The organism is Dulcicalothrix desertica PCC 7102 (assembly GCF_003991905.1).
Classification (GTDB): Bacteria; Cyanobacteriota; Cyanobacteriia; order Cyanobacteriales; family Nostocaceae; genus Dulcicalothrix; species Dulcicalothrix desertica.
In genome coordinates this window covers 1-57,671 of sequence record NZ_RSCL01000009.1, presented here as the reverse complement: position 1 = coordinate 57,671, position 57,671 = coordinate 1, and the positions used below count along the sequence as shown (strand labels likewise).

Sequence of the window (57,671 nt, the reverse complement as noted above, 5' to 3'; positions counted from 1 at the left end):
TTCGCTCACCACTATCAACGCTACTCTCGACAAACTGGTTTACAAACCTATTAAAGATTATAACGGCGCCGTTAATATTAGAGTTACTACTACAGACCGTGGAAATACGGGTGGTTTTGCAAGAAACGATGAAGATACTATTTATTTAAACGTCTTACGTGTGAATGATGCACCTACATTCACAAAAGGTTCTAATGATACGATTGATGAAGACTTGCCTTTACGAGCAATTACTTGGGCTACTAATATATCTAAAGGCGCCAGTAACGAATCGAATCAAACAGTCGCTTTCACCGTCACCATCAGTCCCGAAGATAGCCAACTATTCCAAAGTATACCAACTATCGATGCCAATGGTGTTCTTCGTTATTCACCAAAACCAAATACGTCTGGAACAGCGAATGTCACAGTCTTTCTCACAGATAATGAAAACGCTGAATCAAAACGAGAATCATTTTCTATTACTGTTAACCCTGTCAATGACCCTCCTGTTAATTTAATTCCCTCACAACTTCAAACAGTACTAGAAGATTCTGTACTCACTTTCTCTAATGCCCGTAATAATATCATCAGTATCAGCGATATTGATGCAGGCGCCGGAATTATGCAGGTCAAAGTCGAGGCGCCTAACGGTATACTATCTGTAGCAACGACCACTGACTTAAACGTTCGCAACAATAAAACAGGTTCGGTAACTTTAACTGGTACTCTCGAAAAAATCAATGCTGGGTTAGATGGTTTACAATTTACACCCAATAAAGACTTTAACGGTAGAACCTTAGTTAAGATGACTACGAATGACCAGGGTAATACAGGAATTGGCCCCGCATATACAGTTAGTAATAATATTAATATAGATGTCATCGCTGTTAACGACGCACCTCGCTTCACCAAAGGTGATAATCAAGTCGTTAAAGAAGACACACCATCACAGAGTATACCTTGGGCAACTGCTATTTCTCCTGGCGCCGCAAATGAAACTGGTCAATCTTTAAGATTCAATGTCACGAACGATAATAATTCTCTATTTTCCGTTCAACCTCAAATTTCTGCCAACGGTATTCTTTTCTATACATTGGCAAAAGACCAGAATGGTATAGCGAATGTGAGGGTAGTGTTAGAAGATGGTGGTGATAACAGTGATGGAGGTATAAGTGTATCCAGAGAAGAAACCTTTACCATCACCGTCACTCCAGTAAATGATGGACCCACAAATAGAGTTCCAAATACACAAACACAAACAATTTTAGAAGACTCAGAATTGGTGTTTACCGATGATAAGCTTATTTCCATCAGCGATATTGATGCAGGTAATAACCCAGTACAAGTTAAAGTCATCGCTAATAATGGCATATTGACTTGGAATGATAGTAAAACCCTTACCACTGCACAAGGAAAAGGAACAGGTACTGTCACCCTTACAGGAAAACTCACCGATATTAACGCTGACCTAAATGGTTTGACCTTTAAACCCAGCACTAATTTTATTGGTTTCACAGCTATTCAAGTTATTACCAATGACCAAGGTAGTACAGGTGATGGACGTGCGTGGGAAGTTTCTAGCAATATTGGAGTTGTAGTCAACCCAGTTAATGATGTTCCTAGTTTTACTAAAGGTAGTGATATCCCCGTTAATGAAGATGCTGGTTTACAGCAAATAACTGGTTGGGCAACAAGAGTTAATACTGGTGCTGCGAATGAATCTCAGAGTTTACAATTTAACGTTAGAAACAGCGATAATGCGTTATTTGCAGAACAACCAAGAATTTCTGTAAATGGTTCGTTAGGTACGCTTATTTTTAGAACTGCTCCAAATGCAAACGGAACAGCAAAAGTATTCGTCAGTTTGCGAGATACTGGTGGTACACGAGATAATGGTGTTGATACTTCCGCAGAACAAGAGTTTACCATTAATATCGGCACCGTTAACGATGCTCCAATTAATCGTGTTCCAACTCCTCAAACAATGGATGAAGATGATACAATTGTTTTCTCTGCACTTGGTGGTATTAATAATGCAATTACAGTTAGCGACGTAGATGTAGATGTAGAGGGATTAACATTAGAAACTAAAATATCTACAGAGAATGGAACTCTCAGCGTAACTAACACGAGTGAACTTACCAGTTCTAGTAGTACTCCTGGTAGCATTACTTTGGTTGGAACGGTAAATGCCATTAACAAAGCTTTGGATGGTTTGACTTTTACACCTACAGCCAATTTTAATGGTATAGCCAGAATTCAGGTAGAAACTAACGACCAAGGTAATACAGGAATTGGTGGCGCCCTTACAGATACAGATATAATTACAGTTAACGTCAACCCAATCAATGACGCACCAACCTTTACTAAAGGCGCCGATGTTACTATATCTGAAGACGCAGAGCGGTATAATAAAACTTGGGCTACAGAAATTACCACAGGGCCATTAGACGATAACAGACAAAGATTAACGTTTATCGTCACCAACACTGACAATGCATTATTTAGCGAACAACCAAGGATTTCGAGCGATGGCAAATTAACCTTTAAATCTGCTGTTAATGCAAACGGAGAAGCGACTGTTACAGTTATATTACAAGATAATGGGGGTGTATTGAAGAGTGGTAAAGATACTTCAAACCCAGTTACTTTCAAAATTACAGTTAATGCAGTAAACGATGCTCCTGTCAATAATATTCCTAGTGGAGTGCAAACAATTACCGAAGATGCTTTACCTTTGGCTCTTTTCTCAGTTAATACAGGAAACGCGATAACTATTACAGAAGTAGACAAAGAGCCAAATGCGACGGTTCAAATCAATCTGTCTTCAGAAGATGGTACAATTAAACTGGTGTCGAGTGCTGATTTTTCGAGTAATGTATCTTTAACTGGCGCCTTAAGTGATATTAACCGTGCATTGGATGGTTTAACATTCAAACCAAACCTCAACTTTAACGGTGAAGCCAAAATTAGACTAGCTAGCAGTAAACAGGGAATGGAAGATGTAGACATTATAAAAGTAAACCTCACCCCTGTAAATGATGCACCCACCGTTATACCAGGAGCAAACTTATCAGTATCAGCAGGTGCTTCGTTTAACATTCCAACATGGGCAACATTTTCTCCTGGCCCAGATAATGAGTCTGCACAACAAGCTCTTCAATATACTGTTACAAGTATTAGCGACCCCAGACTATTTTCCACAAGACCATCTATCGATAGACAAGGCAACTTAATTTTCACTACCGCAAGAGGTATTAAAACTCCCACCACAGCAACTATTGGAGTCAGAGTTCGAGATAATGGTGGAACAAACTTGGGTGGAGTAGACACTTCTGTTGAAAAAACCTTTGAGATTACAGTTAACCCAATTCAGGTTAATATAACTGCGGCAACTGAATTTGTCGAAGAAGGAAATAGTGGTACAACTGATTACGACTTTGATGTTCGTTTATCAGGCGCCAGTAACGAAACAGTCACCGTCCAATATTCTACCGTAGATGAGACTGCTACGGGCGCCGATAAAGATTATCAAGCAACTTCACAAACAGTTACCTTTAGACCTGGAGAAACCAGCAAAACAGTAAAAGTAAAAATTAACGGTGATACTAAGTTTGAAACCGACCAAACGTTCCGAGTCAACTTGTCAGAACTTAGAAACGTAGATTCTGGAACAACGACGAGTGCAATCGGTACAATCAAAAACGATGATACCAAACCTGTAATTAGTATTGGTGACGCTTATAGTCGAGAAGGTAAATCAACTTTAGAGATTCCAGTTAGTTTATCAAATGCCAGTGACGAACAAGTAACCGTAGACTACATTGTAACAGATGGTACCGCCACAGCAGCAAGCGGAGACTATACAGCAGGCGCCAGTGTTGCGGTAGTATTTGCATCAGGAGAAATTAGTAAAAGCATCAGTATTCCCGTAAACAATGATGATACATTTGAAACAAACGAAACATTCTTCGTAGAACTAAAAGACCCAACCAACGGTACAATATCAACAACCTCGAATAAAGCGACAGCAAAAATAATCAACGATGATGCCAAAAATACCACCGATTTCAATAATGATGGTTATAGCGATATAGTATTGCGTAACTACCGAACAGGTGAAAACCTAATATGGTTCATGAACAACTTTACAATTGATAAAGGTGTCATCATCGACCGACAGCAGGATAAGAACTGGGTATTAGAAGGAGTTGCGGACTTTACAACCGAAGGAAAACTAGATTTTCTATACCGCAACTATAAAACAGGTGAAAACGAAATATGGATGATGGACGGTACACAACGTCTGCAAGTACTGCCATTGTTAACATTAACAGACACCAACTGGGTAATAAAAGGAGTCCAAGACTTTAACGGCGACCGTAAAACCGATATTATGTGGTATAATGCCAAAACTAGTGAAAGTATGATTTGGCAAATGAACGGGCCAACCATTTCCAGAAGTATATCATTACCAAAAGTCACATCTACATATTTAAATGTAGAACTTGTTGCCGATTTAAGCGGTGATGGTAAAGCTGATATTATATGGCGTAATGAAAGAACAGGCGCCAGTACAGTATGGGTAATGGGTGACACAACCGTACAAAAACAAATTACGTTAGAAGCATCAGCAGATGCTAATATTCATATACAAGGAGCAGCAGACTTTAACGACGACGGTAAACTTGACATCGTAGCAAGTAACTACTTAACAGGTGAAAATACCGTTTGGTACCTCGATAACACTGCGAACGAAATTAAAATAAAAACCAAAGCCATACTACCAACTAATGGCGCCAACATGAGAATAGAGCAAATTACCGACTTCGACAACGACGGTAACTTAGACTTTCTCTATCGTGATTTTAGTACAGGAGAGAATGAAATTTGGCGTATGAAAGGCGCCGAACGCGACCAAATTATCAAATTACCTAAACTTCGTGACAATTTCTGGGAGGTTTCTGTGTAATATTGTTGGCACCTATAAAAGCGCCTGAAAACACAAACTGTAATGCTTTCAGGCGCCTTGGTAAGCTAGTATAATTAGGTTTCTGATTGTTGTTTTTGTAGTTCCTGAACCTGTTCAAGCGTTAAACCAGTAAATTCCATAACAGATTCAACTGAAACTCCCTTGGAAAGCATATTCGCAGCAATTTTTCGGGTCGCTTGTTCACGACCTTGTTCACGACCTTCTTCCAAACCTTCTTCGAGAATTGATTGATAAATGACTGACTCACGCATAATATCTCTCCTTAAAATACGTTGAATAACATCTTCATTCAATGTTAACCCAGCTAAAATGGCTGCTGATGCGGTCACGTTATTTTGTGTCCTACGGTCGGTGATGTTGTCGATTTGGGCTGCTACTGCTTGCAATGTGCTGTCTTTAGTACTAGTATTGCTTAAAACTGCAAATGGAAGCAAGCCTGGAGTACTTATAAATAACTCAGTAGGTTGTTCCTAAAGACGGATGACATTGAAACGGTGGACTGTATTTTCTAGAGTGAATTTGGTCTGCTTAACAAGTTTTAAATCTTTTTTACTGGTTACCTTTTTTAAGTAAATTACTACTTGGTACATAGGTTTGTCTGGGTGAAGACGATACCCACGCAGACGATAATCAGTCACACGAAAGGGTATTTCTTCTTCGGGTAGAGTTTGGAACTCGACATGCAAAATCAATTTATCAGATTGTAGAAGTATTACCGCATCAGGACGGATTGGTTCAACAAAAAATTCTTTTGGCTCCATTTTTGTTAAAGTTATTGGTTTACCTAACAACCAAGTCGCTAAATCATCTGAAAAATTCTCAGCTAGAAATTTGCAAATATTATCGTACATAACGGTGTTTAAGCTATTTATAATCAGAACCATTACAATCCTGATTTAATATTAGATATATCATTATTTTTTATACAAATGTATTACATTTTTTAAACAAGTTTGGGTATAAATTATAACCTTGAATATCAACGCTTCTATCTACGGGCAGAAAAAATATTTTAAAAATATACTTAAAAAGATTTTATTAAATTACGGAATTTTAGCACAAGGTCGTGAAGTTAGTTAATAGAAGCACAGGGTATTAATCGTCTACTTAAATAAAAGTTACGAAATTTATCGAATTGTTTATCTAATTACAAAACTTTATTATAAAGGGCGTGGCGATATGATAGTCAACGACCGTAGGAACTCTGTATCTAAATTAATATTACTGACGCTTATTTCTGTTTTGGCTACATTTAATATAGTACCTCAACAAGCCATATCGGCGCCAACACCAACACCCACACCAACACCAACAGTATCAAAGTCAGAGAAAATAACTCAAAAAATCAACGAGTTAAAGCAGTCACAAGAACGTTGGATAGAAATAAATCTTAAACAACAGAAATTAAATGCTTGGGAAGGAAATAAGGTTATATACCAAGTCACAGTTTCAAGCGGTAAAAAATCTACTCCTACACTTACTGGAGTTTACGCTGTTCAAACTAAACTACGTAAAGCCAGAATGCGCGGTGCCGACTATAATATTCCTGATGTACCTTATACAATGTACTACGACGGCAACTATGCAATTCACGGCGCCTACTGGCATAATAACTTTGGTACACCCGTTAGTCACGGTTGCGTCAACCTACCACCAAAAAAAGCACAACTATTATTCAACTGGGCAAAAGTCGGAACCCCTGTAATCGTTCGCAGAAATTAACGTGAATTTTGTCGCCCATGAGCGACAAAATCATCTAAACTACATCAAGTTGAATTTCATAACCCAATCTTTTAGGCAACGAAATTTTATACACATCACCTTGATTCATTTCTCCTGGTTCCTTCATCTCACTTAATGCTGTAACTACCTCGTCTGAGTTTGCCGTCAGGATAACTACGGGTGTTTCGCAAGCTATGGGGAAATCGTGCCATGTGCCCAAATGTAATAATAATCCGTGTCCTGGTGGAAAACGTAACGCTTTTACTTCATTTAAATTTGGTACATTTTGATTATCATTATCATGATTATGTGGCGCCATTACCATAATAAAAGGTGATTGTCCTAACCCAATAAACATCTGGGTCATATGCATATGACGTTCTAACCAGATAATATTGGGATATCCCGGCATAATTTTAGCGGTTCTAAATGTAGCAGTACCACGATAGCTAAAGTCGATATTTTCACCTTCAAGAACTCTTTCTTGGTAAAAGGGTATGGATAAACCAGGTTTACTCACATCGTCACCAAGTAAATATCCATACGGTTTGATATTTTCTTGAGTCGCATCGATAACGGGAATGGTTAGAGTCTTAGTTTGTGATATTGTCATGATAAATGTTCGTATATTGCCTCACCTGTAGTTATCCAGGTATCTGGCTTGCTTTTAATATATGATAAACACTGTTTTAGGTATTTCATCCGTAATGGTTGACCGACTATGAAGGGATGTAAACCTATTGCCATGATGCGTGGGTTTTTTTCGCCATCAAGCCAAAGTTGGTCAAACTGGTCTTGTATTGCTTGTGCAAATTCGGCGCCCGAAAATCGATTACTAAGGCATAAAGTAATATCATTAGCTTCAATGGTATATGGTATCGCTAACATTCGACCATCTTGAAGTGGGTACCAGTACGGTTGGTCGTCGTTAACCCAGTCAGCAGTATATACTATTCCGGCGCCGTGCAATAATTCAAACGTTGATTCTGTGATGGAAAACCCTGGTGTTAACCATCCTTTGGGTAATTTTCCAGTTGCCTGCTTTAACAAACTTAAGGTTTTCTCAATAGTTTGTGTCTCTGTTTGTTTATCCATACCGCTATGACCTGTGGAATTATTAATACCATGAGCCATGACTTCCCAGCCATATGTATTTATTGCCGTCATAATTTCTGGGTACAGGGTGCAAATTTCACCGTTGACTGCTGCTGTTACTGGTATGGATAATTCAGCGAACAACTCAAACAGGCGCCATATTCCTACTCTATTACCATAATCTCGCCAACCGTAGTTAGCAATTTCTGGTTGACTATTTAAATGTGGCTGAATAGCAGTACCAAGTTTACCAAAAGTAAAATGTTCTACATTCATTACTACCCAAACAGCTACCCGCTCATTATTGGGTAGCTTTAAAAGGGGGCGCCTGTCAAGGGGGTCGTAAGATGGTGGATACATGGCAACGGATGACTCTAGGATGTAACGGATAAATTATATAAATTAATTGATTGTAAACGAAATCTAATTAAAACCATCCGCTACATCCGTTACATCCGTTGCCTAAATTTGATACAATGCGGTTAATGCGATGGCTAATGCGTCTGCGGCATCGTCGGGTTTTGGAATAGTATCCAAATTTAATTCGTTCGCGACAGCTTCTTGAACTTCGTATTTTTCTGCATTTCCATACCCTGTTAAAGCGTGCTTGACTTGTTTTGGTGCAAATTCGACGTATGGTAGTTTATGCTGTGCTAGTACCAGCATAATGACGCCGCGTGCTTGGGCGACTAAGATGGTATTTCCCATTCGATAGAAAAACAATTGTTCTATCGCAACTAAATCTGGTTTAATTTCTTCAATTAGGACATGCAAATCATCAAACAGAGTACACAAGCGCGTTCCCATTTCTGTTCCTGCTTCTGTGCGAATTACGCCAAAGTCAAGCATTTTTACTGATGTATCCTGAACTATATTATTGCTTGCTGTATAAGTAATGGCGCCAAAACCTAAAATGGCAAGACCTGGGTCTAATCCTAAAATGCGCTTTTCCATGTACTTTTATTACGGATACCATAAACAACGTGAGATAGTAATGCTAGCAACTTTAATTACATGTTTTTTAGATAAATAGAATTATAAATGTAATAATCTTGCACTCAGTTTTGAATGCACGTAGTGTACATTTTCTGTTAATCATTATTTTAGATCACCACGTTCTTCATGCTTGTATGTCAATTGGTTTTATAAAACAAGCCCTCAACACTCTGCTTCCTCAGTCAAGGCGCCGTACTTCCTACCGGGTTAACCAGTGGTTCAAGTGGCTATCTCCAGGACTTTCGGTTAAGCGTTGGCTACTCATCAGCATCAGTGGTGTGGTGCTTGGAGTTTTAGGGTTGGCTATTTCGATTCGACTCACACCAATTTTCTGGGCCATCGAACTACTTAGAAATTTCTTAGGAAAAATCACAGATATTGTACCCTACTATATTAGTGGTCCCATTGTTTTATTGCTGGGGCTACTACTACTGCTTTGGGGTCAAACGCGCACTGTTAGCTCTATTACTCAAGTTCTTCGACCTGGCGCCGAAGAGGAACTAGTAGATGTTTTATTAGCGCATCGTCGGTTATATCGCGGTCCAAAAATAGTAGTTATTGGCGGTGGTACGGGACTGTCAACTTTATTAAGTGGTCTTAAAACCTACAGTGCTAATATTACCGCAATTGTGACAGTTGGTGATGATGGTGGCTCGTCTGGTAGACTGCGCGAAGAATTTGGCATGTTACCACCAGGAGATATCCGTAAATGTTTAACCGCGTTAGCAGATGAAGAAAAACTGTTAACAGAATTATTTGAATATCGTTTTAGTAGTGGTGACGGTTTAAGCGGTCATAGTTTTGGTAACTTATTCTTAACCGCTTTAAGTGATATTACAGGAGACTTAGAGCGTGCAGTTGCTGCGAGTTCTAAAGTCTTGGCGATTCGCGGACAAGTATTACCTGCAACGCTCAGTGATATTCGTCTTTGGGCAGAACTATCTGACGGGCGCCGAATTGTCGGAGAATCAAAAATTACCGATGCCAAAGGTACAATTACAGACTTTGGTTGCACACCCATAGACCCAAAAGCTTTACCAGCAGCCATAAAAGCTATCAAAGAAGCCGATTATATAATCATAGGTCCAGGTAGCCTTTACACTAGTGTCATTCCTAATTTACTAGTACCACAAATAGCAGATGCAATTGCAGCAGCAGACGTACCACGTATTTACGTGTGTAACATAATGACACAACCGGGTGAAACTCAAGGTTACTCAGTCTCCGAACATATAAAAGCGATAGACAAAGCATGTGGAAGACCATTATTTAACGCAGTACTCGTCCATCAAAAATCACCATCACCACGAGCATTAGTACGTTACGCTCAAGGAAACTCACACCCCGTTTTCTTAGACCGAGAAGACGTAACCAAACTTGGGCGCCGTATCGTCTTAGCTAATATAATGCACGAAGACGAAAAAGGGTGCGTTCGTCACGACTCGCAAAAACTCGCAAAAGTACTTATCAAATGGTACAGTGGCGCCAAAATTTAGTAGGGTGCGTAACGCCATTACAATTATCAAACAAAACGAATAATCAAAGTAGCGTTACGCACCAAAACAAAGAATAGACTCAAATTAACAATAGAATGACTCTTCCCCTTTCCCATGACAACGTTCACCCTCGACAACGCAGAACACACACACCAAATAGGAGTAAAACTAGGTAGCACCTTACCAGCTTCAACGGTCATCTTACTATTCGGAGACCTAGGAGCAGGTAAAACCACCTTGATAAAAGGAATAGGAGAAGGTTTAGGTATCACAGACCCCATCGTTAGTCCAACCTTTACATTAATCAACGAATATACCGAAGCGCGTATACCACTTTACCATTTAGACCTGTATCGTTTAGAACCAAACGAAGTCACAGCATTAAACTTGGAAACTTACTGGGAAGGAATAGAAGTTACACCAGGAATTGTAGCAATCGAATGGGCAGAAAGAATGCCTTATAAACCAGATAGTTATATAAACATCCACTTAACCCATACCCAACAGGGAACTCGCGAAATTACGATTACCCAAATTAACTGCACCCTGCACCTGAATATTATTTAATTACAGTTTTAATAGAGCACAAACAGTTTTCGTGAGTTACAACAGAAGTAACCTCAACTGTACATAAAAATAATGAGCAAATTAAATTACCCTAACTTTAATCATTATCAGTATAATGACGTAATATTTCCTTACACTTTAAACAAAGGTATTTAAGTTTATGCTCAAAAATATTGTATATTTTATTACCAAAAAACTACCAGAATATATGGGTTTAAAACTCCAGCGAAAGAAAAAATCAGAAGCACAAAAACAAGGTGAAAACTGGATTGAAGATTTTGACGAACGTGAGAGGGATTGTTTGTAGGCGCCTATAATAATTTAATCGGGATATACTAAATATAATTTAGCCCATACCCGTAAGCGGGTTAAAACCCGTAGGCGCGAGTAGCTTAAGTTCATTAAAATGAACTAAATTAATCAGTAATATTAGAAACATGTTTATCAAAAAGCAAGTATTTATACGTAGAAATGCAAGATATCAGTTAAGGTAAACTGCCCACCGTAATATAAGTACATACTTATATAAAGTAACAGCAGGCGCCGTTTGTAATAAAACTTGTTGTAAGACTGTTGACAAAATAGGTATATTCAAAGTTATAAGAGTGTGGGAAATGTGCTAATAAATACAGAGCATGACTAGAACAATAATTCAACAGGTTACAAGCATCAACCAGTTCGTGTTAATGGTTTTCTACACAGGTACGCATTTGTGGCAGTTCCGTGTGATTAGTCCAGAAGGGAGCGTTTACGGAAAACGCAAAGTATATAATTCTGCCCAAGCAGCAGAACATGCTGGACGAAAATGGGTAGAACATTCTTAACTAAACTCTCTAGAAACCCGGTGTCTTGTGTCAATACCTTCGCGGCTATTTCGGAGTCATAACATAGCATCAACGCTTCTAGAATTAAGGCTTTTTCGTATAAGAGTGCAGGAGCGCTATAATTTCCAGGCTAGTTAAAAACTCCTTCCCGTTATTCCACACCGGGTTTTTAGATTCAAAGTCCTGGTATATAAAAACTCTGGGGTCAACGTATAGCAGACAGATTCAATATTTTGTTTGACTGAAAACGTTGACGGCAAAAGTCTTTTTGCCAATCATATTTTTGGCGAAGGTATTGTTAGAAGGGACAAATTTAATTAAAACTCAAGCTTTAGGTGTCGATTTTTACGATGCTACATTGTCTGGAGCATGTATAGAAGCTTGGAATATTGACAGCACAACAAAACTAGAAGGGGTAAACTGCACTCATATATATTTAAAATATGGTGGAAAAGAACGGCGCCCTCATAGTGGAGAGTATGCTCCCAGAGAATTTACCAAGCTGTTTCAAGAAACGCTGGATACTATCGATATCATCTTCAACAATGGTCTTGATTGGAAAGCTTTTATTATTGCATTAGACAAAGTGCAAGTTGAGAATGAAGGAACTCAACTATCTGTTAAAAGTGTTGAACAAAAAGAGGATGGTTTATTTGTCGTGCGAGTCAATGTACCTCCAGATGCAGATAAGGTAAAACTCAATGATGGATTAAAGCGAATACATGACGAAATCAAATCATTCAAGGAACAGCGTAAGGATGAAATCAAAGAATTGAAAGAATCAATGAGCGAAATGTTAGCTTCTCGCCCAAACGAACATATATACGGAGACAAAATTATGGGAGATAAACATATGCATCAAGAAACAAATAAAAACTATAACTTTAATGCTCCATTCACAAACTTTGTTGACAATATAGAAGGAAATCAAAATAACTTTTTTTCACAACAACCGCAAACGTTAGCTGAAGCTGCTCAAGAAATTCAACAATTGCTCAAACAGCTAGAAGTAGTAAATGCTCCTACTACTGTGGAAGAAAAGCAGGCAGTTGTAAATCAAGTAATTGAGAAAATCTACGAGAATCCAACACTAAAGTCAAGAGTTTTTGGCGCCCTCAAGGCAGCAGGAACAGAAGCATTCAAAGAAGCTGTTGACCACCCATTGGTTAATATTTTAGTAGCAACTATTGAAGGTTGGCGCGAATCATAGTGGCGTAATATTGTGAGGTAATATTTCCACCTACTGATAGCTCCAAGCCTTCAGATAGGTGGTATATAAGTAAAAAACGTTGAAAAAAACAAGAAATTAGGGAATAGTCAAGTCAACAAGTATTTGACGATGGTCTAATCCTTTACCGCCATCTGCTCGTGGATGTTTATCATAACCGCCTAATGCTGAACCAAAAGGTAAACTAGCAGTACTGTAAAAGTTACCACAGTCAATGCAAGGAGTACCGAAATTTGAATAAGTATGGTCAAGTTTTCTCTTAATCTTACCGAAGAAATACTTGGCACTATACTCACCAGAGTGTTTTGCAATATTCCAGTGCTGACCTCGTGAATAGTTAACCACAAATGTTTCAGGCTGTTGGAGTTCTTTATCCGAACTTGTGTTCCAATCACCGCCAATTATAACGTGGGAACTATCGGCAAGTGTTGACCAATAACGAGATATTTCCTCAGTTCGGCATTTAGCGTTTAGTGAGTTTGGATGTACAGCAACAGGAGTAATCGTTGTTTGACTATCAAGTAATAATTTAGCGCGGAAACCAGTAAAATCATAATTGCAGTTTGGGTTTTCGTCATCATATTTACGAGCAAGGAGCCTGTAGTAATTACGACCGTAAGCATCGTTACGACCATAGGCAGATTTAGCGCTACTTGGTATGAGAGAAAGGCGCGAAACCTTCCAGGCAATACACTCATGTTCGTGTGAAGCATTTTTAGCATTCCAGGCAGCTGGCGCCCCTGTATTGCGGTCACGGCTCGAAGCGCAAATTCCAGTGTAACCCTTTGGTAAAATAGGCCCATTTGCTGATTTACCAGTAAGTTGCTCGGCTCGGTACACCTCAGATAACATAATTACATCAGGTTTCCAGGTAGCAATATAATTACGTATATTTTGAACATCTTGTTCACGACATAACTTGTATTCCCAGCATCCAAACGTTAAAGAGGCATTGCCGACATTTATCGCTAGATATCGTAACGGTGTTTTCGCTTCAGCCTGAGCAGTAAAAGAAAATAATACTACACTAAATAAAAGAATTGTTTGCGTAATTATTATGGCTATTTTTCGGTACATTTGGGTGTATAAGTAAGAATTTAATGTTATCTACTTAACTCTTGGAGGATTATAATGCCAGATTGGAATGCAATTGAGAAATCATTTTTACGTATCGGGCGCCAACAGCAGTTAGGCGAGCTAGCATCTTCTTTATCCAACATTACTCGCTTGGCGCCAAAACTGGTCAGCTATCACTCTTCAAGAAGGTGAACTATTAAAAGTTGTTGAAACAAGCGCAATCTGGAGTGATAAAGTATTAGATAGCTCCGGTTTGCTCGAACTTGTCAAATGAAACATTTATTGGCGTCAATAAATAATGATTGTCGTTTTTTTGCTCTAATTACCATTTCTACTCCTTATTCAGTAATAAGGGTAGTACGACTGTAAACGTTGCTCCCTGGTCTTGACCTGGACTTGCAGCAGTCACTATACCCCCATGCAACTCAACCAAATTACGGACAATTGCTAAACCTAAGCCTAATCCGTCTTTTGCTCTGGAACTGCTATTAGCTTGGCGAAAACGTTCAAATACGTATGGCAGAAAGTCAGAATTAATACCTTTACCTGTATCTTTGACTTTTATGATTGCGGAGTAGGAATAGGGAGGTGTTGGGGCGCCGTCGTGTGATAGTTCGACTCGTACTTGCCCTAAATTGGGAGTAAATTTTGCTGCATTGGTTAACAGGTTTAGTACTACTTGCTGTAAGCGGTTAAAATCACCACAAACTATAAAAGGTATGTTTGCTTGATTATTTTGTATAAGTATTATTTAGATTGAGGACAAGCAGCCCGCGCGTTTGTTTTTAATGGTGTACCCAAGGGCGCCGCTGCGATAAGTTCGATATTACCATCCGACGTTTTGACCCACCCTTGCGCTTCAATAATTTGAGTTGGGAAAACCTCCGGCGCCTGTTTAATTTTTACTGATTCATTTGATGTATTATTAGTATCTAAAGTCGCAAGAGTGGGAGTACTATTACCAGGTAATGATTCTATTGGTGATGGTGGTAAAGAGCCGCGTCCTGTAATAGTAAATTCTCCTAGTTGTTTGGCATCTGGTTCTCTAGGACAAATTTGAGCAACTTTACGTGTAGCATCAATAACTTCTTCTGGTAATTCGATTAATCCTTGCTGTGGTTGAACTTCGGGTTGTTGGATTGAAACTTGTCCTTGTACGCCAAGTGTAGAAGATGCTGTGATATCACTTTCAGGTAATAATTTTAGACGTGGTGTAATACCGAGTATACTTTGCGCGCGGATATTAACGTTACCACCTCTACCACTAAAAGCATTCGCAGTAATATCACTGTTTTCTGTTGGAACAGCAATAATGAATGGCGCATTAACATTAATATTACCACCATTACCAGATAAACGTTCAATTCCAGCAGTAGTAGATATTTCACTATTATGACGTAATAAGATTAAATCTTTAACATTTAAATTGATGTTTCCACCATTATTGCTTAAGCGTGTTTGTGCAACAATTTTACTGTTATCAAGTTCTAATTTTGAAGCATTTATATAAAGGTTGCCTGCGCTTCCCTCATAATTACTACTAACTGTTATTCTTGCCCCATCAAATGCACGCAATAAAGGAGTGTTAATTATTAAATCGCCAGCATCTCTAACACTATAACTATCGGTAAATAAACCACTTTTAATTTTACCATCCGGTGTTTCTCCTTTTAATTCTATAAAATCAGAAGCAGCAATAAATAAATTAGTAGCCTTACCGTAAGGTATATTATTACTTATTGAACTTACGAAAGTCTCATATTGCAAATTATCATTATTTGGACTGCTAAAACTTCTAACATCTACTGTAACTTGAGTAAAATCCTGTATGGAAAAACTTGATGCAATGAAAAGTAGTCTTGAACTAGGATTAAAATTCCTCACAGAAATTGTAGCTTCTCCAGAAGCAGTAGAAGTATATATTCCTGCTCCTGCGCGAATAATTAGTTTTCCAGTATTAACCTCTAAGTTATTAGATGCTTTATTGCTTGAATTTTGAGAAAATAAACCACTAACGCTGTAATATCCGTAAGGACTTGGGAATGAACTTCCGCTTAGTTCTATATAATCTGAAGCAAAAACACTTAAATTTCCCTCCTGACCTCCTCCTCTAGTTGAAGTTATTACGCGCGCTCCGTCTCGAACAACTAATTTTCCTGTATTCATTGTTAAATTACCAGTAGCGCCTGTATTATAACTGTCATTCAAAATACTACTAACAAATAATCTATTTGTATCCGATGTTGCTCCCGAAATTTGTATTTCATTTGAGGCAGTTACCCGCAAATCTCCTCCTCTTGGCGAACCAAAGTTTGTATTAGATATTTGTCCTCCATCTTGGACAGTTAATGTTTTTGTATTAATTGTCAGATTACCAGCAGCACCCGTACTTAGACTTTGAGCATATAAACCATTAGCCAACCCATCAGACCCACTTTTTCTTATTTGTATTGAATTATCAGCGAAAACATTTAAATCTCCACTTTTTCCAGAATTAGTGGTGTTGACAGACACAACAGAGCCATTTTCAAGTATTAAATCGGATGAATTTATAAAGATATTCTTACCATTTTGGTTACCTAAAGTATGTGAAAAAATAGCTGAACTATTTAAGGTAACATATTTACCTTGTAATTGAATTGAACCACCACCCTCTCCGCTAGTATCTAAAGCTGCTTTAGATAAAAGAATATTTCCTTTATCTAGAGCATCATCATATCCCAAAGTCCACCCTGTATCTGTTGGAGTTAAACTTATTACACCCGGTTCACTAACACTACCAATTTCAATAGCTCCATTACTGGCGCCAATATTCCCAGATTCTAAGGATATATTTCCTCCGACTAGTGACAAAGTTTTACTAGGCTTTACTTCTAAACCATAATATATATCATTACTATCTGCTGCCTGTACTTTGTAAGATATATTTCCTGGGTTTTTTCCAAATTGTAAACCGATTGGGGTACTAACTGTCAACAATTCTGCACTTTGAGGTGCCTTGGTATTAAACTCAGTACCATCTGCAAATTTCAGACTTGTTGCCGTAGTTCCTAAAAAGCTGCCACTTATATCTAAGCGTGCGTTTGTTCCAAATAAAATGCCATTAGGATTAATTAAAAATAGATTGGCGGCGCCATTAACCCCTAGTGTTCCGTTTAGGTTTGAAGCTTGACCACCTGTTACGCGCGTAAAAATATTTTGCACTCCAGCAGGATTACCAAAATAGACTCTTTGTCCATCACCTATATTAAATTCTGTAAAGCTATGAAACAAATTAGCACCACGAACGGCGCCACCATTAATTAAGTCAGCATTGGCGCCGTTGACTGTAGAGTTTGGCGCAAAAAGCGAAGATTCTTTTCTTAATGTATTATCTGCAGTAATTTGCGCTTGTGCTGGTGTCTGAAGCGCAAGCATGAAGCCGCATAACAGTAGCTTGTGTAATTTACTCATGAATCCCCCAACGTGCCTTGTACGGTTCGTTCGATGTTCCCATACATCACTATTTCCGAACAACACTAACATATGCAGGTTCACCAATATTGCTGTTTATATTAAATTAAAACTACCAAGCTACACATTTTTTTATTTCACTTTGGACTAAAACTATCATTTGTAACTCTAATTACTGAATATTAACTTATATTATCGGCTTGTAACTAAGCCGAAGACAATTATACAAGTATAAAAGATTGCTAACAAGATTAGTTTATACTTATAGGAGGATAAGCTCATAAGCATCCAATTAAACACTTATTTTTGCTATTGTTCACATATTCGCAGCACATTATCTTGTATAGTTAAAAATCATATAATGCACCCTGTATAAAATAGCTGGTTGTTGCTAGATTTAACCAGCTTATTTTTATCTTTGAGATTTTCGCGCGTTCCCACGGTTTAATTAAATCACTGCGTGACCATACACCGTTACATTGATTTTTGGCTATCTCCTCAGCTTTCACGGCTTGGCATCGTGACGAGTGCGTATCTGAGTATTTATAATATCGGCGCCTCTATATAATTAGTTCCTGCGCGTGGGGAGTCGAAAATCCCACGGCATCACTAGATTATCTTGATTCCAAAAGCCTAACTTTTTACGCTTTGCCTCTGCAAAAAGCTTTGATGTATTGTTCCTTGGTGGCGCCGTATGCATCCAGGTATTCACGATAAACCACTACTTTTTAAAATTACTTAAATTACACTTCAATGCGCGAATTCCACAAGTTTTAGTACCTATTCTTCTTTCATTACTAAGTTCTGCAACAATTCAAGTAAAACTATTAACTTTTTATTTTCAGTTTTTAATCGCTTAACTTCATCTCTCAAATTAGTGATAATCATATCTTGAGATTTTTCAAGATTAATTATTTGCTCATCTTGAATTGCCCTTTCAATAGCTTGACTTGCACGTTTCGCTGACTGTTTCGCTTTTTGTGCTGCCTGTTGTAAAATTTCCATATTTTATCTGTCCGTCATGGGCGACTTAATTAAAATCAGGCGCCTGCCTAAATTGGAGATAGCTTTAGCATAAGCAGCATTTAGATAGCGAGCAGATTTTGTCTTATCGGTAAGGTAGGTTTGGAAAAAAGGTGTAGTCAAAATGTTCATATAGTTACGTGCGGTCTCTGGATTATCTCCAACTAACTCTCTTGTCGATTCTATTGAACGTTGACCATCACCTATCACAGAAAAGTGACTAGTACCTCCTAGTACAACAAGATACTTTTGAGTATTAATCGAAGAAAACGGTTGTATTTGCTCGTATAAAGCTGGAGTAACTACATCATCACTGCTGGCAACCATCATCACAGGCACTTTTACTTCACTTAGACCACCTCTTCCAAAAACAACACTATTTAAATAAGTTAGATAGACGCGCGGAGCAGAAATGCTTGGATAATTTAAGCTACTAGCAGGTAATACCATTAACAAAAGCAATAATAAAAAATACTTCCCTGATGATACTATCCAATGTAAAGTTTTCATCACCAAAGAATGTATTACTTCAGTATTACAAGTATTTTTTAAGAGCAGTATTTCTAGTTTGCTCGCTAATTTTATTGTTAAAAGTACATAAAATCCTATGAAATTTTGATAAATTGATGGCGAGGTTTTGAAAGTTTGTTTCGGATGTAAACTCCTGAACTTGAATAATTCTTTTATACTACACTCTTCATTCCGAACCCACATCATGGATGACGTATCTGAGTAATCCGGATAATCTGTTAATTCTGTTTCCCAAGGGAATAAAGGAGGTTGAGCTTGTATCTTTACTTGTAGATGACGCTTGAGTACAGATTGAGAAAGTTCGTGCATACTATAGACTCTGTTTTAATTTAAATTTAACTTTTGTAACCTTGATGACAGAAATATCTTCCATCAAACTCCAAAATACTTATAATTAGTTATTCCTTAGCATTGCGCGCGTACATAAGCATTTGGGTTCAAACAAGTTATTCCAAATCGCGCAGCCTACTTTAATCCAATAAAGAAGCTCTAGATTATTCAGTTAAATAGTCTTGGTAAAAGCACGTAAACCTGGTCAAGCCCAAACAATAAAGCCACTGCGCTCCAAAGTTTACCTAAAAACCTTGGGAAATCACACGCTTACAGTAGTAGAGAGGGTAGAAGCAAATATAATTAATCAAGATCTCAAATACAGACGTTCTTGTCTGGTAATGCAGCTAGAAGTAGATAAACATGGTAGGTAGATTAGCAACAAACAAAAGTGAAATAACTCTATCTAAAGTAGCGTTCGTAGAAGCACCTGTTTAGTTGAAGTGTAAAAAATTGCACTTTTGTCTTGGAGCATCAATCTAACATAGGACGAAATTAATTAAAAGAGCTTGATTAACGTAAAAATCACTTCGATACAAGTGTTTGTAAAAAATAATACAAATTAGCATCAATAACAATTATTATCATTAAACAAAGTATCAAATAGTTGAGTAATTGACATTTGATACGGTGTTTTGGCGAAATTACCCCAACTGCAATACTCGCGAATAGTATAATAAATATCTTCTTTATTAAATATACACATAACTAATCGAACGTGTATATTAGTAAATTAAGCATGTTTTAGCTATATATTAACACTCTAATTATCAGAAAATTTCCGCAGAATTCCGTAATAAAAATTTTATTTTTTTACAAACTACAAGTTAAATGGCGCCAATTAATATTATTGTCAAGAACGAGGAGTATATTTTCTTGCCTATCATCCTGATAGAACTAGATTTTAAAGGCGCCAAACGAAAAGCTCAAGCTTAAAAAACGGAAATAATCGTTAAATTTATTTCATGCATAAGTAAGGAGGTGCCTGAAATATAAGATAGAGTTATCGTTGTTCCTGCGTCATTTTATGCGTATCTACAAGTTCGGTCATGTGTTACTGACGTTGCTTATTGCCACAGCTTCCGCTTCTTTACTATTAGCGGATGCATCATTGGGGGAAATGCAAATGCTAGCACAGGCGGTAGATAGAAAGAAACAGGAAGCTGATAGATTATTCAATCAGGGTAAAAAGCAATTTTCTGCGAGTCAATTTGAAGCAGCATTACAATCTTGGCACTCTTCCCTCTCTATTTATCGCGAAATTAAAGACTCTCAAGGAGAATATTATGCGTCAGGTATTATTGGCATGACTTACTAAACACACAATTCTTACATCTCCATCAATACAAGTACTTGATTTAACACGTAAACAACGAGAAGTACAAAAAACTTCTTTTAAAGATGTATTAATTGTAGGTAATCCCACAATGCCCTTTATTCCACCAAAGATTGGCGCCACTCCCAGGTGCAGAAAGAGAAGCAAAAGCTATTGGTAATTTACTTAACACAAAACCTTTAATTGGTAACGAAGCGACAAAAGCCGCTGTATTACAAAGATTACCACGCGCACGATTTATCCATCTAGCAACAAATGGTATCTTCGATGATGTTCAGGGTATTAATAGCTCTATTGCAAGCCGCGCCTAATCCAAATAAGTCAGATAAAAATGGCGGACTACTTACACTAGTTGTATATTTAACTTAAATCCTTTGAACTTGGTAAACCAGGAATAGATTCAGCAGTTTTAATCGCACGAATAACTGCTTGAGCCATAACAAGAGCAGAAGTGGCTCCAAGCAAAGTTACATTAACAGGCGCCGCCTCTAATCCAGTAGATAACGCAAAAATTGTGTCTCCATCATACATGGTATGCACAGGATTTATTGTGCGAGCTAAACCATCATGTGCCATTTGTGCAATTTTCTGGCATTGTGCCTTATCTAGTTTTGCATCCATTGCAACAACTCCAATAGTCGTATTTGTACCACCAAGCAAGGGTGGTAAATTTTCACCACGCTTAATTGCTTCCATTGTTCCCAATAACTTTTTGCCGTCACGAGAGCGCGCTCCTGCGAGTAATTTGTTATTAGATGGATCAAATACGTCACCAACAGCATTAACCGCAACAATGGCGCCAACTGTAATTCCTCCTGGTAACTTAATTGATGCCGTGCCAATCCCGCTTTTCATTGCACGACTCATACCAAAAAATTTTCCGACAGTGGCGCCTGCTCCTGCACCAACATTACCTTCTCTCACTAACTTATCTGAAGCATTTTTACAGGCTTGATATCCTGCCTTAGCATCTGGACGAACTTTGGCATCTCCAACATTTAAATCGAATAAGATTGCTGCCGGAACAATAGGTACTTTTACTCCACGTATACCTACATCATAACCAATACCACGCGACTCTAAAAATTTCATTACTCCCGTTGCCGCATCAAGTCCAAAAGCACTTCCGCCAGAAAGTAGAATCGCATGAACTTGTTGCACTAAATTTTTTGGGTCAAGTAAATCTGTTTCACGTGTTCCAGGTGCCGCACCACGAACATCTACACCTGCAACCGCACCCGATTCAGTTAAAATAACTGTGCAACCTGTTGGTCTACGGCTGTCAGTAAAATGACCTACTTTAATACCGGAAACATCGGTAATAGCGCTATTCGATTTCGATTGGGCAAATGTATGAAGAATTGGTGTTATCCCAAACCCAAATCCTAAACTGCCCATCAACAATTTACGACGAGATATAAAATTACTCATTGTTACTAAATCGCATCTAAAAAACACTTGGGTATTAATAAATTGGCGCCAATCAGGAAATCTCAAACGTTAATTCGAGGCACTGTATCTAAAAAGTTAATTTTTATCTATCATCTGGTGATAGGTCTATTTACGAACTAGATGGTACTAATAATACTCTCACTAACATACCAATTTACTACATTTTCCCAATTTTAAGATTTATTTTTCCGTAGGTAGATAAATTTAGCTTTATATAAGGCGCCTAATTTTTGTAGAATTTTAAAATTCGACAAAATTTAAGAATCAATTGCGCCAAAGTGTAGTAGCCTTGTAAACTACATGCAGACGGAATTTTAATATATGCAGCTTCGTTTAGCAATACTCGCAAACGCGGGTGGAGTAGGAAAATCTACGCTCAGTGTACATTTAGCGTATGAAGTTAGTGGTCAGGGTTTCAAAGTAGCACTTTTAGACTTAGACCCTCAGAGGTCATTGGATGTATTTTGTGGACTAGAAGGCGCCGATGTTACAGAAACAATGGCACATGTATTATCCAAAGATTTTAAGGGGAACTGGAAACTGGTGCCTGTTTGGGATAATTCAGGAGTTGAAGTTTGCCAAGGACATCCAACAGTCGCAGAAATAGCAAATGATTTAGTAATTCGGAAGCGAGGAGAATATACATTAGCAGATAGATTAAAAAAATACCCCTTACCACACGATTTAATTATTATCGACTGTCCAGCAACAATCGGAATGTTGACAATCAATGCGTTAGCAGCTGCAACCCATGTATTAGTTCCTATCCAATTAGAAATGAAAGCAATTGCTGGTTCCGCAGAATTAGTGGAATGGTGCGTAACTTCAGCTTCGGAATTACAGCTGGAACCAAGACCACCAATACTAGGATTTGTACCTAGTATGTACGATTCTAAAATAGCAATGCACCGTCAATATCTTGACCAACTTCCAGATATTGCTGCACAGTTAGAAATCAAGTTATACCCAGCAGTTCGTAGTTCAAACGAATTTAAAAACGCCAGCGCATACGGAATACCAATACAAAAATGGCGCCAGTTACACCCTGCTGCCAAGGACTTTACTAAAATTGCCAGCGATGTAGTTAAATTAATCAAACACAAATAAGGAGTTTATAATAATGGCGCGCGCGTTACCAACTATTAATAAAAAGTTTGAGGGAGCGGTTCAAAAAACTGAACAGGAGAAGAAAATTGCCGAACTGCAAGCAGAAGTAGAACAATTACGAGCAGCATCGGCGCCTCAACTCGAAGTAGAGATTGAGAAATTACGCACTCAAATACAACAGTCATCAGGAGAAGTAGAAATTGATGTTAATTTGATTGAACCAAATCCTAATCAACCGAGACAAACAATTACTGGCGCCTCAATTCAAAATAAAGCGCGGTTACTCAAAAAGCATGGTCAAATCACTTCGGTTATTTTAGTTCCACATCAAGGTAATCGTTACATGCTGCTTGATGGGCAGTTACGATGGGAAGCCGCGCGCGTTTTGGGATGGAAGACAATACGCGCGGTAATTGTACCCCAACCTCAAGATTTAGAACAATCTTCATTATTAACATTCTTGGGGTTTGAAGATTTAAACCCTTTGGAGAAAGCAGAAGCTATCGTTAAGGAAATAGTAAAGACAACAGATTTTGAAGAAGAGGAAATTGCTACAACACTTGCTACGGTCTTAAAACGCATTGAGCGTGATGGAAAAACAAAAGAACTCGCAAAGTTAATTGATGTTAGCAGTGAAGAACAAGAACAAGGTTTAACTGATTTAAATGTGCTTGACGCCGAACAAGATATGTTTTTAATGCTACTTGAACTCGGTTTGAATCCGGTTTCTGTAAGAACAAATTTGATACCAATGTTATCTTTACCTCAAGACCTTAAAGATGCAATTAGGTCTGATGGATTAAAAGGCGCCCATGCTTTGGCATTATCTACACTTACAGCAAAAGCTCTGAAAGTAGAAGAAAAAATTGCGTTTACTGAACGCGCGCGTGCTACCGATGAAGTATTGAAGAAAAATCTAACAGTACCAGAGACACGCGAGCGAATCCGCCAAATCAAAGCAAAGTATTTTCAGGAAGATAAAACTGAATCAAAGGAAGTTAAGGGTGTAATGCAAAAAATTAATACTATTACTAAGTAGATTATAAAAGGCGCCAGTACCGAACAACTGACTGAACTAAAGGAATTATTACAAACAAAATTAGCTGTAACAAATGAAGCATTAAATTAATATATACGAGGCACCATAACCAAAATATACACAACTCAAAGCGCTTGTAATTTTTCTAGTGCTACCGCGCGCACCAGTCGATTCGCATCTACAGCAAGTGAGCGAAAGTACATGAGCGGGTGTGCTAAGGTTTTGAGCAACAGCGTATCTTTCTATCCAACATACGGAGTTAGCGTGTTTTTCCAAAAACTCCGCTGGCGCCAGTGGATGAAGAAGGAAAATAAAACGTGGAGATGTTGGTTCATCCGAACTAACGAATTCAGCAAGAACGGCGCCTGCTTTTTTAGGGTCTTTCTGGATAAGGGCTTTTATAGCGTGCGCGCGGATGTTAGAGTAACCTTTTTTGCGCTTGCTGGATAAGGTTAAAAGCGTTTCCAATGGCATTTCTTGGAATAAACTAGGTTTTTCGAGTACCAATAATGGAAATACTGGGTTATTTATTAATTCAGATGGAAAGTCGGCGCCAAGTGCGATTAAGACTTCACTAGGCGTATTCGGATTAGTTGTAACATTTCTTTGTATTTCTGGGTCATGTTGATAACCGCTCAATACTTCTAAAACATCTGGTGGCGCACTAGGATTCTTAGCTACGACGCGCGCGAGTTCGATACAAAAATCTGCCAAGTCTCGGAGTCTATCAGGATGAGTGTTTATATCCGCTGCTTGCTTGATTAAAGAATCTGACATTGTTATTTAATTTGGAGGCGCCTGTTTGTTTTGTTGCAGTACTTTAAATTCATGATACTTTGCGGCGCCCTAAATCCTCTTTCCCTTGGCTTTTTTTGTAGCAATTTTTAAGTATTTGGCGCCGCAAAAACAATTCGAGATACACTAAGTAACGGTTCACATTACTCCCAATGGTTTGGCGCCGAGCTGTCTTGGACAAATTTGAGCAACTCCACGGGTAGCATTAACTACTTACATGACTGTATAAAATGTTTTATTAACATAAATGCTAATTTTGTAAAACAACGTATTTTTTGCGATAAATACTTAAGCAATTATTATTTGAGCAACAAAAATTACATTTTAACTTACTCAACTAACTCTGTTTTCTGAACGATCTCACCCCATTTTTTATAATAACCTTTTATCTCTAGACGAGTAGAGATTTTTATCAAACCTTTGTCAACTAAATTGGTGATAGCGCCTGTAAATCCAGGATTGATAGCAAAAGCACAAGCCCTGAGACAAGCTATGTTAACAACGTTAGAAGAACAGCCCAAATCCAGTTGATTGGGCAGCTTTTACACTAATTGGAGAAGCTGATTAATATTTGGGTGTTTGTAAGTTAGCGCTTGTAATTATGTACTATTTTTCGAGAAAAGTTTAAATATGAAGATTTAATTGGTAATGTGTTATTGAACAATTCTTGGGAAGTAGCAATGACTATATCAATGTACCAAGCTTCAGTACCTGTATGTATTCGCACATTGAATAACCTAGTAGGTATTTTAGAAAAAGGTGCCACGTATGTAGAAACAAAAAAAATAGACCCATCAGTATTGGTCAATTTTCGTTTGTTCCCAGATATGTTTCCATTATCAAGGCAAGTACAAATTGCTTCTGACATAGCAAAGAGAGGCACCGCACAATTAGCAGGAGTAGAGGCGCCTTCCTTCGAGGATAATGAAATTACATTTCCTGAACTCATCGACCGTACTCAAAAAACTATCTCTTATCTAGAAACATTGAAGCCCGAACAATTTGATGGTTCAGAAGAAAGAACAATCACTTTACAAGCCGGAGGTAACACCATTACTTTCCAAGGAATGCCTTTTCTACTATATTTTGTTTTGCCAAACGTATATTTTCATGTTACAACCACATATAACATTCTTCGACACTGTGGTGTAGAACTTGGAAAACAAGACTTTTTAGGCAAAGCTTAATGCAAACTACGCGCTTGTAATTCCTCGCTTCGGTCGGTGCCAATCAGAAAATCCCAAACATTAATTCGAGGCGCCGTATCTAAAAAATTAATTTTTATCTACCATCCGGTGATAAGTCTATTTACGAACTGGATGGTACTAATAATAGTCTTCCTTAGCGTCCTTTGCGGTTCGTTACATAAACATCATTTTTTACAAATCAATTAAGAATTTTATAAAATGGTGCGACGCGCAACGGCATAACGCACCATACCCTGTTGCGTCAAGTTGGGACTAACTCACCTGGACGCAGTTTCGACCACTTACCTTTTTCTTCTTTGAAACTGAGACAGCCAACTACGTCCCATTCCATCTCAATAATATCTCCGCGCGGGCGGATGTTAACATTTATTGATGGTTCATTTGGCTCGAAATCGGGTGTTTCGGTCAAATGAGGTTGTTCGTGCTGTCCTTCTACTGCGTGGTAGGTAAAACAGCGGTCTACATAGTGGCAGTTGATACAAACACACATAACAGAATCAACTCCATAACCTTGTACTGCTAATCTAGCTTAAAATTTGAGAAACCGGGTTTCTTTACAGAGATTGTAATAAACATGATAACTTTGGGTAGAAACCCGGTTTCTTTGACAAAAATGTATAATTTACCTTTACCTTCTTTATCTCCAGAAAATTATCCTTTTGATTTAGATTTATTACCGCAACCTATTTATTTAGTGGGAGGCGCCGTTCGGGATGCGATATTAGGTAGAAAGCGCGAGTATTTGGATTTAGATTTTATATTACCTCTGAATGCGGTTGGTGTTGCCCAGAAACTTGCAGCACATTACAAAGCAGGGTTTGTTTTGCTCGACCCACAAAGACATATAGCACGGGTAGTATTTGCCAATGCGACGGTAGATATTGCCCAGCAGGAAGGAGACAGCTTAGAAATAGATTTACATAGACGTGATTTTACGATAAATGCGATTGCGTTTAATCCTCACACCCAAGAAGTAATCGACCCCCTATGCGGTTATGCTGATATACAAGCGGGAATTTTACGAATGGTTTCGCAACATAACCTCGAAGATGACCCTTTACGGTTAATGCGTGGATATCGTCAAGCTGCACAACTTGGTTTTGATATAGAAACCCACACTCAAAATACCATTCGAACTCTGGCGCCACTACTAACCCAAGTTGCCACAGAGAGAGTGCGTACCGAACTGAGTTACATGCTTCTTAATTCTCAAGGAACTCCCTGGATAATAAAAGCTATACAAGACAAATTATTGGCACCATTCTTTCAAAATACAACCCCAGAAGCATATTCACGGTTACAAAAAGTCGATGCAGCTTACCTAGAACTATCACAAAAATGGCGCCAGCTAGAAGTTGAGCTAAATACGTGTATTCGTGATACTATAAAAACAACATGGGTAGGTATTGCCAAACTCGCATGTCTAGTAAGTCCAAATTTAGAACAAGCCGAACGTGAATTGACCGAACTTAGCTATAGTCGTGCTGAAATCAAAGCTGTAATAACTGTATTAAAACTGTACCCACAATTAAACACACCACACATGCCATTGCGCGAACAATACGAGTTGTATAAGGAAGCGCAAAACGTATTGCCCGCGACATGCATTATGGCAATGGCATGCGATAATTCGGTAGAGGGCATTGCACCAATTATCGCCCGCTACCTTAACCCTGATGATCCGGTGGCTCATCCCATTTCCTTATTAAATGGGAAGAAACTGATTATAGCACTAAACATACCAGCTTCGCCACTGGTAGGAAAAATGCTGACTGAAATTGCCATCGCGCAAATTGAGGGTAAGGTTTCCACCGATGACGAAGCTATAGAATATGCTCGCCAATTTTTGGCGCCATAGAAACCAGGCTTTTAAGATAACCTAAACAAAAAACGCTAATCTATATAAAGAAGCCTGGTTTCTCTAAAATATTTTGTAACTGTAGAATATCAACGACAAAATTACTATTCCAACCTTGCGTCGCATCATACTCACCATTCCCACACCAATATTGGTACTTATGACCCATTGATTGAGCAAGATAGTAAAAGTAAGGAATAACAAAAGGGTAAGGGAAAAGCTCTAGCACTTTAACATGCTCAGAGAATAATATATTAGTTAACCCGGCGCCGTGAGTAGCAACAACAACATCAGCATCGTAGAAAAGCTCAATTTGTTCGTTTATAGACATTTTTTCGAGGGTATAAACTTCAAAGCCATATATAGCAAGAGTTTGAATCACCTCAGCTTCGTTGATAATATGACGCTGGTTATAAGCTTGTCGTCGAGAAATGAAGATGCGCTTGTTTTTAGTGCGGGGTCGTTGAGGTAAAAAACGAGAAAAAATCTGATTGCGGTATGAACTTGGAATAAAACCGCTAAAATTATGATTTAAAAATTTTGATAAAATCAGCTTTTCGAGACGAAACAGCAAAGGTTGGTCTGTATGTGTAGAATCTGGTACTTGGCAAATTTGAATATTAGGTGATAGAAATTTCGACAAGTAAAAATATTCCATGTCAAAAATTTTACGTGAATGTATTAACTTGACGTGATTATCATTATCTTTAATGATGTCGTGTAAAGAAGTGAGATAAAAACGGGGTAGATTATCGATAAGCGTATGATAGTAATTATTTGTGGTTTGATGCCAAATAACAGAATACCCAGAAATCTCTTCAACCTTGGAAGTAAATAAACAATCAAGCTTGAAATCTTCTACTGGTTTAGTAATATTAAACGATTCGCGGATAATTTTTCTATCTTTGGTAAGAATAACTGAATACAAAGGACAGTAAAAAACATCTTCTAAAACAGTAGTGTAAGCAAGGGGAGTAGAATGAGATACTCCTTGTAAAGATGTTGCTTCCGAAGCAAAAACCATTTGTAATGCTTCTTCCGTGGCAATAGTCTCTGGTAACACTACATTATATTTACTTAAATTATCTTTTAATAATGTTTCAATAGAGACACTCTGAATGATTGAACGCTTAAATTGCTTTTTAACTTTTGTTAGTAAACTCATTTAAATTTAACGATAAAATTTTATCATACCTCTTCCTTCGTGTCCTTTGTGCCTTTGTGGTTTATCTTTCTTATCTCTTTTTTTGATAATTATTTTGAATATAAATTGTAAAGATATATGATGTTGAATTTAAATATAGAGTAAGCCAAGAAAAGAATAATCCTGTGGTGTCATGCACCAGGTAGAAGCATTGGCAATTAAATATATCTACTGCCTTAGTTTTTGAGTACGAAGAAATAGTTTCTGACATCGAACTAGAAGATTACGATAAAATATTTTGAGGCTTTCGGGAAGTAGAATCTGGCTGTATCAAAATAGGCATTCCCCCTTGTCCAGAACCAACGACAATAATTTTAAAGTAACTTTATTTACCAATTTTACAATTATGCCCATACCCGCCTAGGGTTAAAACCCGTAGGCGCGAGTAGCTTAAGTTCATTAAAATGAACTTAATTAGTTAGTAATATTAGAAACATACTTATTGCAAATTAATAATTTATACGTAGAGGTGCAAGATATCAGTTACTGCTAACTGTACAAATATTTTGGTTAATTAATCGACTTGCATCAACAATATCTAGATTTAATTCAACTAGAGTTCAACTTTGTAGATACTACCGTTCAATATTTAAGTAGGGTCTGTGAGATGGTCTTGAATAACTGGAAAGTTGAGTTAGTATTGAACTGAACAATTTATACTTAGTGTCAAGTTTAACAAATATTGGTATAGATATATGAGTGGTGAGAAACGTCGTTATGTAAATGTCGAAGAGCAAGAGTTACGGCGCCTGCGGGAGCAGGAGAGTCGTTTGCGTTCTGTGCAACGAAATTTACCAGAGCGGTTAAATGCTGTTAGAGAAGAAGCGAGACGGGAGTTTCAACAGCGTTTGGCGCCTCCAAATGCTTAAGAGGATGTTTGAAAAGTCGGCTAAGGTATAAATTGTCATTCTGAGTGGAGTTTTACGGAACGTAAACGTAAGCGTAAGCGAAGCTTTCCCGCAGGGTAGTTTTCCCGTTATCCGTAAACTCCGTTTACGTTCCTCAACATGACATTCACGCTTGTTAAAAGTAAAGTTATAACCCGTTTTAAGTATAATTTTTTTTTGATGAATAACTCATCCGTTACATCCGTTATATCCGTTGCCAAGTTTCCCTATAGTATCAATTAGTTTTTTTTGTGAAGTATAGATACAGTGCCATTAAGCCATAAATCAATATTATAAAAATTTTTTCATCATTTGTTTACGTATATATACGCAAATCTTAACTTTTACTTAATTTGGTCTGCGTATATCTTTAACTTTCGTGTGTCAATTTGATTTATATAACGCTTTTGTAACACATTGTTACAAAAGTATTTTCGTGGTTATAAGCAGTTTTGACGGTTGTGGCTAATTTATTTACTTACCAGTAGAAGAATATGGCAAATAATCACGTAATTTTTATCCACCCCGATGGTACTAGTCCAGCGCATTATGCTCTCGCGCGTTTTGTGGATAAAGGCCCTGATGGCAGATTGAACTGGGATAAATTGGACGAAGCACGTGTGTACTTGGGACATATGCAAGACCAGTTAACGGGCACATCAAATGGCGGCGCCGTTACTCATGCTACGGGTACAAAAGTTCACGCTGAGTCTTTCGGGTTAGAAGAAGATAATCAAACTCCGACTACTGCGCTTTCTGGTAAACAGCAAACTATTATGCAAGAAGCAGTTGCCTCAAATAAGGTGACTGCTTTAATTAACTCTGGCTTTATTGCTGAACCTGGAACTGGCGCCTTCGTTGCAAAAGTGGCGCCTCCTGCAACTTCTGGACGTTCTGCACCTCGTAATAACCTAGCTGAAATCACTCGTCAAGCAATTGAGTCGGGTGTGAATTTCATTATGGGTGGTGGTGAATTACATATGCTACCCGTTGGTACTACTGGGCGCCACGTCACAGAAGCTATTGATGCTCAGTTCAGTACTGGTGATGCTGCAATTCAGAATCGTCCAGCTACTAACTTGATAGATTTAGCTAAGAGTCTCGGTTATACAGTTGTATATACGCGCGATGAATTAAACGCACTACTTAATACTTCAACTCCACCTCAAAAAGTATTAGGTGTATTCGCAGCTATTCATACCTTTAACGACCGTTCCGAAGAAAGTCTAGCAGCGTCGAATACTCCTTTTTATGTAGAAACGGCGCCTACTGTTGGCGAAATGCTAGCTGTATCTCAAAAACTAATGGAGGTACACCCTAACTTCAAGAATGGTTCATTTACAGTACTCGAAGAAGAGGGTACTGATAACTTTAGTAACGTCAATAATGCGGCTGGAACTCTAGAAGCTTTACGTCGTGCCGATGATGCAATTGGTGTAGCGTTAGAGTTTTCAGAAAAGTATAAAAATACTCTGATTGTTACTGCTGCAGATAGTGATGGTGGTGGTCTACAAATTCGTGACCCGTTACCAGCAGGTACTAATGTTGGAACGATAAATTCTAACCCTACAAATGTAAGTGGACTACCTGCTGCATTTGCAAATCCGTTAGATGGAGCTACTGGACGGGGAACTTTACCTTTCACGTCGGTGCCAGATGCAAGTGGTAATTCATTCAATTTTGGAGTAGGTTGGGTTGGAACTCCTGATTTTGCTGGTTCTATTGTTGCCAAAGCACACGGTTTGAATGCTGATACATGGAATGCCACGGTAGATAATACTGATGTGTATCGTTTGATGTATGAGACGCTATTTGAAACAGATTTACCCGACCGTCCTGTAGCACAACCACAACCTGCACCTGCTGCGACTAAGAAAACAGGTAATGTAATATTTATCCACCCCGATGGTCATAGCCCTTCGATGTTTGGCGCCGCACGTATGACAAGTGTTGGGCCGGATGGGCGCCTTAGCTGGGATATGATGAGTGACACTGGTGTATATTTAGGACACCTCACCGACCAATTAACAGGTAGTTCTGATGGTAGCGCTGTAGTTCATGCCAACGGTGTTAAGGTATTCCAAAACTCTTATGGTTTGAATGAAGATGGTAGTCGGGTAACACCATTTTCTGGAAAAGTTGGTTCTACAATTCTTGAAGAAGCGCGCGATTCAGGTAAAGCTGTTGCGATAATTAATTCGGGTACAATGAATGAACCTGGTTCAGGAGCATTTGCCGCAGAAGTTGATACCCGCAGCAATAATACTGAAATTGTTCGTCAAATTATTCTCGAATCTGGCGCCCAAGTTATTATGGCAGGTGGAGAACGCTGGATGTTACCTACAGGAGTTGCAGGTAAATTTGGCAGTTCATTAAACCAAACAGGAGCTAGAACCGACGGTTTAAACTTAATTTTAGAAGCTGAAAAACGCGGTTATCGAGTTGTTTATAGCAAAGACGAACTTAATACAGTTCAAGCAGGTGATGACCTACTAGCAACCTTAAAATGGGCAAAGCTAGATAGAATTCAAGTAGTATAATCATTTATCTTGTATTCTTGTGGAGCGGGCATCCTTGCCCGCCCAAAAAATAAAATCATATAATTTATACAAAACCCAAACATAAAAATGAGCTTTTTTCTCAAAAAAACTACTTAAATTCAAAATATTAAGTTACAAATTACACATTATAATTATCTCACTCTTGAAGCTGTAACATAAAACTTGCCGCATCAGAAACAGACTAGACCAGCTACCAACACTAAATATGTATCATGTTACGGTAACTTACAATAAACTTTGCTCATATAATTTTATATGATAATTAGTTTACCAAAGCGATAACTGCTGATATTTATTTACTGATGTAGGCACATCTAACCAGTCAGGCGCCACCAACCCATCCTCCAAAAAAATTAATTCTACAGGCACACCAAGGTAATAAGCGTAAGCAACAGTCAACCAAGTACCAGAACCTTGTCCATTAGGATTTCTACATGGCTTACATCCAGCAGGACAAGACTTATTCGCAAACGCATACAGCTTGTTATAAGTACCAGCAATTGCATCAATCATCGATTTAGAACGTTTCGCAAACTCATAACGCTCCTTTCCTTGACACACATATATATTTAACTCTTTAGCTAGGCGCCGAGCTTCAATTCTAACCAGTGCATCAACTCCCATTGCATCACCCACATGCCAAGTTGCATCTATTTGAGCAATCTCCTGTAACTTATCCTTAACAATCAAAGCTTGCTCAGAATTTGTGTGTCTTGTTCCAGTAAATGCTATTTCCATATGTTACCTTACTGTTCTACTTTTCATAGTATAGAACAAAAATATTACAATAGATATATAAACTATTATTGACAGGAAAATTTTATATTTAATTGCTCAATTACGGAACAAGCACAATATCATGGGCGCCACGAACAACATTTAGTTTTAACCCAGTACGTTCAAGGCGTGGTTTGTTGCTGTTAATAACATTCCAAAACTCAACCGCGCCAGTTTTAGGGAATGATTCACGATAATTGAAAATTACAACAGCAAGAGATTTTCCCTCTGCATCAAAAGTAGCTTGTTCTGGTAGCAAGCCCTCAAACCCATACTCATCAATAGTTTCTAATTTCCCAGATTGAGAATTAAACTTCACTAACGATAAAGAGCTATAATGTTTACCTCTCCATGCTGGAGGTAAATTAGGGCTGAAATAGGTACGGCGCATATTCACCGTAGCAATTAGCTTGTTATCTGAACTCAAGGCAAACCCTTCTGGACTTAGCCCAACTTCAACTCTAGAAACAACTTCAGGCAATTTACCTGATTCTGGCTCAAACCGAATTGCTATCATTTCCCCTTTAGGATTCAACAAAAAGTTAAATGCTCGAATTCCCCAAGTACGCCATTTTAAATCAGGTACTAACAAAAAACGTCCGTCAGTAGTAAATCGAGCATTGCTAAGGTGGTTCCCAACGGTAAGCGGTTCACTATAAGGCAAAATTGAAATATCTCCACTGGAGTTAATATCTACTTTGTAAAAACCAACTCGGCTATCACTATCCTGAGTCATTGCTATATATTTACCAGAGGGATGCCAAATAGCGGCGCCATTGCCTGACTGGGAGTTATCCACTGACATTGGAAAGAACCATCGCTTGCCCAAATGCCCATCTTCTTGCAGTTGAATGATAACTAATTCACGTCCTGGCTCTTCTAAATTCACCGCTAGAAACCGACCATCTGGGCTAATGCTTACGTGTTCAGGATTGCGTCCAATTGCGATAGATTCTAGGACTTTGGGTTGATTTAAATCTGCAATGTCCACAACAGTTAGTTGCTGACCATCTGGCATTTGGTCAATGCTGGCAAAAGCTTGAATGTTATTGTTAGGGCGCCTCCGCACTTCTACAACATAAGCTCGTTGACCATTTGGTGATACTGCAATAATTTGAGGCCACGACATCACCGAGTTAGAGACGCGCAGAGTTTGTATATTAGTACTATTCAATGCATTCTGTAACCCAATAACTGTAAGAGTATCTTCAACACCAGCAACGCGCTCTAATTTGCCATCAGCATAAGCAGTTGCTACCATGTCAGCGTCCGAAGCAACTAATAATGCCCTTCCCGCAAATTTTATAGATTGAGAAGATTTAGTAATAGGCGCCAAACTGACAGGCTCAATTAATTGCAGTAACCCATAGCTAACGAGAGCTATTATCATTCCCAGTATAGATAGCATAATAGTTTTGAACCATCGTGAACGCAGCCATTTCATCACAAAATATTTCCTAAACTCAGAAAGTTACTTTTCTTTACTTTAAAAGCATATTTTCCTCGTGTCCAAGTCATAATTAGTAGGTTATTAATAACTCACGGTTATTAAAGATGGAATTGCGCTTATTACGGTATTTTGTGGTTGTGGCTGAAGAACTGCATTTTGGCAGAGCAGCAGAGCGTCTGCATTTAACCCAACCTGCTTTAAGTAAGCAAATTGTAGTGCTAGAGCGAGAACTAGGAGTTTCTTTACTGACCCGGACAAAGCGTGTAGTGCAGTTAACTGTTGCAGGAGAGGTATTTTTAGAACAGGCAAAACAACTACTTACCCAGACACATAACGCTATTCAACTTACCCAACGCACTGCTCGCGGAGAAATTGGACAATTAAAAATAGGCTTTACTTCGACCGCAACTTACACGGTATTTCCAACTTTATTAAAAAACTTTCGCTCTACATTTCCTAATGTCGAACTCAATTTACAAGAACTTTCTACAGAAGCACAAGTCACCGCTTTAAATGGGCGCCAAATAGATATAGCATTTTTGCACCCACCAATCGATGAGCGAGGCTTGAAAATTCATTCTATTTTGGAGGAAAACTTTGTAGCAGTGCTGCCAAAACATCATCATTTATTGGAGTATGAACAAATTCCATTATCAGCATTTGCCTCAGAGCCACTAATTATACATCCTCGACAAGAAGGTCCTGCACTTTATAATGGACTAATTCAACTTTGCCAGCAACTTGGGTTTCAACCTAAAATCGCCCAAGAATCAATCTCGCTACAAACTCGTATATGTTTAGTCACTGCTGGAATTGGCATTAGCTTTGTATCGGAAAGCGTCCAATCTTTAGTTGGCACAGATGTAGTTTGCAAACCTCTAGCAAATTGCCCCATTAAACTCAAATTTGCTGCTGCTTGGCGCCAAGATTCCTCTATCCCAACACTTCAGGAGTTCTTAACTATTTTAAGAGCCAACAGAGCGTTATAATTTCAACGGATAGACTGACCAAACACTATCCGTATATGTATAAAAAAATCGCCATATTCTCAAATCTTGATAACAGTGAAATTGCTAAAACTCTTGTATTAAAAGCATAAAACCTACTACTTATGTTTTGAGAATGATTATTGTCATGTTCAAGTAATTTATTTTGAATAAAGAATGACATGAATCAATATAGTTGTATATTCTATACATTAATCAGTCAATGCTGCATCTATATTGACTATTAAACCTTGAATGAGTACAATCGTATATGGCGAAATCATCCGATATTGGTTCTAAACGTTTAATTAGCCTTGCTCCAGAAGAATGGGTAAATTGGATTACACAAACTTCTGACCTTAAAGTTAAGGAAGTAATTAATACTGGGTTTGAATGGATAAGTCGTGAAAGTGACATTCTCATCCGTGTTGAGAATGCAAAACACAAGGAATTCCTTGTCCTCAACGAATTGCAACTGCGTTATAAATTGAAGATGCCAAAACGAGTGCGTGCGTATACAGCGTTGGCTGAAGAAAAATTTGATTTGCCAGTTTACCCTGTACTTATAAATATACTCAAAACCAGTGATGCTAAAATACCTACTGCTTTCAAGTCTAAATTTATGGGTTTAACCGCGCGTCAAGACTATCGAGTAATAAATCTCTAGGAAATAGACGCACAAGTTGCCTTTAACGCCGTACCGAGTTTACTACCATTTGTGCCAGTTCTTCAAAACGGCGCCAACGAAGCGACAATTACACAAGCACTACGAGTAATACGTACCTCCGAGCAGTTAGAGCAGTTTGACATGCTTTTAGGTTTTTTTGCTAGCTTTATGTTAGATAAGGCGTTAGTTCAAAATATTATGAGGTTAGATATGGCAATATTACAAGAGTCTCCTTGGTATCAACAAATTTTGAGTGAAGGTGAGCAACTGGGTGAAAAACGGGGTATTCTAGCTGCAATTGAGTTAGGACTAGAGTTAAAATTCGGCGCCGAAGCCTTAGAATTAATGGAATCTGTTTCTCAAGTACAAGATTTAAAAAAGCTTAAAATGATTAAAGACGCAATTAAGAGTGTAAACACCTTGGATGAATTGCGACAATTAATTTAACAACTTTGGTGCGTGAAAAATTAAATATATATTCACGCATCATTTTTAATTAACACGCTGTGCTATAAGTTCTTCCCACCTTGCCCAAATTAAATCAGTATAGTTTGTACTATCAATAGTATAGGCGCCAAGCGCAAAACCGTCATTCATCTCAACCAAAGCAGTTTGACCCGTATCCAAAACTCCAAAGTCTATTCCATACCCAGCATAAGACTCACCTGCTTTATCCAAAACTTGAATAGCTCTTTGTACCTTTTTAATATCAATTGGAATGGACGTATTACCTGCATACCAATCAATACTTCTAATTTCTGAATGCACAACATAAATACGGTACTCACTAACCCAAGTCACAACCTCAGAACATAGCAACTTTTCTTGTCGTGACACCCCATAAACTTGAGACAAATCGTACTCAGACTCAAAAACACAACCTGTAAAACGTTTGCGACGAGTTGCTGGTTTGGCAAATATTGCTGGATACCTACCATTTCTTAAGCCTAATTCTAATTCTCCAAGCGTTAGGCGCCAAATACGACGATGTAAAAACTCACTTAACGAAGCAGGATAATCATTTGGTTGCGGTTCGGGAATGGAAAGCTGCTTCAAAGCCAAAGAAATACAAGGCATATCTCCAACTACTAAGGACGTACCATCAAGTTGAAGTTGTCTGCGACGAAGACGTTTTTCTGTATATAGCGTAATCTGAATTCCACGTTGATAAAGTGAGTCAACAACTAACTGTTCCTCCTCTCGCAGGCGCCCATTACCCTGTTCTTCAATAAACGCTTTAGAAATCACACTCATATTACCCTATTTTATTTAAACTTAAGCCAAAATAGACTTTTCACATAACTTTTTATGAAACGCACTCAAGATATACAAGCCCAAAAACAAGCTATTCTAGAACGTCTTACCAACAATAAACCTAGCAAATGGAAACTAGAAAGGGCAATTTGGCGTGCGGGAGAACTACAAATTAAAGAAGCGGCGCCATTACTCACCAATCTTATTGGTACAGGAGAACCACTAAGAGATTACTGTATTGCTTGGACATTAGGTTGGTGCGGGTCAGAAGAATCTATACCCATACTACAAGCATTGCAATCAAACTCTGCAAATCCTGAGTTCGTACAGCGAATTGCTTTTGAAGCACTACTAAAACTCGTAGATGCACAAACTAAAGTGAATTTGCAACTTGGGTTAATAGAAAAATTACCGACACATACGCAAATCTTAGCACGCGCGACTTCGGCAGAATTTGAAGAATTTGCTACAACACATCCTTACTCTTTCTTTGCGGTTCTCGACCAGATATATCAAATTGATAATGAATTAGTACGTCCAGCATTGTTAAATATTTTACGTACTGTACCTTTCCAACCGAACTATTTTCGTGCTATACGTAGAATTTTCAAAATAGCTGAATACCGTCGTGATGCAAAAGTATTTGCAATTCTCGCTTATCGCTTTGAACAAGAACCAGGAAACTTTGACAATAATTTACTAGCATATTCTTGGAATGAGGAAGACGGTAAATATCTAACTTCAAAGCGACGTGTTTACAGTCATGAGCAAGAACAAGACGAACCATCATTCGTGTATAGCTACCAAACTCAGCAATATTTAAGAAGAAGAGTATGGCGTACTTTAAGAAAACTGGGTGAAGTCGGAGACTCTGACTATATTAAAATGGCTGTAGCTATACTGCTCGAATATTTTGACGGCAATACACCTCCAATTCGACGTTCAACTTTTGATAAGTGGGATTACTATCAGCGAGAAGTTATTCATCATTGGGATGCTTATGCTGACTATCTCACCTTTAATCACATTCTCTACACTAATAGCTACCGTTACGAGTTTACTTCAAAAAGTTGGCGCCGACGTAAAGGTTATCAACCAAGTTTAGCGGAACCAAATGTCAGAGAAGAAGCGTTTCCGGAACTTTGGCAACAGCATCCACATGTACTACTACAGTTATTAAGGGATAGTAAATGTCGTCCCGTTCAGCACTTCGCAGTTAATATTTTACGTGAGTGTAAAAGCTTTTGCGCTTCACTTAATGTTGATACTATTATTACACTTGTCAATTCTTCTTATATAGATACAGTAGTATTCGGTTTTGAGTTAGCTTTACAGTCTTTAAATGGAGATGAACAAAATCAAATATTAATTAATGCATTAACTCAGCGTATATTTCAATACACTACTACACAACAAAACTATTGGGAAATAGAAGAAAATAAATTTATTCAAGAGAACATTCAACTTATTGCTAACCTATTAACCAGTCCAGATAGCAAAACTCGTAACTTTGCAAATAAATTGCTCTCTTCTTACATCATCAGTAATTCTACAGCTTCTTTAATAAATAAACATATTATAGATTGTGTCATACTTAAAATCTTTAAACTATTAGCACTGGCGCCAAATCAAATTCAGCAAGCAAAATTAATAATTGATGATTTAGTCGCTAACTCCACTGCACAGCTAGGTGAAATAGACTATAATCATCTACTCATGTTGCTTGCACATCCAATTTTAGAAGTTCAAGAACTAGGCGCCCTCATCATTATATACTTGTACGATAAAGAGATTACATCAAAAGTAACAAACTTATATGATATAGTTTACTTAATTAGCATTGAAAGAGTAGATAAATGGCGTACTCCAAAAGCAATTACTATAGGAAGCAACTTAATTATAGCAATTGCACAAAATCCCTTTCCTGAAATCCGTAATGTAATTAAACCTATTTTCAGGCGCCTAGCAATTTACAATCGAAGTTTACAATTCAAAATCGCAGTTGAATTTATTCAAATAATTGAAAATTCCAAAACAAGTACAGATATATGTAAATTTTTAGTAAAGATTGTACAAGAAAATATAAATATATGGGCACAAGCACAAGATATTAGTAAAGAATTTATTTACAAGCTACTGCAGGCAAATTATGATTTAGCACAATTAGCAAGTTTAGTTTTAGAAGTCAATCCGCATATCAGCAATGACTTTACTACTGAAGAAATTATTGAACTTGCTAAATCTCGATTTTTCAACGTCCGTAAAGCTGTACAAACAATCTTACTACAATCTTTAAAAAGAATTCGTATTCATCAAGAGGAAATTATCATATTAATAGGTCTATTAAATTCAGATTGGCAAGATTCAAGACAACTTGGAGCTAAAATATTTACAGATGAGATTAAAATTAACGAACTTACATCTAAAATTATTATTACTATTTGCGACACAGATAAAGAAGAAGCTAGAATGCTGGGTTTAAATTTATTAAAACGTTACTTACATAATACACAAAAACCAGCAATAATAATTCAATTTATTCAACAACTAATATTACTTGAAAAACATCCAAGTATTTATAAACGTATTGTGCAAGCATTGCAAGAAAATATACAAGATTGGATATCAGATATTGACAAAAATTTAGTATTTAAAATACTACAAGCAAAATCATCCATCTTACAGGAATTTGGTTTTTATTTATTAAATTCCGATTTTGACCGTTTTGCCTTACAACTCACAACCAGCGAAATTATTCAACTTGCCAATCATAATCTTGTTGCAGTCCGTGAAATTGGGCGCCAGCTATTTTCACAAAATTTAAATAATTACCGTAATAATACTCAAGAAATGTTAAGCGCAATAAAAATACTAGAGAGTAAATGGCAAGACACACGCGAATACGCATTTAAAATATTTACAACAGAATTTGGGAAGAGCGAATATACATCTAGCGTGTTGATTAGTATCTGTGATAGTACTGATGAAGAAGTTAGAAAGCTGGGACTACATTTATTAACTCAACATATGCAAGGCGGCGATATAGAAGAGTATATTCTCAAGTTTAGTGAACATCCATCGCGTGATATGCAAATGTTTGTTACGAACTATTTAGAAACTCACGTAGCTAATAACATAGAGCATCTGCGCGCGTTGGTTCCATATTTTAATAGTGTACTATCTAGCGTTAACCGAAATGGTGGCGCCAAAAAACGTGTTTTAAGCTTTTTAGACAAAGAAGCATCAAAAAGTGAAGAAGCAGCAATCATTATCACAGAAATAATCAAACGTCAATCAGCGACGATGGTTACTCGTGATAAAGCAACAGCAATACAAATCATGCTGAAAATAAAAAAATCTTATCCACACCTTGAACTACCTATTCTCGTTCAAGATGTCACAGAGGAACGTAGGAAGAGCTTAATAAATACATAATATTTGACGCTTGATATTCGTCTGAATATAATAAGAGAACAAACAAATAATTACGTGCTGTCCAGTTGGTATAGTGACCTTGCAATTTGGATGGTGTATCGTCATCCGTGCTGTCAGTTAACATACGCATTCTTTATTTATCTCTTCACTGACCACACTATGGAACCCATTTTCCCTGTGCGACTGTCGTAAAGTGAAATTAATGAGTTCCATAGTGCTTGGAGTTGAGACAAATAAACCCAAGCGGTTTACGAAGGAAATCCAATCAAAGCAGCACGTACCTTCCTCTAAGAAATAATCTACTAAAAGAGACGTGAAACATCGCGTCTTTTTTAGTACCACTAAAATCAATATATTATATCAATCAACAGTACAACGAGTTTCACGCAAAGTTTTATATTTTAAAAGTTTTTTTAATGTCATGTTGAACGTAGTGAAGCATCTAAATATTCAATGAAACTTTAGATTCTTCGCTACCTGATATCTTGCACCTTGACTATAAACCGGGCATAAGAGCGAAATATATTCCTAAAAAACGTTAATCTCCCCTAGAGAAGCCCGGTTTCTTTGAGCTTGTTGACAATGGTGCATTCCGGTAAGCTAGGCTCAGATTGATAATTTATTACGCTTAGAATGACAATTTATACAATTTAGATATTACGTAACTTTGGGAGCATCTTTTTATGAAACAAAAGTCCTAAGCCTAAAATGCCCAACGCAAATGTACTACTATATTCTGGCACTTTAGTTACTGTGTCTGTTTGGGTAAAGCTTAAATTGCGAATTACATTAGAACCTATTTCTCCACTACTCACAGTTCTAAAACCCAAGATTGGCGCCTCTTCATTAGATGCTAGCACTCCAAAGAAGCCCGAGTCACCAAAACTACCTAAATTTACACTACCAAAACTTCTAGTATCTTCGATTGCAAACGTACCTTTTTTGACTTCAAAATTAAAGCTGAATCCTTTAACAGGGTTAGGAAAAGCAAACTCTTCTAAGCTTCCAGGAAATCCTAAACCTACTTCTAAACTGCCTTGAGATACTCTGGCACCACCTAAAAATCCTGAGTCTACATACCTTAATCCACTGTCAAAAACTGTATTTGGTGTTACAAAGTCTTCTTCATTGAATTGTTCTGTCACTAATGGTTGGTTCTGTGTGGCATTGTTCCAACTATTGCGGTCTGTAAATAATTGATAAGCTTGAGCGCGCGGTATTATGCAAAGAGTTAACAATACGGCATTAGCTGCGATTCCTACAATCTTATGTGTATTCTTAGTCATTGTTGTTAAATTATGTAAATATTAATTAAGTATCTAATTTTTTCTTATATTACCATATAAGCATAATTTGACAAAGTGGTTTGCTTTAACATCAAAAAAAACGTCAAAGTTTCGTTTATTATGATTTATTTTGATTTTTTAGAAAACATTAAAGTTTTGAAGTAAGAAGGTTTTTTTATTGGATATAAGTCTTTCCCATCACCACAAAGACATTTTAAATTATTAGGAAATAGTGACGAGTTTATTGTGTCAGTTGATGAGAGTCAAAACAAAGTGGTAAGATTTATTACAGCAGATTAAGAATGCAACCTGTACAAGGTATGTTAATTAGAAATTTCGATAAGTTGACTACGGCGCCTTAATAACACGCTACCACAATCTCACAACAGACAGACTGCATCTACAACCAAAGACAGAAGTTATTTATGTATATGTCAAATATGTTTATGATTGGGTTCATTCAGTTGCTCAGACTTTTTACGACTCTGAGGCTGAATTGTCACCATTAATAGTACTGGAGACATTGGCATGAAATTGGTTCAACGATTAAGTAAAATCTTATTAATTGCGTTTTTGGCTGTAATTATCGCCGTTGGAAATGTTGGCGCCGCATTTGCGAGTACATTAGAAGCGGGTGGTGTATATGTAGCTGATAATTCAGTAGATTTAGGTAATAAAGTTAAGGGTACTGTTCAAAAAGCTCAAGGTAAGGTTCAGGAAACTTACGGAAACCTGACTGGAGACAGAGATACACAAGTCGAAGGCAAAGCAAAACAAGCTGAAGGTGAAATTCGTATAACTCAACCCATTTCTGAAAGCGAAATCGAAGGTAAGGCAAGACAAGCTGAAAATAATATTTACCGCTACCAGACTAATGAGAAGAAAGAAGACAAGTTAACTGAAGCTGTAGATTAGAACAACCGTAACAAAGAGTAGTAATAACCGAACAAACGAGGTATTTTATAATATCTCGTTTTTTTGTCTTAAAACATATGCTGACATTTTTTTGTCATATTTAATTTACATACTATATATATACAGCACTTACACACCCTATGTCCGTAAAACCACAAACTAAATCCTGGCTTAAGGTTGTATTGGTAACGTCATTATTTATCATACCCCCAGCTTGTGCGATTCAATTTAACATAATAAATGCAGTAGAACCAACCGTTAAACAAAAAACTCAAAATCAAACTGATAATCAAGCTTATACAGATGTACAAAACTTAATTAATATGGGTCCGCGTGTTGCTGGTACTCCTACAAACGAAAAAGCAAGCGCTTATATAGAACAGCAATATCGCAAAGCTGGTTACAGAACTCGTATTCAAACCTTTACCTACTCTAAATTTCGGGACTTTGGCTCAAACTTAACGGTAGATGGAAGAAACATTAAAGCCAGTGCGTTTAAAGGTTCGGCGCCTGGTAAACTTTCAGCAAGACTTGTAGCAGTTCCTAACTTTGGGCGTGCAAACGATTTTGCCACAGTTAACTTTAAAGGAGCAATAGCACTTGTTAAACGTGGAGAAATACGATTTTCAGAAAAAGTTACTAATGCTATAAATGCAGGCGCCATTGGTGTAGTTATAGTTAATAATAAAGCTGGCAACCTTACATATGGTACGCTGACCCAAAACTCACCAATACCTGTCTTAGGTATATCTGGTGATGAAGGCAACAAGCTTTATGGACGGGCGCCACTTACTATTAACCTCAACGCGAATGGTCAAAAGATTGATGTTACTGGACGTAATGTCGTCGCTTATCAAGAAGGTGTCACACAACCGCGCGTTATTTTAGGTGGTCATTTTGACTCAGTAGAAGGTGCCCCAGGAGCAAATGATAATGCTTCGGGAACTGCGGTAGTGCTTGATATTGCGCGGAAAGTTTCAAAAACACCCTTAGCTCGTGAAGCTTGGTTTATTGCTTTCGACGGAGAAGAAGACGGTTTGCATGGTTCACGGGCATTTGTTGACGCTGCAACTCCACAGTTCCTTAGCGAACTAAAAGGGATGATGAACTTTGATATGGTTGGTGTGAACAACAAATTGCTAATTGGTGGTAGTTCAGATTTAACCAAATTAGCTCAAGTTGTTCAACCAAAAGCTGAGTTATTCGGCGCCAGCTACGCAAACGGCGCCAGTGACCACGCTCCCTTCGCTGCCAAAGGTGTACCTATTCTGTTTTTCTATCGAGGTATGGAGCCAAACTACCATTCACCGAACGATAAAACCGTAGACCCAAAACTACTTGATGAAACTACTCAAGCTGGTTTGGATATTTTCAAACGCTTAATAAGCAATTAATAGTTTATCTACTTACTTACTTACTTACTTACTTACTTACTCACACTAGGATAATTGCAATGTCTTTTACAGCTAATAAAAGTACAATAGCTACTTTGTCTTTATTAACCTTTGGAGCAATGGCTGCTTTTTTAGGGCCACAAGTTGTACCAGCATCAACCCAAGTACCTTTTGAGTCATCTCCATCATTCGCTACTAATGATAATAATTTTGTCGCTACGGCAGTTGAACGAACAGGCCCTGCCGTTGTGCGAATTGACTCATCGCGTACTTTTCAAAATTCCGATAGCTTTAGCGGTAGGAGAGTTGCGCGCGGTACAGGTTCAGGATTTATATTTAGGCGAGATGGTTTAATTCTGACAAACGCTCACGTAGTAGATGGCGCCGACCGAGTAACCGTAACCCTCACTTCGGGGCGCCGTTATCCAGGTAGAGTAATAGGAGAAGACCGACGTATGGATGTAGCAGTAGTAGAAATTCAAGCTGACAATTTACCTGTTGTAAATATGGGTAACTCCGACCGGCTCAAACCAGGTGAGTGGGCAATAGCAATAGGCAACCCCCTCGGTTTAGACAACACCGTCACCGTAGGCATTATAAGTGGTACAGGTCGAAGCAGTCGTGATATAGGCGCCCGTGGTCGTAACGTCAACTTTATTCAAACAGACGCAGCTATTAACCCAGGTAACTCAGGAGGACCACTATTAAACCAACGCGGACAAGTAATAGGTATTAATACTGCTATTATTCAAGGCGCCCAAGGACTAGGTTTTGCTATCCCCATCAACCAAGCACAGCAAATAGCCAACCAATTAATATCCCAAGCATCGTAAAACCTATAAATTGTCATTCTGAAACCTATAAATTGTCATTCTGAGCGCAGCGAAGAATCTTAAATATTTTGAGACTTTAATAGATGCTTCACTACGTTCAGCATGACATTGTTTGAATACTTAACCAAATTCATTTATATCAAAAGCACGCCAAGTAAGACTAATTCGTGAATCAGCACCTTTTTGTTTATTTATAGCGTGTACCCACTCATCCTGAACCGAGTTTTCCATATATAGCAGTGAACCAGGCAAGAGCGTAAAATTGTGTCGTATCTCTTTATTTTTCTTATTGCGGAAAGTTATTTTACGAGGGTGACCGAGTGATACAATTGCTACACCAGTTCCTGCTTGCAAGGCGCTTGTGTCATCAGAATGATAACCCATTTTATTATTACCAGTTTCATAATAATTCAGTAAACAATTATTGAACTTGACCCCAAGTTGACTTAAAAGTTTGGACTGGATGGGCACAAGAAGGGGATGCATCGGCGCCATCTCATAACTCATTTGTAAATAATTGTACGGGACACCAAAGGATGCTGTTTTACGCGCGCTCATGCTGTCATCCCATTTAACTGTTGACAACAATGTTTGAAAAATAACCCAATGTGTATCTAGAAAATCTTCAATAATCAGAAGGTTTGGTGTTTCAATTTCAGGCATTTTTGTAGGTTAATTAGTTCTGGGTATGAAGTATTTTACATTTGTAAGCCCAAACAAAACGCGCTTACAATTCCGTATAGTTCGAGTAGTCAATAGTTATTATACCCGTAAATATTAAAAATAAGCCTATTTCAAGTTAGTTCTTTTGTATTCAAAAATTTTGCAAGCTGCACTTAACAACTCTTCAAATAAAGGCTCACCAAAGTTTATTAATCGTAGCGATGGCTTTTCATCATACACATCTGGGTAAAATGTGACTGTGTAGTTTTGTTGTTTATATAAAATTTCCCAAATTTGAGGTTGACTTTGAGTAAAAGTTATGAATTTACTTTGTAATATGGTAGAAGTAGTAAATAATTGTTCGATACTTTCTGGTGTAAACGGCGCCTGAGCTATTGGTTTTTGTATTTCCGCTTGGGTCTGCATTAATATTTATTTGTACTATTTCTTCAATGGATAAACGTGACTGTGGCGCCGTAATTAAGTTATCAAATTCTGACATTAATACATCTTCTTCTTCCGGGTCAGCGCTCATTGCTGCCTGTTAAATAAAAGTTGGGACTTGCACGTAAGCGCTAGTTGAGTCGAGAAGTTTATGTTTTAGCGCTAAGTTATTAACGTCAAACCCTTCCACTGCGCGCTTCAAAAGTATCCCATACCACGAGTAACTAAGCATTTAATATACAGTTAATATTTAAAAGTTGCCAGTTTGGGTAATGAACGTTAAGTGTTTGGTTCAGTATATAAAGTTGATGAGAAAAGTTCACTCCCTGGTGCCTGAATGTAACAACATATTTATATAAAATAAATGCTCATTATTAAAAGTTTAGATAAATTAAATTAAATTAAATTAAATTAAATATATACGTTATTTTAAAAATAAATATTATACATTTATTCATGGTGTAGAAATTTGCTTCATTATCATTAAATTAATATTGTTAACATATATTGTTTCCTGATAAAATAATATTGTTAGTGATTTTAAGGGGTGAATTTCTGCATGGCAAGAAGAGTATTGTCAGACTATGATAGTCCTTGGAAAGAAGCATTAGATGTATATTTTGAGTCATTTATGCAACTATGTTTTCCACACATTCATAAAGATATAGATTGGCACAGAGGTTATGAATCATTGGACACAAACTTAAGAGAAATAACTAGAGATGCTGAGATTGGAAATAAAGTTGCGGACAAGCTAGTAAAAGTTTGGCTCCATAGTGGAGAAGAAGTTTTTGTATTGATTCATGTAGAAATTTAGACTCAATACCAAAAAGAGTTCCCCAAACGAATGCACGTTAGCAACAATAGAATATCTGATAACTATGGGAGAGAAGTCGTAAGTCTCGCGGTTCTCGGAGATGATGACCCAAATTGGCGCCCGACAAGATTCGCTTATTCACGTTGGGGATTTATTAGTGGCACAAAGTATTTAATGGTGAAGTTATTAGATTTTCAACCGCGCTGGAGCGAATTAGAACGTTCATTAAACCCATTTGCAGTGGTAATTATGGCGCATTTAAGTACTTTAAATACTATTGGAAAGCCAAACCAAAGGTTTCAATCTAAGTTAACTTTAGTGCGCGGACTTTATGAACGGGGCTATACTAAAAATGAAGTGCTGGAATTATTCCGCTTAATCCAATGGATGATGGTATTACCAAAACCGTTGGCAATCACCTTTAAACAAGAATTGAAGCGTATTCAGGAGGAAGGACAAGTGCCTTATATTACAGATATCGAATTAGATGGGATGGTAATAAATGCTCGTGAGTCAATTGTTGACGTTTTAGAATCGCGATTTGGAACTGTATCACCACAAGTTAGCGAGCGTCTTGAGACAATAGATGATATAAATGTGTTAAAACAACTTATTAGGCAATCCGCCGTTATAGATTCTGTAGAAGAATTTCAGCTTCGACTAAATGAAATTCCACCATCCGAAGAAGTTTCAGAATAAGAAAAAACGTAAATTGCGTTTTTTGTTCTGATTAAATATATTATGTAGAGACCGGATTAATACGGTCTCTACAGCTTTTGGAGTTATATAAGATTGGGCAATTTACTGTTTAATTTAGTTCATTTTAATGAACTTAAGCTATTAGCCTACGGGTTTTAACACTCTTACGGGTATGGGCATAGTTGTAAAATTGGTAAATAAAGTTACATATTGTTATGGCGTTACGCACCCTACAATTAAACATCCGTTACATCCGTTGTATCCGTTGCCAAAATTAATAAAGGACGCCTATCTAAATAGTGGCGCCCTCAATATACTAATCAGGTGCAAAATATTTTAGACGTAATCTAAAACTATTTGTGCCCACCGTTGGCAAGAATACGTTCCGTTAATTTTTCAGGTACTTCTTGGAGATGGTCAAAGTCCCAATGGAATGAACCAACACCTAAAGTTTGTGAACGTAGTTCAATGATGAAGCTTTGCATTTCTGCTTGGGGTAAGTATGCAACTATACAATCCCAACCGTGCCAATCTTCGATGCCTTCGTATCCTAATATTTGTCCACGTCTGCCGCTAACTATTTGCAGTACTCTTGCTGTAAATTGGTTCGGTGTAGATACTTGGACGCGAAGTATTGGTTCTAACAGTGCTGGCTCACATTGTAGCATTCCGGTTTGCATTGCCAAGCGTGCAGCTTGTTTAAATGCTTGTTCGGAACTATCGACGTTGTGGTATGAACCATTTGTTAACGTAACCGCTACGTCTACAACGGGGAAACCTAAAGGCCCGTGAGCAAGAAATTCACGCACTCCCATTTCTACACCAGGAATATATTGTTTGGGCACTACACCACCAACAATAGTTTCTTTGAATGCGAATCCTTCACCGCGTGTTAGAGGTTTGATATCTAAGAAGACATCACCAAATTGTCCGTGTCCACCGCTTTGATGTTTGTAGCGACCGTGTACCGCATTGGTTTGTTTCTTGATGGTTTCTTTGTAAGGTACTTGCGGTAAGCGCGTTGTCATTGGTAAATTATATTTGCGGCGAAGTCTATCTAATGCAACTTGAAGGTGAATTTCTCCTTGTCCCCACAAGATGACTTCGTGTGTGTCACCGTGTTGTTCCCACATTAATGATGGGTCTTCTTCGAGTAACTTGGTGATGGCGCCGCTTAATTTTACTTCATCGTTACGTTTTTCAGGAATTATTGCGAGCGCATACACTGGTTCAACTACTTTGGCTTTCGCTAATATCTCCTCAAATGAATCTGTTGTGAGAATATCTCCAGTTTTAATACCTTCCATGCGACTGAGTGCAACAATTTCTCCAGCTTCCGCGCACATTATAGAATTTTGTTGCTGTCCACAAAGACGATATATACCACCCGCACGCACATTATTTAGAACTGTGCCATCTTTGATTTTACCTTGCCAGACTCGCACGAGTGATAGTTTGCCGCCCTGTGGAGTGTAGAAAGTTTTTAATACTTGCGCGATAGGGTTATTATTTCCTGCTTTAATACCGCGTCTTTGTGCTGTAACTTCTGGTTCGGGTGCTTCTCTATATAATGCTTCGAGTAAAGGTCTAACACCGTAGTCTTGTTCTGCTACACCAAAGAACACTGGTACTACTAAATCGGCGCCTAATTCAAGTTTTAAGTCTTTGAGAATTTCCTCTTGTTCTGGTTCGATATCTTCTAACAGTTCTTCAAGTAAATGGTCATCAAAATTAGCTAGCGCTTCGAGCATTTCCACTCTTGCAATGTGTTCTTCTTCTTTAAGGTGTTCGGGAAACGGAATTGGGTCAGCAGGGGCGCCGCTATGATATTGATAAGCTTGTTCGGTAACTAAATCAATAAATCCTGTGAGTTCTTCACCTCGTAGAATTGGATATTGGTGAGCTACGAGTGGACGAGAGGAAACGGCTTTGAGAGCGTGTAAAGTATCCAATACATGGATATTTGCTCTATCCATTTTGTTGACAAACACAAGGTGAGGAATTTCTTGGTCGTCAAGGAACTTAAATAAAGGAGCAAGCGTTTGAACTCTGTCGTTAATAGGTTCACAAACTACAATCGCTGCATCTACTCCCATTAAAGCGTTGTATGTCTCTTGGCAAAATTCGACGCTACCCGGACAGTCGATAAAAGTAAACCGCAAATCATTATATTCTGTACATGCGGCACCGACTTCAACGCTCATTTTGCGTTCTCTCGCTTCTGGAGCATAGTCTCCAACTGTGTTTCCGTCTTTAACACTGCCCTTCCGCGTTATTGCCCCCGTGACAAACAGCAGACTTTCTAGTAGAGTAGTTTTTCCACTCAAGTATGGACCGACGATTGCGACATTTCGCGAACCCGATTTGACTTTTTCGGTCATACAACCTCCTTGCGGTCAGCTTCCCCTGCCGCGTTCATGGTTTATGAAGAGATTAAGAAAGGTTAATTGCGAATTTATCCCTTCTTTAATTTGACTCTACTACCAAATTGTCAATTTAGCTGCAATTGGTATTTTGTTGTAATATTTATTTCAAGAAAATTGAAACAATACTAAGAAAGATTTACAAAGTTAAAGATTTGTATATATGATGCTTCCTTACTAATTTATTTCAGTCGTTTTTAACAAAATTTACTTCGGGATATTCAAATTAACTATGCGATTACAAAAAAAGAAAAAGGTCAAGAGCTTACTAAAGTACCGTTTAACGAGATTAATCGGCGTTATACTAGCTTTCTCGGTTTTACTTTCGGCCTCAACACCAAGCGGCGCCGAGACACCACCATCTTATAACAAAACTTTACATATTGCTCAAGGATATGTAGGAGGAACAGCCGCAGACTTTTTAAATCAAGGGTTACAGTTAATTCAAGCAGGTAGAGCGCCAGAGTCAATAGCTTACTTCCAAAAAGCTGCCGAACTCGACCCAAATATGGCGCCAGCACACTATAATCTAGGATTAGCCTTACGCCAAGCTGGACAATTACAACCTGCGGCAGATGCATTTTATCGTGCCACCCAAGCCGACCCAAAATTTGCACTAGCATATGCTAACTTAGGAGGCGCCTTACTCGAAGGAGCGAACTGGCAACAAGCAGGAGATTATTTACAGCGTGCAATAGAAATAGACGCAAAACTTGGGATGGCACATTATAACCTCGGCTTACTGAGAAAACAGCAGCGCGACTGGGAAAATGCCATTAAATCATTCAAAAAAGCAATGGAGTACAGCAAAAATGCACCAGAACCAGCATATTATTTAGGTGTATCCTACATGGAACAAGGACAATTAGATAAAGCCAGAGACGCATTCCGTAGAGCCACAAAAATCAACCCCAATTACACAGAAGCACACTACAACATCGGCTCAATACTATACAACCAAAGAAAATACAAAGAAGCTCTAGAATCATTTAGAAGGTCAGCAGAAACAAACACCAACTATCCCAACGCTTATTATGGCGCCGGCTTAGTCTTCATGCAACAGCGTCAATGTAACGATGCAGCCCAAGTCTTTCAATACGCTTTTAACTTATTTAACGCCCAAGGAAATGCTCAATGGGCAAACGCATCTCAACAAATGTTACAACAAGCACAAGCATGTAGATTTTAAGAGTGCTGAGTAGAAAGTGCTGAGTGCTGAGTAGAATAGGAAGTTAAGAGTTAATACTCAGCACTCAATACAAACCAAATAATGTGCTTGGAATTAACATACCAAGGTTTTATTTTTCTAAAATACGAATTTTCGCACCATGAATGTCATAGAAGAATACTGTGACAGCATGGTTAGAGGCATGTTCAATTCTAATTATGTAGTTAAAGGTACTTATAGTCATTCTTTCATATCATGTCCGGGTGTTTGCCCATAAATACGCATCACGTAGAGACCGTATTAATTCGGTATCTACAAACATTTTATTATGGTTATGCTCCCGGACATAATATCAGGTGCGATACCTTTGCGGATAAGATAGTTTCTTGCACTACGCACGCGCCGAATTTTGTTACCCAGGTGGACAAGTCACACTTAATTTAACGCCACATTTATAATTACTCATCACCCAAAGGATTATTTTATGTCTCTACATATAGAAAGATGAATCAAATGTTGCACAAAGCTAAAAAAGCAGTGTATTGCAATTAAGAGGGTAGTTTTATGACTCAAGCAACAAATGGAAACCAGACCCGTCCGTTAAACGACCTAGAATACGATTTCATTACTGTACTCCAAAATAAAGCAGAGGCAGTCAAAGCATACGAAACCTATATCCAAGATGCACAGCAAGCAAACTCTCAACCTTGCGTAGAACTATTCCAAAAACTACGTCAAGCTGATATTGAACAAGTACAAGAAATTCGCCACCATTTGCAACAAGTAATGCAAAGCGGCAAGATGTAATTTGCAATGGATGTAACGGATGGTATTGAGGTGCCGCCCTTAAACATGCTTTACTAAACTAGTTATCCGTTACATCCGTTCATCATCCTTTGCCAATGTATTTAGGAATTACAGCAGTAGATAACTTAGTTAGTTTACTTCAGTTACCATTTATGCAACGCGCAATAGTAGGCGCCGTTTTAATGGGAATAGTTGGAGGGTTATTAGGTTGTTTCGTAACTTTACGTTCTTTATCGTTTTTCAGTCATGCAGTAGGACATGCAGCATTAGTGGGGGTTGCATTAGGTGTCCTTTTACAAATCAATCCAACTTGGATGTTACTACCATTCACTTTGGTATTTGGGGTAGTCGTTCTTTATTTTATAGATAAAACAGACCTTGCCAGCGATAGCATTCTTAGTATAGTGCTTAGTGGCGCCTTAGCAATTGGATTAATTCTAACCAGCTTCATACAGGGATATCGCGGCAACTTAATGAGCGTATTATTTGGAGATATCCTCGCAATAGATAACACTGATTTGGTACTAACCCTGATTTTACTTGTGGTCGGCGCCGTTTTTTTATTATCAACCCTGAGTCAGCAAATATTATTAACCCTAAACCCAGCGGTTGCCCAAGTTCAAGGAATACCCGTCCAACTATATCGTTATACATTTGTAGTATTATTATCACTTGCAGTCGCTATAGCGATAAAAGCCGTTGGTGTTTTATTAGTGAATGCCTTTTTAGTCATTCCCGCTTCTACTGCAAAAGTCATGACCCATCACTTTAGCCGTTTCTTAATTATGTCTGTAATTATCGGCTCAACAACCAGTATAGTTGGTATTCTTGCCTCAGCATTATTCAAACTAGCCTCTGGACCAAGTATCGTTCTCGTCCAGTTTATCGTATTTATCCTTGTATTTGGCGCCTTCAAGCTAAAAATCAAGCCCACCTAAATACTTTTTCAAATATTTCTCAAAATATTTTCAAAACCCTATTGCATTATCTAAATATCTTTGCTACATTTATTAATCGTTGCCCCAATAAAAAGCAACAAGCCGGGATAGCTCAGTTGGTAGAGCAGAGGACTGAAAATCCTCGTGTCACGAGTTCAAGTCTCGTTCCTGGCATAACTCTCAGAACCCCCGCAAACACTCGTTTGTGGGGGTTTTGTTTTTCTCAAAAACCCCGATGAGCGCCATTTCAAGTGGTGTAAAGATGGATAAATTTACCCGACGTTGGATATTGTTGGCCATAGTTGGCCATTTTTCTGGGGTAAATTTGGGGTAAAGGGGGGCGCCTATCATCAAGCAGTTAAATAAGGAGTTGTGAAATGAAAGCAAAAGTGGCTCAGGGTAAGGCTTGTAAGGGAACTGTCCAAATTAAAAATTCAAACGGTTGCTTGCAGCTTGTTTTTAGTTACGCGGGCAAACGTCACTATATATCGACCGGTTTTACCGATATACCAACAAATCGTAAAGTCGTAGAAATGAGAGCTAGGCAAATCGAACTCGATATTCTCTCTGGTCATTTTGACCCGACCTTAGCAAAATATAAGCCAGAATCCTTACACAGCACCGTTACCCCAATTTTTACCCCAATAAATAAACCTAGGATTGAAACTGGTCCATCTTTAGTTGAATTATGGGAAAAGTACACCGACTTCAAGCGTCCTAGTTTGTCGCCAAGTACGATAGCAAAGGATTTTACAAATGTTTCTCGCTGTATCGACAGGAGTCTACCTACAAAAACTTTAGATGGCGCCGTTAAAATTCGAGATTGGTTAGTTGCCAACAAAAGTTCTTCTACTGCCAAGCGAATACTGACTCAACTAAGTGCTTGTTGTGACTGGGCAGTCAAATCTCAATTAATCAAACTCAATCCATTTGAAGGTATGTCAACCGATATAAAGATTCCGAAGGGGAAGAAAGACGATGGGGATATTAATCCTTTTAGTCAAGAAGAACGTGACCAAATCATTGCAGCATTTCAAAGCAATCAAAACTATAAGCACTATGCATCGTTGATTGAATTTCTGTTTTACACAGGTTGCAGACCATCTGAAGCTGTAGCTTTGCAATGGAAACATGTCGCAAAAGACTTTAATTCAATCCGCTTTGAACAAGCTGTAGTCATTTCTCAGTCAGGACTAACGTGTAAACCTGGCTTAAAAACTCAGAAGAAGCGCATCTTTCCAGTTAACGCGCGTCTTGCAAACCTCTTGAAATCTATCAAACCAAGTTTTCGGGCAGGTGAAGCGAAGGTGTTTCCTTCACCCGAAGGTAAGTGGATTGATGTTCACAACTTAGCCCAAAGAGCTTGGAAAACAGTTCTCTCAACACTCTCGGAAATTGAATATCGGAAGCTTTACCAAACCAGACACACATTTATCACCTTGGCACTCGACAATAAGATGGATGTGAAAGACGTTGCAAAGTTGGTAGGTAATTCACCAGAAATTATTTACCGACACTATGCAGGGCAAAGTAAAGAGATTATTGTGCCAGATTTTTAAATGCGCGCTCCTCTATCTAAACATGAATTGTGGCGCCATCTATTTGTAGCACGGCGCCTCAATTAATCTCTGCGGATGTATTATGGAGGCGCCGTATCAACGGTTTGCTAATCAAAATTGTATAGATGCTACAAGTGTATTATTTTTTACCTGTTTAATGATATTTGCGTGTTTATATACAGAAAAACTCGATGTTTTATTTTTGCCTTTGGTATAAATAATTGAAACTTTAATTTTTCAACTATTTCGGGGTTGGTGCCGACGAGCGACTTATCCAACTTAAGTACTTAAATAAATAAACTAGGGTTTGGCACCTGCCCTTGATATTGTAGTAGAAGTTGACTCCGAGTAAGGTTTAACCTCGTTTTGCTTAACTGCAAACCAAGCAATTGTTGTGCCATCAGAGCGAGAGAACTCAACCTCGTAAGCATCTTGACCATATACCTCTAAGATAGTTCCGATTGCTCCAATAGAAACACCTCTATCTTGATAGCGCTCTGTAATAAGTTGAATAACTGAATATTCTTCCAATACCATTATGAGTTACCTTTAATATTATCAATCGTCGGCAAATCCAGAAAAAGGAGTAGCCAATTTTAGTATACCATCTGTACTCAAAATCCATCCAGTGTATAAGCGCTTACCTCTAATCTCAATAATTATAGTGAATCTCTGTCCATATTGGTCTTTTTCACCAACAATGTAATCACTCTGAATAAATTTAGCTTGAGCTTGACTAACATAAGTTGATAAAAGTTCTTGTGCGTCCTCATCACTGTTAGGACGAAAGCCTAAAAAATTAAGAAATATTTTATCTTTACCAGATTTATGATTAGGTACTAAAACATAGTTTGAAAATTTTCTGTAGTCACCAGTAACAAATCTTACTTCCCATTCTGATGATTGTTCTTGATTATTAGATTCTTCGGAATTGTTCATATCTTAAAGAAGCTACTCCTCACAGGCTGTTAAAATTTTACATCTCACCAGTATCATTTTAAGAAAATGTTTGAAAATTATATTTAATATGCAATTTTGGCTTTAATCTTTCTGAACATCCAAGATGTATATTCTAATTTAACATTCTTTAAAAATTCTCTATAAATGTATTTAGATAACAGCAAATAAACATCGTGCGCTCTTTTTTGTACAAGTTTTTCTAAAATTTCTGCTGATATGTTTTTATCGACTGTATTATTTTTCACGCATTTAATACTATTTACGTATTTATATAGAGAAAAAATCAATATTTTATTTTTAATTTGGTATAAATAATTAAATAAATTAAGATAGTATACTTAAGTTGTCCTGGGTTTCCGAATTATCAGTCATTTAGAGGTAAAACGATAAGGTTAGAATTGGTATAGTATCAGCATGAAAATTACCAAAAGCTTACAGTACAAATATATTTACATACTAATTTTGTTCAAAACTTAAGTCTTCATCAAATATATTGTTAACAAGGCATTCCATTAATACTATATCACTTGCGTTGATAAGGTTAACTTCACCATCGTCATCGACAACTCGAATAAAAAATTCGGATGGTGTGTAGCTGTTTATACCCATTATCGTATCAATAATTTCCTGCAAATCGTCTGACCCTACTTCGCTATAGTAAAATATCTCGTCTACACCATTTAAAACTAAAGCTAAAGAATAACACCCTTCATCTTCTTCGCTATTGCTAGCAACAACGCCATAATCCCACAAAAGCTGACACATTTGTACTTGAGAGATTTTAATATAAATGTTCTGATTCTTGGATAAGTGTTCAAATTCAACAAATCCACCATTTGTCACATGGTCAGGACTTAAAAGACATTCCTCAATCCTTTTAGCTGTTTGCTTCAGTACTGTGTAAATAAAAGGATTCTCTTTACCTCTAAGAAAAAACTTCAAATAATAATTTTGCACACTCATAATCTCTTCACCCTGAAATATAAGCCGCCAAAAGTAAAGTCTCCCATCTTAGCGTAGCGCAAGAAGGTGCTGTACTAAAAACAAGTACAGCACCCTAATTGCTAATAGCTATATATTAAAATTCAGAGTCTTTATAAATTTGACTCCGTTTGATAACGAAATGTAACTTAATAATTAGATTCTCATCAAATTACATCTAAACACTTTCTCTTAATATTTTCTTTATATTTGCTCACATAATCCTCGTGTGAGTCTGCGAACCGACACGACAGTATTGGCGCCTCTACAAGCATCAACCACATCAAGCAAACTAGAACAAAATTATTGCAAAAGAATACCGAACGGCAACAGTTGCCGTTCGATGAAGACAGATAATCAAAGAACAAAATTACCAATATTTAAAACGTTTGTAATCTTTCCAGCGCCACCGCACGAACAAGGCGGTTGGCATCAGTCGCAAGTTTAGAAA

52 protein-coding genes, 1 tRNA gene and 2 pseudogenes (1 of these 55 running past the window's edge) are annotated in these 57,671 nt (G+C 37.8%); 31 read left to right on the top strand and 24 right to left on the bottom strand.

The genetic code is table 11. From position 1 onward, the window contains the following. A protein-coding gene (locus tag DSM106972_RS19520; protein ID WP_127082277.1) for an FG-GAP repeat domain-containing protein crosses the window boundary here: on the top strand, positions 1-4,954 show its 3' portion. 785 nt of this gene lie to the left of the window's left edge; the window shows 4,954 of its 5,739 coding nt (coding positions 786-5,739); its start codon lies beyond the left edge, outside the window; it ends in the stop codon at positions 4,952-4,954. 74 nt (positions 4,955-5,028) lie between these two features. Here the strand turns inward: DSM106972_RS19520 and DSM106972_RS56200 are convergent. Further along, positions 5,029-5,826: pseudogene (locus DSM106972_RS56200) on the bottom strand (Rpn family recombination-promoting nuclease/putative transposase). Between the two features lie 328 nt (positions 5,827-6,154). On the opposite strand from DSM106972_RS56200, the gene DSM106972_RS19510 reads away from it, so the two are divergent. Continuing rightward, complete coding sequence (locus DSM106972_RS19510) at positions 6,155-6,697, top strand: L,D-transpeptidase (protein WP_127082276.1); 543 nt, start codon at positions 6,155-6,157, stop codon at positions 6,695-6,697. Positions 6,698-6,731: 34 nt separating this feature from the next. On the opposite strand, the gene DSM106972_RS19505 is transcribed toward DSM106972_RS19510, so the two are convergent. From DSM106972_RS19505 to ruvC, 3 genes are all read right to left on the bottom strand, one after another. Continuing rightward, a complete protein-coding gene (locus DSM106972_RS19505; RefSeq protein WP_127082275.1) occupies positions 6,732-7,310 on the bottom strand; it encodes an ureidoglycolate lyase in 579 nt (192 codons plus the stop codon). Beyond that, positions 7,307-8,152 carry a polysaccharide deacetylase family protein gene (locus DSM106972_RS19500; RefSeq protein WP_127082274.1) on the bottom strand — a complete coding sequence of 282 codons (846 nt, stop codon included), beginning with the start codon at positions 8,150-8,152 and terminating at the stop codon, positions 7,307-7,309. Before DSM106972_RS19500 ends, DSM106972_RS19505 begins: the two co-directional genes overlap by 4 nt. A 102-nt stretch (positions 8,153-8,254) precedes the next feature. After that, a complete protein-coding gene (ruvC, locus tag DSM106972_RS19495; protein WP_127082273.1) occupies positions 8,255-8,746 on the bottom strand; it encodes a crossover junction endodeoxyribonuclease RuvC in 492 nt (163 codons plus the stop codon). 176 nt (positions 8,747-8,922) lie between these two features. Between ruvC and DSM106972_RS19490 the strand changes: the two genes are divergently transcribed. From DSM106972_RS19490 to DSM106972_RS19475, 5 genes are all read left to right on the top strand, one after another. Then, on the top strand, positions 8,923-10,284 hold the full coding sequence (locus DSM106972_RS19490; RefSeq protein ID WP_127082272.1) for a gluconeogenesis factor YvcK family protein: 1,362 nt from the start codon (positions 8,923-8,925) through the stop codon (positions 10,282-10,284). 114 nt (positions 10,285-10,398) lie between these two features. After that, the gene (gene tsaE / locus DSM106972_RS19485; protein ID WP_127082271.1) at positions 10,399-10,851 is read left to right on the top strand and encodes a tRNA (adenosine(37)-N6)-threonylcarbamoyltransferase complex ATPase subunit type 1 TsaE; all 453 of its coding nucleotides are present in this window, start codon (positions 10,399-10,401) and stop codon (positions 10,849-10,851) included. A gap of 160 nt (positions 10,852-11,011) precedes the next feature. Next, entirely contained in the window at positions 11,012-11,158 is a 147-nt protein-coding gene (locus DSM106972_RS51440) for a hypothetical protein (protein ID WP_158632847.1), read from the top strand. Between the two features lie 328 nt (positions 11,159-11,486). Further along, the gene (locus DSM106972_RS19480; RefSeq protein ID WP_019497490.1) at positions 11,487-11,675 is read left to right on the top strand and encodes a hypothetical protein; all 189 of its coding nucleotides are present in this window, start codon (positions 11,487-11,489) and stop codon (positions 11,673-11,675) included. Positions 11,676-11,943: 268 nt separating this feature from the next. Further along, the gene (locus DSM106972_RS19475; RefSeq protein WP_148129244.1) at positions 11,944-12,885 is read left to right on the top strand and encodes a hypothetical protein; all 942 of its coding nucleotides are present in this window, start codon (positions 11,944-11,946) and stop codon (positions 12,883-12,885) included. Positions 12,886-12,981: 96 nt separating this feature from the next. Here DSM106972_RS19475 and DSM106972_RS19470 read toward each other — a convergent pair whose 3' ends face one another. Beyond that, positions 12,982-13,980 (bottom strand): hypothetical protein, encoded by a 999-nt coding sequence (locus DSM106972_RS19470; protein WP_127082269.1) that lies wholly within the window; start codon positions 13,978-13,980, stop codon positions 12,982-12,984. 54 nt (positions 13,981-14,034) lie between these two features. On the opposite strand from DSM106972_RS19470, the gene DSM106972_RS53585 reads away from it, so the two are divergent. Beyond that, positions 14,035-14,172 carry a hypothetical protein gene (locus tag DSM106972_RS53585; protein ID WP_233787443.1) on the top strand — a complete coding sequence of 46 codons (138 nt, stop codon included), beginning with the start codon at positions 14,035-14,037 and terminating at the stop codon, positions 14,170-14,172. Between the two features lie 139 nt (positions 14,173-14,311). On the opposite strand, the pseudogene DSM106972_RS19460 reads toward DSM106972_RS53585, so the two are convergent. From DSM106972_RS19460 to DSM106972_RS19445, 4 genes and pseudogenes are all read right to left on the bottom strand, one after another. Next, positions 14,312-14,695: pseudogene (locus DSM106972_RS19460) on the bottom strand (sensor histidine kinase); the annotation flags it as partial. A 32-nt stretch (positions 14,696-14,727) separates the two neighbouring features. Continuing rightward, complete coding sequence (locus tag DSM106972_RS19455; protein WP_158632846.1) at positions 14,728-17,433, bottom strand: beta strand repeat-containing protein; 2,706 nt, start codon at positions 17,431-17,433, stop codon at positions 14,728-14,730. Positions 17,434-18,213: 780 nt separating this feature from the next. Next, the gene (locus DSM106972_RS19450; RefSeq protein ID WP_127082267.1) at positions 18,214-18,438 is read right to left on the bottom strand and encodes a hypothetical protein; all 225 of its coding nucleotides are present in this window, start codon (positions 18,436-18,438) and stop codon (positions 18,214-18,216) included. Positions 18,439-18,441: 3 nt separating this feature from the next. Continuing rightward, positions 18,442-19,296, bottom strand: a complete 855-nt coding sequence (locus DSM106972_RS19445; RefSeq protein WP_127082266.1) for an alpha/beta hydrolase family protein — start codon at positions 19,294-19,296, stop codon at positions 18,442-18,444. A gap of 1,048 nt (positions 19,297-20,344) precedes the next feature. Between DSM106972_RS19445 and DSM106972_RS19440 the strand changes: the two genes are divergently transcribed. Both DSM106972_RS19440 and DSM106972_RS53580 read left to right on the top strand, forming a co-directional pair. Further along, the gene (locus DSM106972_RS19440; protein ID WP_127082265.1) at positions 20,345-20,635 is read left to right on the top strand and encodes a hypothetical protein; all 291 of its coding nucleotides are present in this window, start codon (positions 20,345-20,347) and stop codon (positions 20,633-20,635) included. Positions 20,636-20,766: 131 nt separating this feature from the next. Then, a complete protein-coding gene (locus DSM106972_RS53580; protein WP_233787444.1) occupies positions 20,767-20,964 on the top strand; it encodes a CHAT domain-containing protein in 198 nt (65 codons plus the stop codon). A gap of 49 nt (positions 20,965-21,013) precedes the next feature. Here the strand turns inward: DSM106972_RS53580 and DSM106972_RS19430 are convergent, their stop codons facing one another. Continuing rightward, positions 21,014-22,084 carry a P1 family peptidase gene (locus tag DSM106972_RS19430; RefSeq protein ID WP_201800751.1) on the bottom strand — a complete coding sequence of 357 codons (1,071 nt, stop codon included), beginning with the start codon at positions 22,082-22,084 and terminating at the stop codon, positions 21,014-21,016. 342 nt (positions 22,085-22,426) lie between these two features. Here DSM106972_RS19430 and DSM106972_RS19425 point away from each other — a divergent pair, with 342 nt between their 5' ends. Then, the gene (locus tag DSM106972_RS19425) at positions 22,427-23,212 is read left to right on the top strand and encodes a ParA family protein (RefSeq protein ID WP_127082264.1); all 786 of its coding nucleotides are present in this window, start codon (positions 22,427-22,429) and stop codon (positions 23,210-23,212) included. A gap of 13 nt (positions 23,213-23,225) precedes the next feature. Next, positions 23,226-24,251 (top strand): ParB/RepB/Spo0J family partition protein, encoded by a 1,026-nt coding sequence (locus DSM106972_RS19420; protein ID WP_233787445.1) that lies wholly within the window; start codon positions 23,226-23,228, stop codon positions 24,249-24,251. An 81-nt stretch (positions 24,252-24,332) separates the two neighbouring features. Here DSM106972_RS19420 and DSM106972_RS19415 read toward each other — a convergent pair whose 3' ends face one another. After that, positions 24,333-25,028 carry a variant leucine-rich repeat-containing protein gene (locus tag DSM106972_RS19415; protein ID WP_127082263.1) on the bottom strand — a complete coding sequence of 232 codons (696 nt, stop codon included), beginning with the start codon at positions 25,026-25,028 and terminating at the stop codon, positions 24,333-24,335. A 49-nt stretch (positions 25,029-25,077) separates the two neighbouring features. Then, the gene (locus DSM106972_RS51435; RefSeq protein ID WP_158632845.1) at positions 25,078-25,227 is read right to left on the bottom strand and encodes a hypothetical protein; all 150 of its coding nucleotides are present in this window, start codon (positions 25,225-25,227) and stop codon (positions 25,078-25,080) included. A gap of 499 nt (positions 25,228-25,726) precedes the next feature. Here DSM106972_RS51435 and DSM106972_RS19410 point away from each other — a divergent pair, with 499 nt between their 5' ends. Then, the gene (locus DSM106972_RS19410) at positions 25,727-26,233 is read left to right on the top strand and encodes a DUF1993 domain-containing protein (RefSeq protein ID WP_127082262.1); all 507 of its coding nucleotides are present in this window, start codon (positions 25,727-25,729) and stop codon (positions 26,231-26,233) included. 262 nt (positions 26,234-26,495) lie between these two features. On the opposite strand, the gene DSM106972_RS19405 is transcribed toward DSM106972_RS19410, so the two are convergent. Beyond that, positions 26,496-26,744 (bottom strand): Ycf34 family protein, encoded by a 249-nt coding sequence (locus DSM106972_RS19405; RefSeq protein ID WP_073623099.1) that lies wholly within the window; start codon positions 26,742-26,744, stop codon positions 26,496-26,498. A 123-nt stretch (positions 26,745-26,867) separates the two neighbouring features. Between DSM106972_RS19405 and DSM106972_RS19400 the strand changes: the two genes are divergently transcribed. Beyond that, positions 26,868-28,112 carry a tRNA nucleotidyltransferase/poly(A) polymerase-related protein gene (locus DSM106972_RS19400; protein WP_127082261.1) on the top strand — a complete coding sequence of 415 codons (1,245 nt, stop codon included), beginning with the start codon at positions 26,868-26,870 and terminating at the stop codon, positions 28,110-28,112. A 40-nt stretch (positions 28,113-28,152) separates the two neighbouring features. On the opposite strand, the gene DSM106972_RS19395 is transcribed toward DSM106972_RS19400, so the two are convergent. Beyond that, on the bottom strand, positions 28,153-29,277 hold the full coding sequence (locus DSM106972_RS19395; RefSeq protein ID WP_127082260.1) for a glycosyltransferase family 61 protein: 1,125 nt from the start codon (positions 29,275-29,277) through the stop codon (positions 28,153-28,155). Between the two features lie 734 nt (positions 29,278-30,011). On the opposite strand from DSM106972_RS19395, the gene DSM106972_RS51430 reads away from it, so the two are divergent. Together DSM106972_RS51430 and DSM106972_RS19390 are read left to right on the top strand one after the other, a co-directional pair. Then, the gene (locus DSM106972_RS51430; protein ID WP_158632844.1) at positions 30,012-30,185 is read left to right on the top strand and encodes a hypothetical protein; all 174 of its coding nucleotides are present in this window, start codon (positions 30,012-30,014) and stop codon (positions 30,183-30,185) included. A gap of 512 nt (positions 30,186-30,697) precedes the next feature. Next, positions 30,698-32,743, top strand: coding sequence for an alkaline phosphatase (locus tag DSM106972_RS19390; RefSeq protein ID WP_127082259.1), 2,046 nt, complete (start codon positions 30,698-30,700; stop codon positions 32,741-32,743). 288 nt (positions 32,744-33,031) lie between these two features. Here the strand turns inward: DSM106972_RS19390 and DSM106972_RS19385 are convergent, their stop codons facing one another. After that, entirely contained in the window at positions 33,032-33,502 is a 471-nt protein-coding gene (locus DSM106972_RS19385; RefSeq protein ID WP_127082258.1) for a hypothetical protein, read from the bottom strand. 100 nt (positions 33,503-33,602) lie between these two features. Further along, the gene (locus DSM106972_RS19380) at positions 33,603-34,988 is read right to left on the bottom strand and encodes a lactonase family protein (RefSeq protein ID WP_201800750.1); all 1,386 of its coding nucleotides are present in this window, start codon (positions 34,986-34,988) and stop codon (positions 33,603-33,605) included. Positions 34,989-35,095: 107 nt separating this feature from the next. Between DSM106972_RS19380 and DSM106972_RS19375 the strand changes: the two genes are divergently transcribed. From DSM106972_RS19375 to DSM106972_RS55375, 3 genes are all read left to right on the top strand, one after another. Continuing rightward, positions 35,096-35,980 (top strand): LysR family transcriptional regulator, encoded by an 885-nt coding sequence (locus DSM106972_RS19375; RefSeq protein WP_127082256.1) that lies wholly within the window; start codon positions 35,096-35,098, stop codon positions 35,978-35,980. A 268-nt stretch (positions 35,981-36,248) separates the two neighbouring features. After that, complete coding sequence (locus DSM106972_RS55380) at positions 36,249-36,644, top strand: RpnC/YadD family protein (protein WP_325052199.1); 396 nt, start codon at positions 36,249-36,251, stop codon at positions 36,642-36,644. 51 nt (positions 36,645-36,695) lie between these two features. Beyond that, complete coding sequence (locus DSM106972_RS55375; RefSeq protein ID WP_325052198.1) at positions 36,696-37,091, top strand: RpnC/YadD family protein; 396 nt, start codon at positions 36,696-36,698, stop codon at positions 37,089-37,091. Between the two features lie 45 nt (positions 37,092-37,136). Here the strand turns inward: DSM106972_RS55375 and DSM106972_RS19365 are convergent, their stop codons facing one another. Further along, complete coding sequence (locus DSM106972_RS19365) at positions 37,137-37,898, bottom strand: ATP-grasp domain-containing protein (RefSeq protein WP_127082255.1); 762 nt, start codon at positions 37,896-37,898, stop codon at positions 37,137-37,139. A 54-nt stretch (positions 37,899-37,952) separates the two neighbouring features. Between DSM106972_RS19365 and DSM106972_RS19360 the strand changes: the two genes are divergently transcribed. Beyond that, a complete protein-coding gene (locus DSM106972_RS19360; RefSeq protein WP_127082254.1) occupies positions 37,953-41,333 on the top strand; it encodes a HEAT repeat domain-containing protein in 3,381 nt (1,126 codons plus the stop codon). Between the two features lie 650 nt (positions 41,334-41,983). On the opposite strand, the gene DSM106972_RS19355 is transcribed toward DSM106972_RS19360, so the two are convergent. Next, positions 41,984-42,619, bottom strand: a complete 636-nt coding sequence (locus DSM106972_RS19355) for a hypothetical protein (RefSeq protein WP_127082253.1) — start codon at positions 42,617-42,619, stop codon at positions 41,984-41,986. A 528-nt stretch (positions 42,620-43,147) separates the two neighbouring features. On the opposite strand from DSM106972_RS19355, the gene DSM106972_RS19350 reads away from it, so the two are divergent. From DSM106972_RS19350 to DSM106972_RS19340, 3 genes are all read left to right on the top strand, one after another. Then, positions 43,148-43,534, top strand: a complete 387-nt coding sequence (locus DSM106972_RS19350) for a CsbD family protein (RefSeq protein ID WP_127082252.1) — start codon at positions 43,148-43,150, stop codon at positions 43,532-43,534. Between the two features lie 140 nt (positions 43,535-43,674). After that, complete coding sequence (locus tag DSM106972_RS19345; protein WP_127082251.1) at positions 43,675-44,928, top strand: M28 family peptidase; 1,254 nt, start codon at positions 43,675-43,677, stop codon at positions 44,926-44,928. A 59-nt stretch (positions 44,929-44,987) separates the two neighbouring features. Further along, complete coding sequence (locus DSM106972_RS19340) at positions 44,988-45,761, top strand: trypsin-like peptidase domain-containing protein (protein ID WP_186538731.1); 774 nt, start codon at positions 44,988-44,990, stop codon at positions 45,759-45,761. A gap of 120 nt (positions 45,762-45,881) precedes the next feature. On the opposite strand, the gene DSM106972_RS19335 is transcribed toward DSM106972_RS19340, so the two are convergent. Then, entirely contained in the window at positions 45,882-46,424 is a 543-nt protein-coding gene (locus tag DSM106972_RS19335) for an alpha-ketoglutarate-dependent dioxygenase AlkB (protein ID WP_127082249.1), read from the bottom strand. Between the two features lie 325 nt (positions 46,425-46,749). Then, positions 46,750-46,959 (bottom strand): hypothetical protein, encoded by a 210-nt coding sequence (locus tag DSM106972_RS53575; RefSeq protein ID WP_233787446.1) that lies wholly within the window; start codon positions 46,957-46,959, stop codon positions 46,750-46,752. Between the two features lie 468 nt (positions 46,960-47,427). Between DSM106972_RS53575 and DSM106972_RS53570 the strand changes: the two genes are divergently transcribed. Further along, positions 47,428-47,685 (top strand): hypothetical protein, encoded by a 258-nt coding sequence (locus DSM106972_RS53570; RefSeq protein WP_233787447.1) that lies wholly within the window; start codon positions 47,428-47,430, stop codon positions 47,683-47,685. Positions 47,686-47,715: 30 nt separating this feature from the next. Beyond that, positions 47,716-48,384 carry a hypothetical protein gene (locus DSM106972_RS19325; RefSeq protein WP_233787448.1) on the top strand — a complete coding sequence of 223 codons (669 nt, stop codon included), beginning with the start codon at positions 47,716-47,718 and terminating at the stop codon, positions 48,382-48,384. A 353-nt stretch (positions 48,385-48,737) separates the two neighbouring features. On the opposite strand, the gene DSM106972_RS19320 is transcribed toward DSM106972_RS19325, so the two are convergent. Beyond that, on the bottom strand, positions 48,738-50,765 hold the full coding sequence (locus tag DSM106972_RS19320) for an elongation factor G (RefSeq protein WP_127082248.1): 2,028 nt from the start codon (positions 50,763-50,765) through the stop codon (positions 48,738-48,740). 274 nt (positions 50,766-51,039) lie between these two features. Here DSM106972_RS19320 and DSM106972_RS19315 point away from each other — a divergent pair, with 274 nt between their 5' ends. The 5 genes from DSM106972_RS19315 to DSM106972_RS19295 all read left to right on the top strand — a co-directional run bounded on the left by DSM106972_RS19315 (position 51,040) and on the right by DSM106972_RS19295 (position 55,279). Then, positions 51,040-51,996, top strand: a complete 957-nt coding sequence (locus DSM106972_RS19315) for a tetratricopeptide repeat protein (protein ID WP_127082247.1) — start codon at positions 51,040-51,042, stop codon at positions 51,994-51,996. Between the two features lie 543 nt (positions 51,997-52,539). Further along, positions 52,540-52,782, top strand: coding sequence for a hypothetical protein (locus DSM106972_RS19310; protein ID WP_127082246.1), 243 nt, complete (start codon positions 52,540-52,542; stop codon positions 52,780-52,782). A 95-nt stretch (positions 52,783-52,877) separates the two neighbouring features. Next, entirely contained in the window at positions 52,878-53,720 is an 843-nt protein-coding gene (locus tag DSM106972_RS19305; RefSeq protein ID WP_127082245.1) for a metal ABC transporter permease, read from the top strand. 101 nt (positions 53,721-53,821) lie between these two features. Beyond that, a tRNA-Phe gene (locus DSM106972_RS19300) sits at positions 53,822-53,894 on the top strand. 203 nt (positions 53,895-54,097) lie between these two features. Beyond that, complete coding sequence (locus DSM106972_RS19295; RefSeq protein WP_127082244.1) at positions 54,098-55,279, top strand: site-specific integrase; 1,182 nt, start codon at positions 54,098-54,100, stop codon at positions 55,277-55,279. Positions 55,280-55,579: 300 nt separating this feature from the next. On the opposite strand, the gene DSM106972_RS19290 is transcribed toward DSM106972_RS19295, so the two are convergent. The 3 genes from DSM106972_RS19290 to DSM106972_RS19280 all read right to left on the bottom strand — a co-directional run bounded on the left by DSM106972_RS19290 (position 55,580) and on the right by DSM106972_RS19280 (position 57,202). Further along, positions 55,580-55,816, bottom strand: coding sequence for a DUF4926 domain-containing protein (locus tag DSM106972_RS19290; protein ID WP_127082243.1), 237 nt, complete (start codon positions 55,814-55,816; stop codon positions 55,580-55,582). 21 nt (positions 55,817-55,837) lie between these two features. Continuing rightward, complete coding sequence (locus DSM106972_RS19285; RefSeq protein ID WP_127082242.1) at positions 55,838-56,218, bottom strand: DUF6883 domain-containing protein; 381 nt, start codon at positions 56,216-56,218, stop codon at positions 55,838-55,840. A 477-nt stretch (positions 56,219-56,695) separates the two neighbouring features. After that, complete coding sequence (locus DSM106972_RS19280; protein ID WP_127082241.1) at positions 56,696-57,202, bottom strand: hypothetical protein; 507 nt, start codon at positions 57,200-57,202, stop codon at positions 56,696-56,698. A gap of 247 nt (positions 57,203-57,449) precedes the next feature. Between DSM106972_RS19280 and DSM106972_RS19275 the strand changes: the two genes are divergently transcribed. Then, positions 57,450-57,668: a hypothetical protein gene (locus DSM106972_RS19275; protein ID WP_127082240.1), complete on the top strand. Its 219-nt coding sequence runs from the start codon at positions 57,450-57,452 to the stop codon at positions 57,666-57,668. The last annotated feature ends 3 nt before the right edge of the window (positions 57,669-57,671 follow it).

Bases quoted from the DNA above. Each gene is read 5' to 3' on its own strand.
- DSM106972_RS19390 (WP_127082259.1), top strand. From the start codon at position 30,698: ATGGCAAATAATCACGTAATTTTTATCCACCCCGATGGTACTAGTCCA.
- DSM106972_RS19420 (WP_233787445.1), top strand. From the start codon at position 23,226: ATGGCGCGCGCGTTACCAACTATTAATAAAAAGTTTGAGGGAGCGGTT.
- DSM106972_RS19400 (WP_127082261.1), top strand. From the start codon at position 26,868: ATGTATAATTTACCTTTACCTTCTTTATCTCCAGAAAATTATCCTTTT.
- DSM106972_RS19295 (WP_127082244.1), top strand. From the start codon at position 54,098: ATGAAAGCAAAAGTGGCTCAGGGTAAGGCTTGTAAGGGAACTGTCCAA.
- DSM106972_RS53585 (WP_233787443.1), top strand. From the start codon at position 14,035: ATGCCAGATTGGAATGCAATTGAGAAATCATTTTTACGTATCGGGCGC.
- DSM106972_RS53570 (WP_233787447.1), top strand. From the start codon at position 47,428: ATGGCAAGAAGAGTATTGTCAGACTATGATAGTCCTTGGAAAGAAGCA.
- DSM106972_RS19455 (WP_158632846.1), bottom strand. From the start codon at position 17,433: ATGAGTAAATTACACAAGCTACTGTTATGCGGCTTCATGCTTGCGCTT.
- DSM106972_RS19310 (WP_127082246.1), top strand. From the start codon at position 52,540: ATGACTCAAGCAACAAATGGAAACCAGACCCGTCCGTTAAACGACCTA.
- DSM106972_RS55380 (WP_325052199.1), top strand. From the start codon at position 36,249: ATGGCGAAATCATCCGATATTGGTTCTAAACGTTTAATTAGCCTTGCT.
- DSM106972_RS19385 (WP_127082258.1), bottom strand. From the start codon at position 33,502: ATGGAAATAGCATTTACTGGAACAAGACACACAAATTCTGAGCAAGCT.
- DSM106972_RS19470 (WP_127082269.1), bottom strand. From the start codon at position 13,980: ATGTACCGAAAAATAGCCATAATAATTACGCAAACAATTCTTTTATTT.
- DSM106972_RS19450 (WP_127082267.1), bottom strand. From the start codon at position 18,438: ATGGAAATTTTACAACAGGCAGCACAAAAAGCGAAACAGTCAGCGAAA.
- DSM106972_RS19480 (WP_019497490.1), top strand. From the start codon at position 11,487: ATGACTAGAACAATAATTCAACAGGTTACAAGCATCAACCAGTTCGTG.
- DSM106972_RS19375 (WP_127082256.1), top strand. From the start codon at position 35,096: ATGGAATTGCGCTTATTACGGTATTTTGTGGTTGTGGCTGAAGAACTG.
- DSM106972_RS19290 (WP_127082243.1), bottom strand. From the start codon at position 55,816: ATGGTATTGGAAGAATATTCAGTTATTCAACTTATTACAGAGCGCTAT.
- DSM106972_RS51440 (WP_158632847.1), top strand. From the start codon at position 11,012: ATGCTCAAAAATATTGTATATTTTATTACCAAAAAACTACCAGAATAT.
- DSM106972_RS19440 (WP_127082265.1), top strand. From the start codon at position 20,345: ATGCGTATCTACAAGTTCGGTCATGTGTTACTGACGTTGCTTATTGCC.
- DSM106972_RS19425 (WP_127082264.1), top strand. From the start codon at position 22,427: ATGCAGCTTCGTTTAGCAATACTCGCAAACGCGGGTGGAGTAGGAAAA.
- DSM106972_RS19430 (WP_201800751.1), bottom strand. From the start codon at position 22,084: ATGAGTAATTTTATATCTCGTCGTAAATTGTTGATGGGCAGTTTAGGA.
- DSM106972_RS19395 (WP_127082260.1), bottom strand. From the start codon at position 29,277: ATGAGTTTACTAACAAAAGTTAAAAAGCAATTTAAGCGTTCAATCATT.
- tsaE (WP_127082271.1), top strand. From the start codon at position 10,399: ATGACAACGTTCACCCTCGACAACGCAGAACACACACACCAAATAGGA.
- DSM106972_RS53575 (WP_233787446.1), bottom strand. From the start codon at position 46,959: ATGAGCGCTGACCCGGAAGAAGAAGATGTATTAATGTCAGAATTTGAT.
- DSM106972_RS19505 (WP_127082275.1), bottom strand. From the start codon at position 7,310: ATGACAATATCACAAACTAAGACTCTAACCATTCCCGTTATCGATGCG.
- DSM106972_RS19510 (WP_127082276.1), top strand. From the start codon at position 6,155: ATGATAGTCAACGACCGTAGGAACTCTGTATCTAAATTAATATTACTG.
- DSM106972_RS19320 (WP_127082248.1), bottom strand. From the start codon at position 50,765: ATGACCGAAAAAGTCAAATCGGGTTCGCGAAATGTCGCAATCGTCGGT.
- DSM106972_RS19490 (WP_127082272.1), top strand. From the start codon at position 8,923: ATGTCAATTGGTTTTATAAAACAAGCCCTCAACACTCTGCTTCCTCAG.
- DSM106972_RS19335 (WP_127082249.1), bottom strand. From the start codon at position 46,424: ATGCCTGAAATTGAAACACCAAACCTTCTGATTATTGAAGATTTTCTA.
- ruvC (WP_127082273.1), bottom strand. From the start codon at position 8,746: ATGGAAAAGCGCATTTTAGGATTAGACCCAGGTCTTGCCATTTTAGGT.
- DSM106972_RS19410 (WP_127082262.1), top strand. From the start codon at position 25,727: ATGACTATATCAATGTACCAAGCTTCAGTACCTGTATGTATTCGCACA.
- DSM106972_RS19350 (WP_127082252.1), top strand. From the start codon at position 43,148: ATGAAATTGGTTCAACGATTAAGTAAAATCTTATTAATTGCGTTTTTG.
- DSM106972_RS51430 (WP_158632844.1), top strand. From the start codon at position 30,012: ATGAGTGGTGAGAAACGTCGTTATGTAAATGTCGAAGAGCAAGAGTTA.
- DSM106972_RS19445 (WP_127082266.1), bottom strand. From the start codon at position 19,296: ATGCACGAACTTTCTCAATCTGTACTCAAGCGTCATCTACAAGTAAAG.
- DSM106972_RS19345 (WP_127082251.1), top strand. From the start codon at position 43,675: ATGTCCGTAAAACCACAAACTAAATCCTGGCTTAAGGTTGTATTGGTA.
- DSM106972_RS19355 (WP_127082253.1), bottom strand. From the start codon at position 42,619: ATGACTAAGAATACACATAAGATTGTAGGAATCGCAGCTAATGCCGTA.
- DSM106972_RS19415 (WP_127082263.1), bottom strand. From the start codon at position 25,028: ATGTCAGATTCTTTAATCAAGCAAGCAGCGGATATAAACACTCATCCT.
- DSM106972_RS19280 (WP_127082241.1), bottom strand. From the start codon at position 57,202: ATGAGTGTGCAAAATTATTATTTGAAGTTTTTTCTTAGAGGTAAAGAG.
- DSM106972_RS19340 (WP_186538731.1), top strand. From the start codon at position 44,988: ATGTCTTTTACAGCTAATAAAAGTACAATAGCTACTTTGTCTTTATTA.
- DSM106972_RS19365 (WP_127082255.1), bottom strand. From the start codon at position 37,898: ATGAGTGTGATTTCTAAAGCGTTTATTGAAGAACAGGGTAATGGGCGC.
- DSM106972_RS19405 (WP_073623099.1), bottom strand. From the start codon at position 26,744: ATGTGTGTTTGTATCAACTGCCACTATGTAGACCGCTGTTTTACCTAC.
- DSM106972_RS19500 (WP_127082274.1), bottom strand. From the start codon at position 8,152: ATGTATCCACCATCTTACGACCCCCTTGACAGGCGCCCCCTTTTAAAG.
- DSM106972_RS19305 (WP_127082245.1), top strand. From the start codon at position 52,878: ATGTATTTAGGAATTACAGCAGTAGATAACTTAGTTAGTTTACTTCAG.
- DSM106972_RS19285 (WP_127082242.1), bottom strand. From the start codon at position 56,218: ATGAACAATTCCGAAGAATCTAATAATCAAGAACAATCATCAGAATGG.
- DSM106972_RS19325 (WP_233787448.1), top strand. From the start codon at position 47,716: ATGCACGTTAGCAACAATAGAATATCTGATAACTATGGGAGAGAAGTC.
- DSM106972_RS19315 (WP_127082247.1), top strand. From the start codon at position 51,040: ATGCGATTACAAAAAAAGAAAAAGGTCAAGAGCTTACTAAAGTACCGT.
- DSM106972_RS19360 (WP_127082254.1), top strand. From the start codon at position 37,953: ATGAAACGCACTCAAGATATACAAGCCCAAAAACAAGCTATTCTAGAA.